At 68.3% G+C, this 43,314-nt stretch carries 32 protein-coding genes; 22 read left to right on the plus strand and 10 right to left on the minus strand.

Annotation, left to right across the window (positions count from 1 at the left end; all coding sequences use genetic code 11):
• Positions 1 to 173: 173 nt before the first annotated feature.
• Entirely contained in the window at positions 174 to 2,135 is a 1,962-nt protein-coding gene (locus AAGI91_11395) for a tetratricopeptide repeat protein (GenBank protein ID MEM1043220.1), read from the plus strand.
• 230 nt (positions 2,136 to 2,365) lie between these two features.
• On the opposite strand, the gene AAGI91_11400 is transcribed toward AAGI91_11395, so the two are convergent.
• Both AAGI91_11400 and AAGI91_11405 read right to left on the minus strand, forming a co-directional pair.
• The gene (locus AAGI91_11400; GenBank protein ID MEM1043221.1) at positions 2,366 to 2,809 is read right to left on the minus strand and encodes an SxtJ family membrane protein; all 444 of its coding nucleotides are present in this window, start codon (positions 2,807 to 2,809) and stop codon (positions 2,366 to 2,368) included.
• A 164-nt stretch (positions 2,810 to 2,973) separates the two neighbouring features.
• Entirely contained in the window at positions 2,974 to 3,132 is a 159-nt protein-coding gene (locus tag AAGI91_11405; GenBank protein ID MEM1043222.1) for a DUF5989 family protein, read from the minus strand.
• Positions 3,133 to 3,358: 226 nt separating this feature from the next.
• Between AAGI91_11405 and AAGI91_11410 the strand changes: the two genes are divergently transcribed.
• The 13 genes from AAGI91_11410 to AAGI91_11470 all read left to right on the plus strand — a co-directional run bounded on the left by AAGI91_11410 (position 3,359) and on the right by AAGI91_11470 (position 26,334).
• Entirely contained in the window at positions 3,359 to 4,429 is a 1,071-nt protein-coding gene (locus tag AAGI91_11410) for a LacI family DNA-binding transcriptional regulator (protein MEM1043223.1), read from the plus strand.
• 16 nt (positions 4,430 to 4,445) lie between these two features.
• On the plus strand, positions 4,446 to 7,367 hold the full coding sequence (locus AAGI91_11415; GenBank protein MEM1043224.1) for a TonB-dependent receptor: 2,922 nt from the start codon (positions 4,446 to 4,448) through the stop codon (positions 7,365 to 7,367).
• Positions 7,368 to 7,427: 60 nt separating this feature from the next.
• On the plus strand, positions 7,428 to 11,087 hold the full coding sequence (locus AAGI91_11420; protein ID MEM1043225.1) for a hypothetical protein: 3,660 nt from the start codon (positions 7,428 to 7,430) through the stop codon (positions 11,085 to 11,087).
• A 47-nt stretch (positions 11,088 to 11,134) separates the two neighbouring features.
• A complete protein-coding gene (locus AAGI91_11425) occupies positions 11,135 to 12,163 on the plus strand; it encodes a PorV/PorQ family protein (GenBank protein MEM1043226.1) in 1,029 nt (342 codons plus the stop codon).
• Positions 12,164 to 12,243: 80 nt separating this feature from the next.
• Complete coding sequence (locus tag AAGI91_11430) at positions 12,244 to 13,908, plus strand: T9SS type A sorting domain-containing protein (protein MEM1043227.1); 1,665 nt, start codon at positions 12,244 to 12,246, stop codon at positions 13,906 to 13,908.
• A gap of 98 nt (positions 13,909 to 14,006) precedes the next feature.
• Positions 14,007 to 16,868 (plus strand): alpha-amylase family glycosyl hydrolase, encoded by a 2,862-nt coding sequence (locus tag AAGI91_11435; protein MEM1043228.1) that lies wholly within the window; start codon positions 14,007 to 14,009, stop codon positions 16,866 to 16,868.
• A 213-nt stretch (positions 16,869 to 17,081) separates the two neighbouring features.
• Positions 17,082 to 18,992, plus strand: a complete 1,911-nt coding sequence (locus tag AAGI91_11440) for a glycoside hydrolase family 13 protein (protein ID MEM1043229.1) — start codon at positions 17,082 to 17,084, stop codon at positions 18,990 to 18,992.
• Positions 18,993 to 19,072: 80 nt separating this feature from the next.
• Positions 19,073 to 20,299 (plus strand): extracellular solute-binding protein, encoded by a 1,227-nt coding sequence (locus AAGI91_11445; protein MEM1043230.1) that lies wholly within the window; start codon positions 19,073 to 19,075, stop codon positions 20,297 to 20,299.
• A 114-nt stretch (positions 20,300 to 20,413) separates the two neighbouring features.
• Complete coding sequence (locus tag AAGI91_11450; protein MEM1043231.1) at positions 20,414 to 21,376, plus strand: sugar ABC transporter permease; 963 nt, start codon at positions 20,414 to 20,416, stop codon at positions 21,374 to 21,376.
• Between the two features lie 24 nt (positions 21,377 to 21,400).
• On the plus strand, positions 21,401 to 21,787 hold the full coding sequence (locus AAGI91_11455) for a four helix bundle protein (GenBank protein ID MEM1043232.1): 387 nt from the start codon (positions 21,401 to 21,403) through the stop codon (positions 21,785 to 21,787).
• A 43-nt stretch (positions 21,788 to 21,830) separates the two neighbouring features.
• Complete coding sequence (locus tag AAGI91_11460; protein ID MEM1043233.1) at positions 21,831 to 22,673, plus strand: sugar ABC transporter permease; 843 nt, start codon at positions 21,831 to 21,833, stop codon at positions 22,671 to 22,673.
• 113 nt (positions 22,674 to 22,786) lie between these two features.
• A complete protein-coding gene (ugpC, locus tag AAGI91_11465; GenBank protein MEM1043234.1) occupies positions 22,787 to 23,908 on the plus strand; it encodes a sn-glycerol-3-phosphate ABC transporter ATP-binding protein UgpC in 1,122 nt (373 codons plus the stop codon).
• A gap of 56 nt (positions 23,909 to 23,964) precedes the next feature.
• Positions 23,965 to 26,334, plus strand: a complete 2,370-nt coding sequence (locus tag AAGI91_11470) for a glycoside hydrolase family 31 protein (GenBank protein MEM1043235.1) — start codon at positions 23,965 to 23,967, stop codon at positions 26,332 to 26,334.
• Here AAGI91_11470 and AAGI91_11475 read toward each other — a convergent pair.
• The 4 genes from AAGI91_11475 to AAGI91_11490 are packed head-to-tail and all read right to left on the minus strand — an operon-like array spanning position 26,331 to position 30,497.
• Positions 26,331 to 27,239: a DUF5996 family protein gene (locus tag AAGI91_11475; protein MEM1043236.1), complete on the minus strand. Its 909-nt coding sequence runs from the start codon at positions 27,237 to 27,239 to the stop codon at positions 26,331 to 26,333. The genes AAGI91_11470 and AAGI91_11475 overlap by 4 nt on opposite strands.
• Positions 27,240 to 27,250: 11 nt before the next feature.
• A complete protein-coding gene (locus AAGI91_11480) occupies positions 27,251 to 28,189 on the minus strand; it encodes a ring-cleaving dioxygenase (GenBank protein MEM1043237.1) in 939 nt (312 codons plus the stop codon).
• A gap of 4 nt (positions 28,190 to 28,193) precedes the next feature.
• On the minus strand, positions 28,194 to 28,874 hold the full coding sequence (locus tag AAGI91_11485) for a dienelactone hydrolase family protein (protein MEM1043238.1): 681 nt from the start codon (positions 28,872 to 28,874) through the stop codon (positions 28,194 to 28,196).
• A 33-nt stretch (positions 28,875 to 28,907) separates the two neighbouring features.
• On the minus strand, positions 28,908 to 30,497 hold the full coding sequence (locus AAGI91_11490; GenBank protein MEM1043239.1) for an MFS transporter: 1,590 nt from the start codon (positions 30,495 to 30,497) through the stop codon (positions 28,908 to 28,910).
• Positions 30,498 to 30,592: 95 nt separating this feature from the next.
• On the opposite strand from AAGI91_11490, the gene AAGI91_11495 reads away from it, so the two are divergent.
• Positions 30,593 to 30,946: a DUF971 domain-containing protein gene (locus AAGI91_11495; GenBank protein MEM1043240.1), complete on the plus strand. Its 354-nt coding sequence runs from the start codon at positions 30,593 to 30,595 to the stop codon at positions 30,944 to 30,946.
• 372 nt (positions 30,947 to 31,318) lie between these two features.
• Here the strand turns inward: AAGI91_11495 and AAGI91_11500 are convergent, their stop codons facing one another.
• Together AAGI91_11500 and AAGI91_11505 are read right to left on the minus strand one after the other, a co-directional pair.
• Positions 31,319 to 32,146: a hypothetical protein gene (locus AAGI91_11500; protein ID MEM1043241.1), complete on the minus strand. Its 828-nt coding sequence runs from the start codon at positions 32,144 to 32,146 to the stop codon at positions 31,319 to 31,321.
• Between the two features lie 37 nt (positions 32,147 to 32,183).
• Positions 32,184 to 33,518 carry an OmpA family protein gene (locus AAGI91_11505; protein ID MEM1043242.1) on the minus strand — a complete coding sequence of 445 codons (1,335 nt, stop codon included), beginning with the start codon at positions 33,516 to 33,518 and terminating at the stop codon, positions 32,184 to 32,186.
• Between the two features lie 303 nt (positions 33,519 to 33,821).
• Here AAGI91_11505 and AAGI91_11510 point away from each other — a divergent pair, with 303 nt between their 5' ends.
• Positions 33,822 to 35,204: an NAD(P)/FAD-dependent oxidoreductase gene (locus tag AAGI91_11510; protein MEM1043243.1), complete on the plus strand. Its 1,383-nt coding sequence runs from the start codon at positions 33,822 to 33,824 to the stop codon at positions 35,202 to 35,204.
• Positions 35,205 to 35,240: 36 nt separating this feature from the next.
• On the opposite strand, the gene AAGI91_11515 is transcribed toward AAGI91_11510, so the two are convergent.
• Positions 35,241 to 35,465, minus strand: a complete 225-nt coding sequence (locus AAGI91_11515) for a cation transporter (GenBank protein MEM1043244.1) — start codon at positions 35,463 to 35,465, stop codon at positions 35,241 to 35,243.
• Between the two features lie 563 nt (positions 35,466 to 36,028).
• Between AAGI91_11515 and AAGI91_11520 the strand changes: the two genes are divergently transcribed.
• From AAGI91_11520 to AAGI91_11545, 6 genes are all read left to right on the plus strand, one after another.
• Positions 36,029 to 36,364: a hypothetical protein gene (locus tag AAGI91_11520; protein ID MEM1043245.1), complete on the plus strand. Its 336-nt coding sequence runs from the start codon at positions 36,029 to 36,031 to the stop codon at positions 36,362 to 36,364.
• A gap of 56 nt (positions 36,365 to 36,420) precedes the next feature.
• Entirely contained in the window at positions 36,421 to 37,482 is a 1,062-nt protein-coding gene (locus tag AAGI91_11525; GenBank protein ID MEM1043246.1) for a bifunctional oligoribonuclease/PAP phosphatase NrnA, read from the plus strand.
• A gap of 134 nt (positions 37,483 to 37,616) precedes the next feature.
• Positions 37,617 to 39,806, plus strand: coding sequence for an FG-GAP-like repeat-containing protein (locus tag AAGI91_11530; GenBank protein MEM1043247.1), 2,190 nt, complete (start codon positions 37,617 to 37,619; stop codon positions 39,804 to 39,806).
• Between the two features lie 243 nt (positions 39,807 to 40,049).
• The gene (locus tag AAGI91_11535) at positions 40,050 to 40,658 is read left to right on the plus strand and encodes a hypothetical protein (protein ID MEM1043248.1); all 609 of its coding nucleotides are present in this window, start codon (positions 40,050 to 40,052) and stop codon (positions 40,656 to 40,658) included.
• A 2-nt stretch (positions 40,659 to 40,660) separates the two neighbouring features.
• Entirely contained in the window at positions 40,661 to 41,809 is a 1,149-nt protein-coding gene (locus AAGI91_11540) for a hypothetical protein (GenBank protein ID MEM1043249.1), read from the plus strand.
• A gap of 120 nt (positions 41,810 to 41,929) precedes the next feature.
• On the plus strand, positions 41,930 to 42,433 hold the full coding sequence (locus tag AAGI91_11545; GenBank protein ID MEM1043250.1) for a hypothetical protein: 504 nt from the start codon (positions 41,930 to 41,932) through the stop codon (positions 42,431 to 42,433).
• Between the two features lie 8 nt (positions 42,434 to 42,441).
• On the opposite strand, the gene purQ is transcribed toward AAGI91_11545, so the two are convergent.
• Positions 42,442 to 43,152: a phosphoribosylformylglycinamidine synthase subunit PurQ gene (gene purQ / locus AAGI91_11550; protein MEM1043251.1), complete on the minus strand. Its 711-nt coding sequence runs from the start codon at positions 43,150 to 43,152 to the stop codon at positions 42,442 to 42,444.
• Positions 43,153 to 43,314 lie beyond the last annotated feature (162 nt).

Raw genomic sequence — 43,314 nt, forward strand, 5'->3', positions numbered from 1 at the left:
ATCAAGGCGCTCGAAATCGCCGAAGAAAAGGAAGCTGTCGCACAGTACGGCTCTTCCGACAGCGGTGCGTCTCTCGGCGACATCCTGGGTGCTGCCCTGAAGCAGCAGTCCGACGACTAAGGTTTTCGCGTCCCGATCCATCGGCTCCCACTCCTCCCACTCGCCCTCCACGCATGACCACGCCCGACGCCCCGACCGGTTCGCGCCGCCTCCTGTTCACCGGCCTCATGCTGCTGGTGCCGGTGCTGTTCTTCGCGCTCCTCGAAGGCGGCCTCCGGCTCGCGGGCTACGGCGAGGACTACCCGCTCTTCACGCCCATCGAGGGCTACGAGCAGTACCTCGTCCAAAACCGCGACGTGGCAAAGCGCTACTTCGCCGCCCAGTCGAACGTCCCGACGGCGCTCCACGACGTGTTCGACGCCGAGAAGAGCGAGCGCGAGTTCCGGGTCTTCGTGCAGGGCGGCTCGACGGCAGCGGGGTTCCCGTTCTACCACGGCGGCGCGTTCTCGCGCATGCTGGAGCACCGCCTCCAGCAGACCTTCCCGGAGCGCAAGATCGAGGTCGTCAACACGGCGATGGCGGCCGTGAACTCGTACGCCCTCCTCGACCTCGCGCCGGAAATCCTCGACCAGCAGCCCGACGCGGTCCTGATCTACGCCGGGCACAACGAATACTACGGCGCGCTCGGGGTCGGCTCTACGGAGTCGCTCGGCTCGTTCCGGGGGCTCGTCAACACCTACCTCAGGCTGCGGCGCTTCAGGACGGTGCAGCTTCTGCGCGACGCGCTCGCCGGAGCCGCCGGGCTGCTTGCGGACGCGCCGGAGGGGACGGGCGAGGGCACGCTGATGGCCCGGATGGTCGGCGAGCAGGTCATCCCGTTCGGCTCGCCGGAGTACGATCTCGGTCTCCGGCAATTCCGCTCTAACCTGTCGGACCTGCTGGCGCTCTACGAGTCGGCGGACGTTCCGGTCTTCGTCTCGACGATTGCCTCCAACGAGCGCGACCAGCGGCCGTTCGAGACGGTCTTCGCTGAGGCGACGGACGAGGCGGCCTGGCACCAGCTCTACCGGTCAGGCGTCGACGCCCTCGGCGAAGGCGACGTGCCAGCAGCCCAGTCGTCGCTGGAGGAGGCGACGGCGCTCGACTCGCTCGCGGCCGAGGGGTTTTACGCGCTCGGCCGGACCCACGCCGCGGCGGGCGATACGCTCGCCGCACGCCGGGCCTACGTCGCCGCCCGCGACCGCGACGCGCTCCGGTTCCGCGCCCCGAGCGGCATGAACCAGATCATCCGCGAGGAAGCGGCCGAGCACGGCGCGACGCTCGTCGAGGCCGAGGCTGCGATCCGTCGCGCGGCCCCCGGTGGCCTCGTCGGCCGCGAGCACATGCTGGAGCACCTCCACCCGACCGTCGACGGCTACTTCCTCATCGCCGACGCCTTCTACGACGCGCTCCGCGAGGCACGCCTGATCGGAGACTGGACGCGGGCCGTGCCCGAGGACCTCGCCCGGCAGGGCCTGCTCCTGACACCGGCCGACTCGCTCGTCGGCGTGCTCCGCGTGCGGAAGCTTCTCGGCGACTGGCCGTTCCAGCCCCGCGACGCCCCGAAGCGCGCCCTCGACACCCTCACTGTGCGGACCGAGTTCGACCGGATCGTGCAGTCGCTCTACCGGACCGAGGCGACGTGGCTGGAGGCGACTGAGAAGCTGGCGACCTACTACGAGCAGGAAGGCAACGAGGCGCGCGCGGTCCAGGCCCGCGAGGCGATGGTGGCCTCCTACCCGATGCTGGCCGAGCCTCACCTCGGACTCGGCGGGCTCCACCTCCGGGCCCGCCGCCTCGACGACGCCGAACGTGCCTTTAAGCAGGCTGCAAGGCTCGACCCCGAACCGGCGGTCCCGCTCTCGATGCTCGGCGCGATCGCCCTCGAACAGGGTCGTCCTGCCGACGCCATCGCCTTGCTCGAACGCTCCCGCGAACTAAATGGGAACGACCCGCAGGTGCTCTATAACCTCAGCGGGGCCTACGCCCTCAGCCGCCGCTACGCCGAGGCGCGCGAGACCGCCTCCGCCCTCCTCGCCCGCCACCCGACCCACACCGCCGGGCAGCAACTCCTCGCCAGCCTCCCGCCGCCCTAGTCAGAGGACGGTGGACAGAGGACGGTGGACAGAGGACGGTGGACAGAGGACGGTGGACAGAGGACGGTGGACAGAGGACGGTGGACAGAGGACGGTTGGCGCGCTGCGCGATAGCCTCGGTAGTTTTCGCGGTTTTGCTTGTCCCGACCTCCCGACCTCCCGACCTCCCGACCTCCCGACCTCCCGACCTCCCGACCTCCCGACCTCCCGACCTCCCGACCTCCCGCCACTCACCAGTACCGTCGGAAGCGCTCGCTTGCCGGGTCGGCGGGGTCTCTCGGGAGCCAGTACGATTTTGCTTCGCGGTCGAGTTGGAGCCGGAGGAGGTCTTTGCCTGCCAGCCGGAGCGCGAGGCCAATCGGGACCACGAGGAGGACGAACACGAGCGTCAGCAGCACCCGCGTCATCGCGAACCCGAGGACGACGGCCAGCCCCATCCACACCCTGTATACGGGGCGCAGCACGGTCGGTACCGCGAGACCGAGAAGCGCAAGTGTCCCGCCGACGCTGCCGAAGCCGGTCGACCACGGCGTGAGCGTCCACCCGCTCCGCCACACGATGACGGCGGCAATTCCCGCGAACACACCGCCCACGACGAGGCCGAAGCTGCGCAGCGCCCGGCGGCTCGTATCCAGGGCACGGACTTCGGCGGCGATGGCGCGGAGGGCGCTCATCTCAGAGACTGTTGGGATTTCGAATGTGGCAGCGAGAGCGAGCGAAAACCGAACCCGTCGAGGCGCGGGAAGAGCCCGATGCCCCACATCGGGTGACGAGCGCAACAACGACGGGGCGGTTTGCAGCCGCTCGTAGCCCGCGAGCGTGGATCCTCAACAGTCTCTCAGAACAGCGAGTAGATGAACGGCGCGAGCGCCGAGCCCTGGGTCAGCACGATCAGCAGGCTCAGCAGGACGAGCACGAAGACGATGGGCGCGAGCCAGTACTTTTTGCGGACCCGCAGGAAGCTCCAGAACGCACGGAGGATCGAGACTTTTCCCATGAGCGGAGGCGGTCGGGCGATGGGGCAAGGTACCACCGCCACACGGCCGGGGCACTCCGGCGTGCCCAACCGTCGGGTCGGCACGCGACGGTGGTACTTTGTGCCCCGTTTCGCGCCGTCGGCAAAGGCGGTGGTCGGATTCTGCGGGGAGGGGTTGCGCCGAGGGGAATATTATGATATCATTGCGCTATGTAAGCGCTTTCATCCGGCCCGTGCTTGGGGACCCATGGCCGTCACGATCTACGACATAGCGGAGCAGGCCGGCGTCTCCATCGCCACGGTCTCGCGCGTCTTCAGCGGCCGCGCGCGCGTGGCCGACGCCACGCGGGAGCGCGTCTTCGCCGTCGCCGAGGCGCTCAACTACGAGCCGAACGTCTCGGCGCGCAGCCTCGCCCGGCAGAGCACCCGCGTCGTCTCGGCCGTCGTGCCGATGCTGACCTCGTACTTCTTCATGGAGGTCATCCGCGGCGTGCAGGACCGGCTCTCGGAGATCGACTACGACCTGCTCGTCTACGCCTCGCGCTCGCCGGAGGAGGTCGACGGCCAGCTCGCCCGCGCCATGCAGAAGGGCCGCGCCGACGGCCTCCTGCTGTGCTCGACGCCGATTGACGGGGAGCGTGCCCTCAGCCTCCAGGCCAGCCAGCTTCCCGTCGTGCTTGTGGACTCGGTCCACGCGCAGTTCGACTCGGTCTCCGTCGACAACCACGCCGGCGGGTACGAGGCGACGCAGCACCTCCTCGGCCGCGGCCACACCCGCGTCGCCATGATCGCCCCGAACCCGATGTCGGTGCCGGGCGTGGCGCGGCGCCGCGGCTACGAAGCCGCCCTCGCCGACGCCGGCCTCGGCCTGGACCCCGCCCTCGTCGTGAGCAGCGAGGACACCGAGCAGCACGGCTACACGCGCGAGGCGGGATACGCCGCCATGCAGCGCCTGCTTGCCCTCCCCTCGCCGCCCGAGGCCGTCTTTGCCGCCTCCGACGTGCAGGCCCTCGGCGCGCTCCGCGCCGCGCGCGACGCCGGGTTGCGCGTCCCCGACGACCTCGCCATGATCGGCTTCGACGACATCCGCACGAGCGCCTACGTCGGCCTCTCGACCCTCAGCCAGCCGATGTACGACATGGGCAAGATCGCCATCGACAAACTCATCGAGCGCATCGGGGCGCCGGACAACCCGGTCTCCCACACCACTTTCTCCGCCCGCCTCATCCGGCGCGAGACCTCCGGACACGTGGACGCGCCGCGTCCGCCCACCGCGCCCGCAACGGCGCGCCCTGATCCCACCGTACCCGCTTCCTGATCTGCCGCCGCGACCTATGCTTCGGATCCTCACCCTCCGCTCCGCTACGCTCGCCACCGCCTTCGTGCTGGCGCTCCTCCTGAGCGGCACCGCCGCCGCGCAGACCGGCAAGATCGCTGGGACCGTCACCGACGCTGTCACGGGCGAGCCGCTCCCCGGCGTCAACGTCTTCATCGAGGGAACCACGCAGGGGACCGCGACCGACTTCGACGGCAACTTCTCGATCATCGGGGTGCGGCCGGACACCTACGAGATCGTCTTCTCGTTCGTCGGTTACCGGAACACACGCGTCGAGGGCGTCCGCGTCTCGATCGACCTCACGACGCGGGTCGACGCCGAGCTCCAGGAGGACATCATCGAGGGCGAGGAGGTCGTCGTGACCGCCGAGCGGGCGCTCGTCCAGAAGGACCTCACCGCGACGACGGCGTTCGTCTCCGGTGACGAAATCCAGGCGCTCCCGGTCGAGAACTTCAACGAGGTCATCGAGCTCCAGGCGGGCGTCGTGGACGGGCACTTCCGCGGCGGACGCATCGGCGAGGTCGGCTACTGGGTGGACGGGCTGCCCGTCTCTGACGTGTACGACGGCGGCCTCGCCCTCGGCATCGAGAACGGGATGGTGCAGGAGGCGCAGGTCGTCACCGGTGCCTTCAACGCCGAGTACGGGCAGGCGCTCTCGGGCATCGTCAACGTCGTCACCAAGGACGGTTCGGACGACTTCGAGGGCAGCTTCACCGGCTTCCTCGGCGACTACCTCACGAGCGAGCGGGAGCTCCTCCCCGACACCCCGATTTTCCCTGGGCTGGGCGACCTCAGCATCGCGGCCGTCCAGAACGCCGAGGGCAACTTCAGCGGCCCGGTCATCCCCGGCCGGCTGTTCTTCTTCACGAGCGGGCGCTACTTCAAGAACGACGGTTGGATCTTCGGCGAGGACCGGTTCCGCTCGGACGACGTGGGCTATCTCGTCTCCGCGGACAGCATGCGCGCGCCGATCGCTCTGCTCGATTCGCTCGGGTCCGGCAGCGGCGAGCGGGTGTCGCTCAACCCGTTCGAGCGCGTCTCTGGCCAGGCCAAGCTCACGGCCCGCCTCGGGCGCGGGATGCGCCTCGCGGCCAACGTCATCGCTAGCCGCGAGGACTTCCGGGACTACGAGCTCGGCATCTTCTTCCGGCCCGAGGCCCAGCGCCAGAAGCGCCGCGACGCGCTCAGCACCTACCTCAAGTGGACCCATACGCTCTCGAACGCGACCTTCTACGACCTCGGCATCACCAACAACTACACCGAGTTCAACGACTTCCTCTTCGAGGACCCACTCGACGAGCGCTACGAAGACAACGACTTCTTCCCAACGGAATTCACGAACGCCATCAGCGGCTTCCGGGGCGGCGGCACGGACAACCGCCGGTTCTTCCGCTCGACCAACACCCTGCTCGCCAAGTTCGACCTCACGAGCCAGGTGGGCAGCGCCAACCTGATCAAGTTCGGCCTTGAGGGGCGGTACCACACGCTCAGATTCCGCGACCAAGAGGCTTTCGTGATTGAGGAACCGCCCCGCTCCGGCGGTGTGCCGGGCGGCGTGCGAGTCCGGGGGCTCATCGACAACGGGCAGTATACCTACAACCCCGTCGAGTTCTCGGCCTACGTCCAGGATAAGATCGAGCTCGGTGCCCTCATCATCAACGCCGGGCTGCGCTTCGACTACTTCGACTCCAACGGCGTCGTCTTCCGCGACCCCACGGACCCGAATGCGGTCTTCCTCAGAAACCGTCGCATCGTCCGCAACATGGACGGCCTGCCGATCGGTGCGGACGGCAACCCGATCCTGGACGAGGACGGCAACCCGATCCTCGACCCCGAGCGCGATGAGAACGGTGAGTTCCAGTTCTACCTCGACGAGAACGGCAACGTCACCAACTTCACCCCCGACGAGGCGTTCGAGGCCGCCGAGAGCTCGTTCCAGGTCTCGCCGCGCCTCGGCGTGGCCTTCCCGATCACGGCCGGCGGCGTGGTGCACTTCTCCTACGGGCAGTTCTTCCAGACGCCTAACTTCGAGCTTCTGTACCAGAACCCGTACTTCAACCTCAGCAACAGCGGCTCAGGGCTCATCGGGCTGATCGGCAACGCGAACCTCCGGCCCGAGCAGACCGTCCAGGGCGAGATCGGGCTGAAGCAGACGCTCACCGCGAGCTCGGCGATCGAGGTGACGGCCTACTACCGCAACATCCGCAACCTCACCGGCACCGCCACCGATCCGATCCAGGTCGAAGGCACCTCGGCGCGCTACGGCCAGCTCGTCAACTCGGACTTCGGCTTCGTGCGCGGCCTCATCCTCCGGTTTGACCAGCGCATCGGGACGAGCCTCTTCGCCGGCCTCGACTACACGTTCCAGGTGGCGCGGGCGAACGCGTCCGACCCTGACGCTGCCTACAACGCCGCCGCGACGGACCGCCGCCTCGTCGAGCAGCAGATCCTCCCGACGAGCTGGGACCAGCGCCACACGTTCACCGCCTCGCTGACCTACGACAACGCCCGGTTCGACGCCGGCTTCGGGCTCCTGATGAGCTACGGCTCCGGCCAGCCCTTCACGCCGAGCCGCACCGCGCAGCAGACCGGCGGTGCCGGCTCCAGCGTCCCCGGCCGCCTGCTCCTCAACTCCGACACCAGGCCCTCGACCGTCAACGTCAACCTGACAGCCTACAAGAACATCCCACTCTTCGGGGACCACAAGGCCCAGATCTTCACCAAGGTGGACAACCTCCTCGACACGCGCAACGAGAACGACGTCTTCAGCAACACGGGCCGCGCCACCTACTCGCTCGACCGCAACGTGGCCGAGGGCAGCTTCTTCGGCGACCCGGCTCTGCTGAACCGCAACTTCGTGCAGCCGGGCTTCTTCAGCCAGCCACGCCGCGTCGTCCTCGGCCTCCGCTACAACTTCTGACCCTGCCCCCGCGCCCGACCGCTGCCCGACGCGCGGCACCGGTCCGCTGACCTGAACCCTATGACCCGCCCGACCTCCGCGCTTCTGCTCGCCGCTGCCGCCTTCGCGCTGGCGCTCCCCGCGCTGGCGCAAGACCGCGAAGACCTCCCGGCCTTCCTCTTCGATCCGAGCTTCTACGGCAACCGCACGTTCGAGAAGAGCGCCGAAATGGACGGCAACGAAGTCGCCCTGACGTTCTTCAACTACGGCCTGCTCGGCGGGACCGGCGAAATCCGGGGCAACTGGCCGAAGGGCTCCCAGAACTTCTACATCGGCGACGTGCTCCCGGTCGTCGCCGTAGAAGTGCCGGTCGACAGTGACGGCGATGGTCAGCCGGACCAGCTCCAGGTCAACACCGTCACCACGCGCGGGCCGCGCGCCGGGGCTGACGGCCCGCCGGGCCAGAGCAGCATCTTCTGGGGCTTCGAAGCCAAGCCCGGCTTCGCCTCCGACCGCTTCATCGACGACGAAGGCGAGGTCCAAGCCAACGACCGCCCGGCCCTCTCGACCTCGCCCGAGACCTGGCCCGACCAGTGGCCCGACCAGCCGACCTGGATCAACCCCTCCACTGGCGAGGCCGACTGGAACGGCTTCTTCGGGCGCAACCAGTTCAACGCCGACCTGGAGACCTACTTCTGGATGGACGACAACAACGACGAGGAGATCACGAACGAGCAGGGCTTCGGCTTCGGCTCGTTCGTGGCGGACTCGCTCCGGCCACAGCGCGGCGGGCTGGGCCTGGAGATGGAAGTGCGCGGCCTCCAGTGGAGCCAGTTCCTCGCCGAAGACGCCATCTTCTGGCTCTACGAGGTCACCAACACCAGCACCACGACCTACCCCCGCGTCGCCGTCGGTCTGACCGTCGGGACCCTTGCCGGTGGCGACGGCGACTCGCAGGACGACCTCGCCTTCTTCGACCAGGCCAACCGGATCGTCTACTCGTGGGACAACGACAACTCGGGCAACGAGAACCAGGAGGTCGGCTACGTCGGCTACGGCTTCCTCGAAAGCCCGGGCGACGCGAACAACGGCATCGACGACGACGGCGACGGCGACCCCCTGACCGCGCTGGGCCTCGACATCGACGGCGTGCCGTTCATCCCGCTCTCGCTTGCGGGCCAGGGCAACGTCTTCGACCAGAGCGACTTCCAGCCGCGCACGCTCGCCGAGGGCGACCCGCTCATCCTGATCGACGACCAGACCGGCGCACGCTCCGTCGTCTACCTCGGCGCGGGCGAGACGACGGTCGTGTCGCAGGGCCGGAGCTACACCGTCCGTCCCGGCGACACCATCCTCGAGCCGCAGACCACGATCCAGGGCCAGACGGTCGGCAGCGAGGTCGTCATCACCGAAAAGAACCTCGTCGACGACGACCTCGACGGGATCATCGACGAGGACGTCAACCTCCACTTCGAGCGCCGGGCGCAGAACCTCCAGGGCGAGATCGAATTCCTGCCCGCCCTCCGCTTCGCCGACTACGTCGGCTTTGCCCGCGCCACCGAGAATCGCACGCCGACGAGTGCCGACTCGGCGGCCTTCGGCCTGCTCAACCCGCTGCTCGACGAGCGCCGCGACGACGGCGTCGACAACGACGGCGACTGGGACGCCAACAGCGACGACGTGGGAGCCGACGGCCAGGCCGGCACCGGCGACGCGGGCGAGGGCGACGGCGTCCCCTCCCCCGGCGAGCCCAACTTCGACGCGCTCGACGTGACCGAGAGCGACCAGGTGGGCCTGTCGTCGTTCTTCTACTTCAACCCGCCCGGCGCGATTCGGATGAACGACGACCAGCGCATCTGGGAGGCGATGAGCCCCGGCTTCTTCACCTCGAACGAGGAGTTAGCCCAGCAGCAGGGCGCTGGCGGCGTCGACGGCGACTTCATCTTCTCCTCCGGCTACTTCCGCCTGGAGCCGGGCCAGACGCTCCGCTTCTCGCTCGCCACGGTCTTCGGCAACGACCTCGAAGACATCACCAACAACACCCAGACCATCCAGGAGATCTACGACCGGAACTACCAGTTCGCCCGCCCGCCGGACCGGTGCAACCTCAGCGCCGTACCCGGCGACGGCCAGGTGACGCTGTTCTGGGACTCCACGCCCGAGGCGTCCATCGACCCGATCCTCGGGATGGACTTCGAGGGCTACCGCATCTTTAAGAGTACGGACCCCTTCTTCAACGATCCTACGCGCCTGACGGACGTCTTCGGAAACCCGACCGGTATCCGTGTTGCCGATTTCCAGTACGACCTCGACAACGGCATCAACGGCGCCTTCATCTCGAGCGACCCGCGCGTGCGCGGCGTTCCGTTCCCGCTCGGCGAGGACACGGGGCTTCAGTACTCGGTCGTTGATGAGGACGTGAACAACGGGCAGCGCTACTACTACGCGTGCACGGCCTACGACCGGGGCTCGCCGGACTTCTACCCAGCCGAGAACAACTTCGCCGTCAGCGTCCGCGAGACCGGCGAGGTCGTCACCGGCCAGAACGTGGTCGAGGTTGTCCCGAACGCGCCGGTTGCCGGCTACCAGGAGGGGCGGATCGAGGGCGACGTCGATATGACGGCTGGCTCCGCCACGGGCGAGGTCCGCGCCGAAATCCTCGACCCGCGCATGGCCGACGTGGGCCGCTCCTACCGGCTGACCTTCAAGAGCGCGGACGGCGGCCCCGTCGCCGACAGCTTCTTCGTCGAGACCGGCGGCGATACCGTGGCCGAGGCTCCGGTCGATGACGAACTAGCGACCGTCTTCGACGGCATCCGCTTCCTGTTCGACAACGACGAGACCCAGATCTTCCGCGACACGACGGCGAACGCGCCGGCGAACGACACCGACACCGGCTTCCTCAGCACCAGCCAGAACGGCCTGCTGAGCATGTTCACGAGCCGGATCAACATCGACAACCCGTTCCCGCGCGAGTGGCGCTACCAGGGGTCGCTCGCGCCGTACGACTACGAGATCCGGTTCAGCGATGACTTCATCGGGCAGTCGGAAGGTGGCTTCGCGCTCGGCTCGGGCAGCAGCGCACCGATGGCCATAGCGAAGGAGACCAACTTCACCGTCGAGAACGTCACGCTCGGGGAGACGGCGGAGTTCGTCTTCCTCGAGAACAGCGCGGCGACGCGCAACGGCATCTTCGACGCCTACGAGTTCATCTTCATCTACGAGGACCTCGACGGCGACCCCACGACGCCGACCGAGCCGACGTACATCGTCCGTCCCAGCAACACGACGGCCGACGGGTCCTTCCCCGGCGCGGGCGATGTGTTCAAGCTCGCCACGCTCAAGCCGTTCTCACCGCGCGACAAGTTCACCTTCTCGACGACCGCGTCGAGCGTGGACGACGACGCGGCCGACGCCCAACTCGACCAGATCCGCGTCGTGCCCAACCCCTACGTGGCGGCCGCCTCGTGGGAGCGCCCGCTCCCGCAGACCATCAACAGCGGGCGCGGCGAGCGGCGCGTAGACTTCATCAACCTGCCGCGCGACGCCCGCGTCCGGGTCTACAACGTGCGCGGGGCCCTCATCTGGGAAGGCCGCCACGAGAGCGGCATCGACGACGGGACGTTGAGTTGGAACCTGCGCTCGCGCGAAAATCTGGACGTGGCCTACGGGGTCTACTTCTACCACGTCGAGGCCCCGAACGTCGGGACCAAGACCGGCAAGCTGGCCCTTATCAAGTGACGAACGGCGAAGGCCGAACGACGAACGGCACCAGAACGGACACCACCATGACTAGAACGATACTTTTCTCTGCGCTCCTCGCCCTCGCGGCGCTGCCGGTGCAGGCGCAGGACAAGGTCGGCACGACGGCGGCTCCGTTCCTGGGCCTCGGCGTCGGGGCGCGGGCGACGGCGATGGGCGGGGCGCAGGTCGCCCAGGCGCAGGGGCCGAGTGCGCTCTACTGGAACCCCTCGGCCATCACCGCGATGACCGCCAACGGCGCGGAGTTCTCCAACTCCGAGTGGTTCGTCGACTCACGTCACCAGCACGCGGCGATCGTCTTCAACGCGGGCAGCCTCGGCCACTTCGGCATCCAGGTGATCGCACTCGACTACGGCGACGAACCGGTGACAGTAATCCAGCAGTGCGACCGGGACAACCCTGTCTGCGAGACGGGCGAGCTGTGGGACGCGCTCGACCTCGCCGTCGGCGTCTCGTACGCCCGTGCGCTCACCGACCGCTTCTCGGTCGGCGGGACGGCCAAGTTCGTCCGCCAGCAGATCTGGAACGAGTCGGCCAACGGCCTCGCGCTCGACCTGGGTGTGCTCTACGACACCCGGTTCCAGGGCATCCGCATCGGCATGTCGATGACCAACTTCGGGACAGACATGCGGCTGGCCGGGCCGGACCTCCGGCGGGCCGTCGACATCGAGCCCGAGGAGAACGGCAACAACCCGCGCAACGCGGCCAACCTGGAGGTCGACGAGTGGGCCATGCCGCTCATCTTCCGGGTCGGCGTCTCGGTCGTCCCCTTCCAGACGGCCGACCAGCGCGTGACGGTCGCCGCCGACGGCAACGCCCCGAGCGACGCCGGCCAGAGCGCCAACTTCGGCGCGGAGTACGCCTGGCGCGACCTCCTCTTCGTGCGCGGCGGCTGGCGCCAAGCCTTCGGCCCGGCCGAGGACGGCGGCTGGACCGCTGGCTTCGGGCTACGCTACGCCCTCACCCGCCGCCTCGCGGGCTACTTCGACTACGTCTTTCAGAACTACGAACCGTTCGGCACCCCGCAGATGTTCACCGTCGGGGTGACGTTCTGAGCTAGACGGCACGGCCCCGGCTCCGCGGCGCTACCGCGCGGCCGGGTTTTCCCCTCCAACACACAACGAGGTACTACACCATGCAACATGCTACACGCCACCTCCTCCTGGGGACGGCGCTTCTGCTTGCGGCCCCTGCCTGGGCGCAGAGCGACGTCGTCTTCCAGGTGGACATGAACACGGCCATCGAGCGCTGCGCCTTCACGCCCGGCGAGAGCGAGGCCAGCGTCCCCGGCTCGTTCAACGAGTTCAACACCGGGGCCGACCTCCTCAACGACGACGGCACGAACGGCGACGCCACCGCCGGCGACGGCATCTACTCGACTACGCTCTCGCTCGCCGACGGCCCCATCGAGTACAAGTTCTGGGGCACCGACCCGCTTGGCTGGGAGGACAACCAGAGCACCGACAGCGGCAACCGCGAATTCGAGGTCGAAGGCCCGGCCACGCTTCCCGTCGCCGACTACTTCAAGGCCGACGGCATCAGCGACCAGTGCGACGCGGCGCTCTTCGAAGTCATCTTCGAGGTCGACATGTCGGTGCAGGCGCTGATTGGAGACTTCGACCCGGAGACCGACATCGTCACCGTCGCGGGCGAGTTCATCAACGGCTGGAATAACGCCGCCGACACGCTCGTCCAGGACCCCTTCAACCCCGACATCTACGTCGGCCTCGTCGAGGTGGAACTGACGGCCCCGAGCACGCAGAACTACAAGTACATCATCGGCGAGCCGGAAGACGCGGCCCCCGACGGCTGGGAGAGCGGCGAGAACCGCACCTTCGAGGTCACCGGCGACGAAACCGACCAGAGCGGCAACGGCATCCCCGAAGTCAACGTCCCGGTCCGCTTCTTCAACGACCTCACGCCGGACCAAATCCTCACCGAGGACGCCACGGTCGTCTTCGAGGTGGACCTCCGCCCGGCCTACTACTTCCTCGAAGACAACGGCCTCCTTCCGGCCGACACGCAGACCGGCCAGACCATCGAGTCCCTCGACGGCCTGTTCATCAACGGCCCCGTCTCCAACGGCGACGGCCTGACTGACTGGGCGACATGGGGCGAGGACCTCGCGGCCATCTCGACGCGCGAGCTTCTCGACGACGGGACGCAGGGCGACGTGACCGCTGGAGACTCGGTCTTCTCGATCACCTACACCTACACCGCTGGCTCGCCGAAGGCGCTCGTCGGCAAGCACGGCGTCAACGGGTTTGACAACGAGGGCGGCTTCGGGGCCGACCAGAACTTCGCCATCGAGGAGGGCCAGCAGACCGTGCGCTCGGTCTTCGGCGCGGTGCTCCAGAACGACGGCACCTACACCGACGACAGCGGCCCGAACGGGCCGGGCGGCGACTTCTCGCAGGCCTACGATCCGTACGCGCTCATCGACAACGACGCCGACCCGGCGACGGTCGTAGCCGTCCGCAGCGGCGGCGAAGCCGACAACGAGCCGTCGTCCGTCGAAGGCACCGGCGTCGTCCCGGTCGCGGCTGAGCTTCGGGGCAACTACCCGAACCCGTTCGTGGGCCGGACGACGTTCGAGTACGCCCTCCCCGAGAGTGGGGCGGTGCACCTCGCGGTCTACGACCTCACGGGCCGCCTCGTGGCCGTGCTCGTCGATGCCGTCCAGACGGCCGACACGTACCGCGTGTCGTTCGACGCGGCGGGCCTCGCCTCGGGCGTCTACCTCACCCGCCTCCGCGCGGGCGACGCCGTCTTCAGCCAGCGCCTCACGGTGCTGAACTGACGCCTCGGAGCACCCGCTCCTGCCTCGCCCCCCATCTCCGCCGCGCGCGGGGATGGGGGGACCGAGGCCCTCGATTTAGCAAAACAAAGGGTATCTCTGTGCTGCACCGTCTCTGCCTCCTCGCTCTCCTCCTCACCCCGGCGGCCGCGCTCGCGCAGGGCACGCTCGACGTGACGTTCCGCTTCCTGCCGGACCTGGCCTCGCCCGAGATCGAGCCGGTCGTGCGGGCGTTCCTCCCCGGCGAGTTCAACGACTGGGGACCCAACGACGGCGGGCAGATCGACATCGGTGCGCCGTCGCTGATGACCTACGACGCGGACGAGAACGAATACCGCTACACCGTTGCTCTCACAACCGGACAGAGCTACGAGTACAAAGTCCACTACCAGCAGAACCAGGCCGGCACGAACTGGGTCTGGATCACCGACCCGCTCAACCCGCTCACCGACGGCAGCCCGTTCAACGACTCGGTCGTTGAGGTCGCCGACCCGATGGTGTTCCAGCTTGCCCGGGAGGAGAACGCGACGGGCCAAATCGCGGCCGTGTCGGCGGGCATCTTTGGGACCGAGGCCATCGAGGAACTCCAGTTCCAGGTGAACGACGGGCCGCTTCAGGACGGGCTGGCCTTCCTCGACACCGAGACGGGCCTCTTCCGCTACACGCTTCCCGAGCCGACCGCCGCCCCCGGCTTCCTCCGCGTCGTCGCCGAGGACGCGCTCGGGCGCAGCGCCGAGGCCGAGATCGGGATCGTCCCGCCGGATGTGGTCGACGCCGCGCGCCCCGACGGGCTCGAAGACGGCATCACCTACGTCGACGGCTCGACGGTCCGGCTCTCGCTCTTCGCGCCGTTCAAGAACTTCGTCCACGTCGTCGGCGACTTCAACGACTGGACCGCCGACGCGGCCTCGCTGATGCGCCGCGACGCCGACGCCGCCTCCGGGGCCGACTCGGTCTGGTGGTGGATCGAACTGGACGGCCTCACGCCCGGCGAGCCGGTCGCCTTCCAGTACCTCATCGACGGCGACCTCCGTATCGCCGACCCCTACTCCGCACTCGTCCTCACGACCGACGACGAGTTCATCCCGGACGCGGCCTTCCCCAACCTGCCGCCCTACCCGTCCGAGGCCGCCGGCCGGCCCGCGACCCTCATCACGCCCGGCGCTACACCCTACGACTGGCAGGTGAACGACTTCGAGCGTCCGGCGCAGGAAGAGCTCGTGATCTACGAACTCCTCGTCCGCGACTTCATCGCCGCGCACGACTACGACACGCTCGCCGACACGCTCGACTACCTCGACCGCCTCGGCGTCAACGCCATCGAGCTGATGCCGGTGGCCGAGTTCGGCGGCAACCTCAACTGGGGCTACCAGCCGACCTTCCACCTCGCGCTCGACAAGTACTACGGCCCGCCGGAGCAGTTTAAGGCGTTCGTCGACGCGGCCCACGCGCGCGGCATCGCGGTGCTCCTCGACGTGGTCTACAACCACGCCGACGGCCCCTCGCCGCTCGTCGACCTCTACGGCTGCACCGAGGCGTCGCTCTACGCCAACAGCCCGGCGCGCCACCCGTTCAACGTCTTCTGCGACCTCGACCACACGAGCCCCGCCGTGCAGGCGTGGCTGGACCGCGCCAACCGGTGGTGGGTCGAGGAGTACCGCGTCGACGGCTACCGCTTCGACCTCTCGAAAGGGTTCATGCAGACCGGCCCGTGGGACGGCTTCAACCCCGAGCGGATCGGGCTGCTGACGCGGATGGCCGACGCGCTCTGGGCCGTCGACGACGACGCGCTCATCATCCTGGAGCACCTCAACCCGAGCGCCCAGGAGAACCTCGAACTCGTCAACTTCGGGCGCGACCGTGGGCTGCCGGGCATGATGCTCTGGAACAAGATGACCGACCCGTACAACGAGAGCACGATGGGCTACCTCGACGGGGGCAGCGACCTGAGCAGCACCTACCCGCCGCAGTGGATCGGTGGGATGCCGGTCGCGGGCGCGGTGACCTACATGGAGAGCCACGACGAGCAGTGGATGATGTTCAAGAACCGCACCTTCGGCAACAGCGCGGGCAGCTACGACATCACGGACCTGAACACGGCCCTCGACCGGCAGAAGCTCGCCGGGGCGTTCTTCTTCACCGTGCCCGGCGCGCGGATGATGTGGCAGTTCGGCGAGGTCGGCTACGGCGGCGGCCCCGGCGAGTGCCTCAAGCCCGGCGACGGCTCGAACGGCGACTGCCCCGCCTTCGCCCCGAGCCGCACCGGCCCGAAGCCGATCCGCTGGAACTACGCCGACGAGCCCGACCGGCGCAACCTCTACGAGACGTGGGCGGCGCTCATCAACCTGCGAAACGACTACGCCCTCTTCACGAGTCCCGACACCGAGGTCACCCTCGAAGTCGGCAACAACGACGCCACGCGCTCGATCACGCTCACCCTGGCCGACGCGCCGGACGGCGAGCCGAGCGCGGCGGTGATCGTCGGCAACTTCGGCCTCCAGGCGCGCGACATCGCCCAGGCCTTCCCGGCGAGCGGGACGTGGTACGAGTTCTTCACCGACACCGAGCGTGAACTGAGCGGCACGAACGCGTCGGTGGTCCTCGACCCCGGCTTCGCGCGCGTCTTCACCGACGTGGACGTGCCCTCACCCGCCGGCGGTATCTACGTCGTGGACGACGAGGCCGGGCCGGGCACGCCGCTCGCCTTCGGCCTCGACGCGGCCTACCCCAACCCGTTCGCGAGTGCTGCGACGATTGGCTACACGCTGGCCGCGCCGAGCGCCGTCCGGCTGGAGGTCTACGACGTGCTCGGCCGCCGCGTCGCGGTCCTCGCCGACGGCCTGCTGCCGGCCGGCACGCACCGCGCTGTGCTCGACGGGTCTAGCCTGCCGAGCGGGACGTACGTCGTCCGTCTCACCGCCGGGGCCGACTCCGCCACCCAGAAACTGCTGCTCCTGCGCTAGCGAAACCTCTTCCCCTACCCCCTCCCGCCACCTCAAACGATGTCGGCCTCTTTTCTTCCTCGAACCGTCATCCCGGCCCCCGAGCCGGGACCCACCGTCCGGCTCCGTCCTCTGGGTCCCCGCCTGCGCGGGGATGACGAGTATAGAGGTCTGAAGTTGAGTCGGTGGCTTCTGACGCTCACTCTTGGCTTGCTCGCTGGCTGCGGCCGCACCGTGCCCGTCGAAGTCCTCGACGTCGAGGTCGAAGTCCTCGACGTCGAGGCGGAGCCAGACACGGTCGTCCTGGCGATGATGGCCGACGGGCCAATGACGGTCACCCGCACGGCGGACACGCGCGCCGCGGACAACGTGCCTAGCTGGGCCGCCGACGCGGTCTTCTACCAGCTCTTCCCCGAGCGCTTCCGCAACGGCGACCCGTCGAACGACCCGACCCGCGAATCGCTGGAGACGCCCATCGACCGGGTGCGCAAGGACTGGGCGCTCACGCCGTGGACCGGCGACTGGTACGCCCGCGCGGGCTGGGAGGCCGAGACCGGCGACGACTTCTACGAGAACGGCGTCTTCGACCGGCGCTACGGCGGCGACCTCCAGGGCGTGATCGACAAGCTCGACTACCTCGCCGACCTCGGGATCAACACGATCTACTTCAACCCGGTCTTCTACGCCCGCTCGCTCCACAAGTACGACGGCAACACCTTTCACCACGTCGACCCCCACTTCGGGCCCGACCCCGAGGGCGACTTCGCGCTCATGGCGACCGAGACGAGCGACCCGGCGACGTGGCACACGACCGCCGCCGATCAGCTCTTCTTCGACATGCTCGGCGAGGCCCACGCGCGCGGCATCCGCGTCGTCATCGACGGCGTGTGGAACCACACCGGGCGCGACTTCTTCGCCTTCCGGGACCTCCGCCGCGAGCAGGCCGCCTCGCCCTACGCCGACTGGTACATCGTCGAGGCCTTCGACGACCCGGCGACGGACGAGAACGAGTTCACCTACGAGGGCTGGTGGGGCTTCGAAACGCTCCCCGTCTTCGCCGACACCGACGACGGCACCGACCTCCACCCCGGCCCGAAGCAGTACGTCTTCGACGCGACCGCCCGCTGGATGGACCCCAACGGCGACGGCGACCCCTCGGACGGCATCGACGGCTGGCGGCTCGACGTGGCAAACGAGGTCCCCGTTCCGTTCTGGACCGACTGGAACGCGCACGTCCGCTCGCTCAACCCCGAAGCCTACACCATCACCGAAATCTGGGAGGAAGCGGGCGACTTCATCCGCGAGGGCGGCTTCTCGGCCACGATGAACTACCACGGCTTCGCCTACCCCGTCAAAGGCTTCCTGGTCGACGGCACGCTCGCCCCCTCCGACTTCGCCGACGACCTCAACACCCGGCGCGCGCACTACCCCGAGCCCGTCCAGCAGGCACTCCAGAACCTCGTCGACTCCCACGACACCGACCGCATCGCCTCGATGACCGTCAACGCAGGCCGGTTCGACTACGAGGCACCCGACCGGTTCGACTACGACTGGGGCGGGCGCGTCTCGCCGCGCGGCGGGCTGGACTACGACGTCCGCGCCCCGAACGACGCCGAGCGCGACCTCCAGCGGCTCGTTGCGCTCATGCAGATGACCTACGTCGGCGCGCCGATGGTCTACTACGGCACCGAGGCCGGGATGTGGGGCGGCGACGATCCCGACGACCGCAAGCCGATGGTCTGGGCCGACCTGGCCTACGACGACGAGTGCGCCGACCCGCTCGCCCGCGAGCGCGCCTGCGATCCCGTAGCGTTCGACGCCGACCTGTTCGCCTTCTACCGAGACGTGATCGCGCTTCGCAACGAGCGCGAAGCGCTCCGCCGAGGCGACTTCGAGGTGCTGCTCGCCGACGACGAGCGCGAGGTGCTGGCCTTCGCCCGGACGCTGGGCGACGAGCAGCACCTCGCGGTGTTGAACCGCAGCGACGAGGCCCACAGCCTTTCCCTCGACAAGCCGATGGCGGGATCGTACCGCCGCGTCTTCGCCACCACCGACGGGCCGCTGCGCGTGCAGGAAGACGAGACGGGCCTGATGCTCGAACTCCCGGCGCGTACCGGCGTCGTCCTCAGCCGCGAGGAGGGGTAATGGTCGGCCCTGGTGTCCATACCAACCGACGGCGTAGGGGCGCAGCATGCTGCGCCCCTACCGGATGGTGCGGCGTATTTGTGCTAGCTCTCATTCTGATCCTAGCGGCAGGGTGCGGACCCGAGGACACGCGGACGCAGCTTCGCATCTGGCACCAGAAGACCGGAGCCGAGCGCGACTTCTTCAACGAACGCATCGCCGACTACAACGCGGCCCACCCCGGCCTCAACGTCGAGGCCCTCTACCGCGAGACCGAAGAGCTGCGCCGCCTCTTCGTCGTCGGCTCGGTCGGCGGGCAGGGGCCGGACCTGATCTTCGGGCCGGCGGACAACGTCGGCATCCTCGCCCTCACCGAGACCATCAGGCCGCTGGGCGAAGTGCTGCCCGACAGCATCCTCGCCCGGTTCACCGACGAGGGCGTCGTCCGGTGGTCGCCTGACGCCTCGGGCGAGGGCACGCCCTGGCTCCTCGCCGACCAGATCGGCAACCACCTCGTCCTCGTCCACAACAAGGCGCTCCTCCCCGAGCCGCCCGCGACGATGGACGAGTACGTCGAGATGCTCCAGGCCAGCACGGTCGACGAGGACGGCGACGGGCGGCCCGACACCTATGGGCTGACGTGGAACTACCGCGAGCCGTTCTTCTTCATCCCCTTCCTCACCGGCTTCGGCGGGTGGGTGATGGACGAGGACGGCACCCCGACGCTCGACAACGAGGCCACCGTCCGCGCCATCCGCTTCGTGCTCGACCTCCGCGACCGCTACCAGGTGATTCCGGGCGAGAGCGACTACGAGGTCTCCGAGACGCTCTTCAAGGAGGGCCGCGCCGCGAGCATCATCAACGGCCCCTGGGCCTGGGCCGGCTACGGCGACTCCGGGGTCGACTACGGCATCGCCCCGCTCCCGCTCGTGACTGAGACCGGTGCCTGGGCCGCCCCGATGATCGCGGCCAAAGGCTACTCGGTCAACGCCAACGTCCCGGACGCAAAGCTGCCCGTCGTGCGCGACCTGCTGCTCTACCTCACCGGTACCGAGGTGCAACGGGCGATGGCCGAGGAGCTTGCTACGATCCCGACGCTCCGCACCGTCCGCAACAGCAACGCCGTAGCGAACAACCCCGAGCTTCAGGCCTCGCTCGCTGCCGCCGAGAAAGGCCGGGCGATGCCGATTGCGCCGCAGATGCGCCAGGTGTGGGACGGGATGCGCGGCCCCTACCAGCTCGTGATGAACGGGGCCGTGACGCCCGAAGAGGGCGCGCGGCTGATGCAGGAGAACGTCGAAAAACTCATCGCCGACACGTTTTTGTAGGCATGGAAGAGAGGACGAACGGAAGAGCGGAACAGGGTGCTTCGTACCGAGCACCGTCATGTGCGCGTGCCTTCTTCCGCTCTTTCCCGCTTTCGCTCTTCCGCTCCTGAACTCATGCTCGAAGCGAAACCCATAACAGCCGGACTAGAGGTGCAGGAGCGCGCCGCGGAAGACGCTGCGCCCGTCAAGACGCGGGAAGCGCGGCAGCGGACCTTCTTCCTCTGGGGCCTCCTCGGGCCGACGGTCCTGATCGTCCTCGCGGTCGTGGCGTACCCGTTCGTCTACAACGTGGTGCTGTCGCTCTCGAACATGAACATCGTCCACATCCGCGACTGGGAGGTGATCGGGCTCCAGCAGTACGCCTCGGTGCTCGCCGAACCGGCGGTGTGGGCGGTGTTCTTCAAGACGGTTGTCTGGACGCTCGTCAACATCGTCTTCCACGTCGGCCTTGGGGTGTGGCTGGCGGTGATCTTGAACAAGGCGTTCATCGTCGGCAAGCCCGCGTGGCGGGTGCTGCTGATTCTGCCGTGGGCGCTGCCGCAGTACATCACGGCGCTGACGTGGCGCGGCATGTTCAACTACGAGTACGGCGCGGTCAACCTCATTGCAGGCGTCTTCGGTGCCGAGCCGGTGGCGTGGCTGACGAGCCCGCTTGAGGCGTTCGTAGCGGTTATCCTTACCAACATCTGGCTCGGCTTCCCGTTCATGATGGTCGTCGCGCTCGGCGGCTTGCAGTCGATTCCGGGCGAGCTCTACGAGGCGGCCGACGTAGACGGGGCGAGCGAGTGGACTAAGTTCTGGCAGATCACGGCCCCCCTCCTCCGGCCCGTGATGATCCCCGCGATCACGCTCGGCATCGTGTGGACGTTCAACAACATCAACGTCGTCTGGCTGGTCTCCAACGGCGGCGAGCCGAACGACCAGACCCACATCCTCGTCAGCTACGTCTACGAGGCGGCGTTCTCGATGTACCGCTTCGGCTGGGCGGCGGCGCTCTCGATGGTCATCTTCGGCATCCTGTTTCTCTTCACCCAAGTCTTCCTCAAGAGGACGAACGCGACGGAAGCCGCCTACTAGAAGATAGAGAATGGAGGATCGAAGATGGCAACGATTAAGAGCTTCCGAGACCTTGATGTTTACAGGATGAGTCTGCGGCAGGCAAGAGCGATTTTTGACGCAACGAAGGCGTTCCCGTCCGAGGAGAGGTATTCGCTGACCGATCAGATCCGCCGCTCGTCGCGGGCGGTCGGGGCGATGCTGGCCGAGGCGTGGGCGCGGCGGCGGTATCCGGCGGCGTTCGTGAACAAGATCAACGAAGCGCTCGGCGAGGCAATGGAGACGCAGGCGTGGCTCGACCACGCGCGCCTGTGCAGTTATCTCGACGACGAGCAGTATCACGACCTGGACGACGCGTGGCAGCGGATCGGAGGCAAGCTTCGCCGCATGGAACAGCGCGCCGACACCTTCTGCACCCCAACGGTGAAGTGACTCATCCATCCTCCATATTCAACCCTCTATCATCCGTCCTTCCGTGAGCACCCGCGCCCGCAATAACCTCGGCGGCATGGTCTGGGCCTACGCGGTCCTCGCCGTCTTCGCGTTCGTCTCGGTCTACCCGATCACGCGCATCATCACGGTCAGCCTCCGTCCCGGTGACCGGCTGCTCTCGACGTCCCTCGAGTTCATCCCCGACGGCGCGACGCTCGACAACTACCGCACCCTCCTCTTCGAGACGCCGTTTCTGCGGTGGCTCTTCAACTCGATGCTGGTCTCGGTCGTCGTCACCATCACCGGCGTCGCCCTCGCCTCGACGGCGGGGTATGCGCTCAGCCGGTACAAATTCCGGGGCCGCAACTCGATGCTCGGCGGGCTGCTCATCACGCAGATGTTTCCGGCGACGATGCTGCTGCTCCCGCTCTACGTCGTGCTGATCAACCTCAAGCTGCTCGACTCCTACCTCGGCCTCGTCGTCATCTATTCGGCGACGGCGCTGCCGTTTTGCGTGTGGCAGATGAAGGGGTACTACGACACGATCCCGCCCGCACTCGAAGAGGCCGCGCGGATCGACGGGTGCACGCCGTGGCAGGCGTTCTACCGGGTAATCTTCCCGCTCGCCGCCCCCGCGCTCGTCATCACCGCCCTGTTCTCGTTCATGACGGCGTGGAATGAGTACGTCGTGGCGAACGTGGTGCTGCAGGACACGGCGATGTTCACGCTCCCGCTCGGGCTGAAGATGTTCCAGAACGACATGTCGACGCAGTGGGGGCTCTACGCCGCCGGGGCGCTCTTGGTCTCGATCCCGGTCGTCGGCCTCTTCCTCGTCCTCAGCCGGTACCTTATCTCGGGCCTCACGCTCGGGGCCGTTAAGGGGTAGAGGATAGAGAATAGAAGATGGAGAATAGCGCGGCAATCCCAACTGGAACAGCCATCCTCTATCGTCCATCCTCCATTCCCCGCGTGCTCCACTAAGACATCGACACGAACGACATGGCTAGAGTCCGACTCGACACCGTCCGCAAGGTCTACCCCAACGGCTACGAGGCCGTCCACGGCGCGTCGTTCGAGGTGCGGGACGGCGAGTTCGTCGTCTTCGTCGGGCCCTCCGGCTGCGGCAAGTCGACGCTGCTCCGGATGATCGCGGGGCTGGAGGAGATCACGAGCGGGACGCTCACGATCGGCGACCGGGCGGTGAACGACCTCCCGCCGAAGGACCGCGACGTGGCGATGGTCTTCCAGAACTACGCCCTCTACCCGCACCTCACGGTCTACGACAACATGGCCTTCGGGCTGAAGATCCGCAAGTTCCCGAAGTCCGAGATCGACGACCGCGTCCGCGAGGCGGCCCGCATCCTCGGCGTGGACCAGGTGCTCGACCGCAAGCCGAAGCTGCTCTCGGGCGGGCAGCGGCAGCGCGTCGCTGTCGGCCGCGCGATCGTCCGCAAGCCCGAGGTGTTCCTCTTCGACGAGCCGCTCTCGAACCTCGACGCCAAGCTGCGGGTCCAGATGCGGACCGAGATCTCGCGCCTCCATAGCCAGCTCGGCGCGACGATGATCTACGTCACCCACGACCAGGTCGAGGCGATGACGATGGGCGACCGGATCGTGGTGCTTAAAGACGGCGAGGTGCAGCAGATCGACACGCCGCTGCGCCTCTACAACCGCCCCGCCAACCAGTTCGTCGCAGGCTTTATCGGCAGCCCCGCCATGAACTTCCTCTCCGGCCGCATCGAAGGAGCGGGCGACGCGCTGTCGTTCGTTGCCGACGAGACGGGGCTGTCGGTCCCGCTCGGCGCGGCTGACGCGGCGCGACTGCAGTCGCATGCGGGCACGGTCACGCTCGGCATCCGCCCAGAAGACCTCTACGCCGCCGAAGCCCCCGCCGGGGCCGCTTCGAGCCGGTGGACCCTCGACGTGGTCGAGCCGATGGGGAACGAGATCGTGCTCTACGTCCACAGCGGCCCGCACACGGCCGTCGCCCGCGTCGCCCCGCAGCCGGTCCCCGAGCCGGGGTCCGAGATCGGCCTCGCGCTCGACGCGGGCAAGCTGCACTTCTTCGACCGCGAGACCGAGCGCGCCCTCACCGAGACCGAACCCGTCGCGACGGCCTGAACTCTTCTTACGAACGCGTTTCGATGTCCGACCCCTCTTCTTTTTCCGGAGCCGCCGTGACTGAGGTTTCGGCGGCTCCAAGCAGACTCCTGTTCCGCTGCGGAGACACGGCAACGCGCCTGACCCTGCTCGCCGACGGCCTACTCCGCGTTGACCTCTCCCCGACGGGTGCCTTCGGTGACGGGTTCTCGTATGCGCTCGACCCCAACGCCGACTGGCCCGGTCCGAACGTGCTGGCGATGAGCGAGGAGGCTGCCACGCTTCGCACGGGGGCGATGGAAGTCCGCGTGGACCGGGCGACGGGCTGCGTCAGTGTGCTCACTCTGGACGGGCAGGCGGTGCTGGAGGACGCGGCAGCCCCGTCGTGGAGCCGCGACGGCATCAGGCTCAGCAAGCGGCTCCGGGAGCACGAGCGCCTCCTCGGGCTCGGCGACAAGACGGCAGGCATCGACCGGCGCGGCGGGCGCTACGAGCACTGGAACACCGACGCCTTCGCTTTCCAGCGCGGCACCGACCCGGTCTACAAAAGCATCCCTTTCGTCCTCGGCATTGCGACCGAGGAGACGCCCAGCGGCGACGACCGCGCCCTCGCCTATGGCCTGTTCGTGGACACGCCTCGCCGGTCCTTCTTCGACCTCGGCGCGCACGACCCAGCGTGCCTGCGCGTCGAAGCCGAGACCGACCGCCTGACCTACTACGTCTTCCACGCGGCGACGCCGGTCGAGATCGTGCAGCAGTTCACGCGGCTGACCGGCCGCCCGCCGATGTGGCCGAAGTGGGCACTCGGCTACCACCAGTGCCGCTACTCGTACAAGACCGAATCCGAGATCCGTGCCGTCGCCCGGGGCTTCCGCGAGCGGGGCATTCCGTGCGACTCGCTGTACTTCGACATCCACTACATGGACGGCTACCGCGTCTTCACCTGGGACCGCGACGCCTTCCCCGACCCGGCTGGCCTGATCGGCAGCCTCCACGACGAGGACTTCCACACCATCGTGATGGTCGACCCGGGCATCAAGGCCGACGACCCGGACTACGCTGTCGCGCAAGACGGTATCGAGCGCGACATGTTCTGCCGGATGCCGGACGGCTCGCTAGCCACCGGTCCCGTCTGGCCCGGCCCCTGCTACTTCCCAGACTACACCCGTCCCGAGGCCCGCGCCTGGTGGGGCACGCTCCACCGCGACCTCGTCGAAATGGGCGTGGACGGGGTATGGAACGACATGAACGAGCCGGCCGTGTTCGACCCCGACAAGGAGGGCGAGGGCGATGTAGAGGAAGACGCCCTCACACTCCCCGACGAGATGCGGCACAGCTACGAGGGGCGCGGAGCCGACCACGCGACGATGCACAACGTCTACGGAATGCAGATGGTGCGGTCGACCTACGAGGGGCTCGCCCGCCTCCGCCCAGAGCGCCGCCCGTTCGTCATCACCCGCGCCGCCTATCCCGGCACGCAGCGCTATGCCACCGGCTGGACCGGCGACAACTCCTCGACGTGGGACCACCTGCTGCTCGCGCTTCAGCAGTGCCTCAGCCTCAACGCCTCCGGCTTCGCCTTCGCCGGAGCCGACGTGGGCGGCTTCGTCGGTGCTCCGTCGGGTGAACTCCTAGCGCGGTGGACCCAACTCGGCGCGCTCACGCCGCTCTTCCGCAACCATTCCGGCCTCGACACGCCGCCGCAGGAGCCGTGGGCGCTAGGCCCCGAGACCGAGCGCGTCTGCCGCGAAGCCATAGAGCTCCGGTACCGGCTGCTCCCGTACCTCTACACCGTGCTCCACCAGGCTGCGTCGGACGCGCTCCCGATCCTGCGTCCGCTCGCGCTGATGCACCCCGGCGACGTGGCCATCCGTCTGGAGAACCCCGCCGGGTTTTACGTCGGCGACCGGCTGCTGGCGTACCCGGTCCTGAACCAGGGGCAGGCGCATACCGACGTCTACCTCCCCGTCACGCCCGGCGGCTGGTTCGACTTCTGGACGGGAGCACGCCACGAAGGAGGCCAGACGCTCCGCGTCGAAACGCCTCTCGACGTGCTCCCGCTCTGGGTATGCGCCGGGAGCGTACTCCCGCTCGGTCCCGTCCGGCAGCACACAGGCGGGACGTTCGACACGCTCACGCTCCGGGTGTACCCCACCCGCGGCGCCTTCTCTGACGTGCTCTACGACGACGCCGGCGACGGGTGGGACTTCGAGCGCGGAGGGTTCTACCGCTGCACCTTCCACGGGACATGCGACGACGAGGGGGTCCGCATCACGTCCGGGACGGAGGGCACCTTCCCTGCTCCGTGGACCCGGTGGGCCGTCGAGGTCTTCGGCGTTACACCGGTCGAGGTCCTCGCCGACGGAGAGCCGGTCGAGTTCGAGCACGACGAGGTCTGCACGCGCTTCACCGTGCGACCGTCGCAGTCGTTCACCGTGCGGACCTAGGCTCGCTCCAGCGCTTTGCGGTCCCAGTCGGCGAGGTCGGCGGAGGCTTCGTAGGTGCTCTGGAGAAAGGCCATCAGGGCCGCGTCCGGGTCGGAGGCTGATCGCACGGCCTCGTACGGCAAGACGAACTCGCCGAGGTCCTTGTGGAAGTAGGCCGCGTCCGGCTCAGCCTTGCGGTCCGCGAAGCCCTCGGGAGTCGGGTAGGCATACGCGTAGAACGCGGCCTCGCCGAGCCCCGTGCCGGGCCAGAACCCGGCGCTCGACACTTCGTGCGAGTAGGCCTCTTCCATTACCCAGTCGGCGACGTTCGGGTAGCCGCCCGGGTGCGGCGGCGCCGTCCGGCCAGAGAACCGCGTCACGGCGAGGTCGAACGCGCCCCAGAAGAAGTGCGAAGGGCTGCTCTTGCCGAGGAATCGGGCGCGGAACGCCGTGAACACGCGGTCCGCCTGCACGAGAGCACGGTGAAACGCCTGCACCGTCTCGGCGTTGTAGCTCGCGTGCGTCGTGTCGTCGGGGAACGGAATCACCTCTTCCAACTCGACCGGTACCGGCCAGACGGTCACGTCGACCCCGACCTCGCGGAGCGCTCCCATCGCCTTCTCGTAGAATGCTGCGACCGGCATCGGCTCTAGTCCAAACGACGCCTGCTCGCCGTTTGAGGTCTCAACAAGAAGGTCGTGGTTGAGGAGGTCGAAGTCGACCTGCACGGTGCCCGCTGTGTAGGGCATCGGCGACGTAGTGAGGCCGCGCGGGGTGACGTAGAGCGCCGTGCCCCACCAGTGGTTGATGCGCGGGCCGAGCGCGAGGCGCACCTTGCCGACGACCTGCGTCCACAGGTGGACCGTAGCACAGGTGTCCTGCCAGTGTTCCAGCGGTGGCAGCGTGGGCCAGACGGAGTCAGACATGAGGAGGCCGGTTAGTGGGTGAGAGGTGGAAGTCCGGCCTCGATCTGCGCCCGCTGCTCCTCCATCCATGGGGGCAGGATCAGCACCTCGCCGAGGTGCGCGGCGTCCTCGTCGCGGGCGAAGCCGGGGCCGTCGGTGGCAAGCTCGAAGAGGACACCGCCCGGCTCGTGGAAGTAGACCGACTTGAACCAGAACCGGTCGATGAGCGGCGTCGGTCGCAGGCCGGCGCTCTCGACGGCGTGACGGACGGCGCGCTCTTCGTCTTCGTCGTGGACCCGCCACGCGACGTGGTGGACCCCGCCGGCTCCCCGCCCGCCGCGCGGACCGTCTGGGAGCACGCGCACGTCAACAAGTGCTCCCGACGTGCTCCCACTTACACCGTACCGGTGCCACTCGCCTTCTTCCGCTACCTTTTCGAAGCCCATCACCTCGGTAAGCAGGGCCTCGGTTGGGCCAAGACTCGACTCCCAGAGGCAGGCCGTATGCACGCCGCGAACCTGGTGCTCCGCAGGTACCGGACTGCCATTCCATGGCGCAAAACGCCTCTTCCCGTTTACTTCCACCAGCGCCAGCTTCAGTCCGTGCGGATCCTCGAACGGCACGTAGTGCTCCTCAAAGCGCACCTCGTCGTCTCTGGTCTCCACTCCGTGCTCCGCCAGGCGGTCCCGCCAGAACGTCATGCTCCCGACCGGGACAGCGAGCGGGACCTCGACGACTTGGCCCACGCCGGGGCGGGCACGCGGCAGCCCAGCCCAGGGGAAGAACGTGAGGTCGGTGCCGGGCGTGCCCTCGGCGTCGGCGTAGAACAGGTGGTAGGTGTCGGGCGCGTCCTGGTTGATCGACTTCTTGACGAGCCGCATCCCCATCACCTTCGTGTAGAAGTCGAGGTTCTCCTGAGCGTCCCCCGAGATGACCGTGACGTGGTGGATGCCGTGGACAGTGGGTTTCATAGCTTCAGTGAACAGTAGGGTGGAGGCGATTCAGCAGGCGACGGACGTACTCGATCTTGTCATCGTTGACCGTGTGCCCCATGCCAGGATAGACCTGGAGCGTCACCTCAGCCCCGAGGCGTCCGAGTGCATCGGCCGAGTCCTCGACGCGGACGAGCGGGATATGAGGGTCCACGTCGGAGCACCCGAGGAAGACAGGCGTGCCGGCGAGGTCGCCCTCGTAGTCGAGGCGCTTGTCCGCGGGCGGGTCCGCCCCGCGAAGCTGCTCCCGGCCGATCAGCCCGCCGCTGAGCACGGCGACCCCGCCGTACCGTCGGGTGTTGCGGGCGACGTACTCGCTGGCGAGGCACGCGCCCTGCGAGAACCCGGCCAGCACAACGTGCTCCGGCGGCACGCCTCCGGCCTCCAGTTCGTCCAGCATCCGCCCGACGACCTGCAGCGCCGACGAGAGCTTCGGCTCGTTCTGACTGAGCGGGGCGAGGAATGAGTATGGGTACCACGAGCTTCCTGCTGCCTGCGGAGCAAGGTAGGCTAGGTCGCCGCGCCCGAACTCCGAGGCGAGCATGAGGATGTTCTGCGCCGAGGCACCGCGTCCATGCAGGAGGACCACCGCGGCGTGCGCGTCGCCGAGCGGGGTGCCGGATGCGAGGACGGGCTGGTCGGCGTGGGGGTCGGACGGGGGCATGAGCATCCAGGGCGTGGGGCACTGTCGGAACGGCTAGGGCTGGGCCTCCGGTTCCGCGACCGGCCGTATCGTGAGGGCGGCGCAGAGCGCGCTGAGCAGCGCGAGCGCCGCCGAAATCCCTGCTACCCAGCGGAAGCTCGCCACGAAGGCGGCACCGACGAGCGCCTGGAGCGCCGCGCGCTCGTCGCCCTGCAGGGCATCGGGGAGGTCAGCTCCGGTGAGGTCGCTGCGAAAGGGGGCGAGCAGGGCCTCGGTCTGGGCGGACACATCGGCGGCGGCAAGCTGCTCGTCAAGCGCCGCGTTGAACGTGCCGAGGGCGACGACGCCGAGGACAGCAACGGCCAGCAGTCCCGCGATGCGTGACGCCGCGTTGTTGACCCCGGAAGCCGTGCCGGCGTGGCTCTCGTCCACGCTGTCCATCACGACCGTCGTCAGCGGCGCGACGGCAATCGCCATCCCGGTGCCGAGCACCAGCATCGGCGGGAAGAACGTCGTCCAGTACCACCCGCCGACGGACGGCACCACGAGCAGCGCCAGCCCGAGCGCGGTCACGAGCGGCCCGACGACGAGCGGCAGCCGCGCCCCAAACCGCTCCACGAGACCGCCCGCCGGGCGCGAGAAGAAGCCGACCACGAGCGAGAACGGGAGAAACGCCGCCCCGGCCGCGGTCGCCGAGTAGCCCTGCACCTGGATCAGGTTGAACGGTAGGAAGAAGAGCACCCCGGTGAGCGCGAAGTACAGTCCCAGCGTCACCGCGTTGGCTCCGCTGAACGTGGGCGAGCGGAAGAGGTCGAGCGGCACCATCGGGTCTGGGGCTCGCGCTTCGCGCAGGAGGAACAGTCCGAAGAGCCCAACCGCCCCTGCGACGGCAGCGAGGACGACGGAGTCACCCCATCCCCGCTCGGCTGAGGCGATCAGGCCGTAGGTGAGCGCGCCGAAGCTGGCGGCGGCCAGAGCTGCGCCCGCTGCGTCGAGCCGGCCCGTCGAAGCTCGGTCCCGGCTCTCGGGCACCTTCCACAGCGCGATGCCAAGCGTGCCGAGCGCGACTGGGACGACCACGAAAAACACCCACCGCCACGAAAAGGCGTCGACGAGCCACCCGCCGAGCACCGGCCCGAGCGCCGTCGTCAGCGCTGAGAAGCCGGCCCACGTCCCAATCGCCTTGCCGCGCTCCGCCCCCTCGAAGGCGGCCGAGATGATGGCGAGCGAGTTCGGGACGAGGAGCGCCGCCCCGACCCCTTGCACGGCCCGCGCCGCGATCAGCCATCCGGTTGTCGGGGCGAGGCCGCACCCGACCGAGGCGAGGGTGAAGACGACCGTGCCGGCCACAAACAGCCGCCGCCGCCCGAACCGGTCGCCCGCGGAGCCCCCGACCAGGATCAACGCCCCGAGGAAGAGCAGGTAGGCGTTGAGCACCCACTGCACCTCGGCGACCGTCGCGCCGAGTCCGCGCTGCATCGCCGGCAACGCCACGTTGACGACGGAGCCAACGATGAAGGCGAGGCTAGAGCCGCCGATCGTCGCGGCGAGCACCCAGGGCTTGGCGTCCTCTTCGCACGCGTCGGCAGCCCCGCCGTGGGGGCCGGACTCGATGACGCCTTCGTCGCAGGGCGAGCGATGCACGGCGGTGGAGCGGTAGGCGGGGAACGGTAGGCAGCGGCTGTCGGATAGAAGGTACTGGTCCCGCTACCTTTTCCAGCCTCCCGGCCCCCGCCCCCATGCCGGTGCCCTTCCCGATGAACGAACCGCGTACCACCCCGACCCAGATCGCCGTCGACCACGGCCGGCAGGAGCTGACGATTGCGTGGACCGACGGGCACCGGTCGGTCTACTCGTACGAGGGGCTACGCCGGGCTTGCCCGTGCGTCGAGTGCCGGGGCGGACACGGCAAGATGGCAGACCCGGTGGACCCCATCGTGTGGGACCTGCCGAGCCTCCAGACCTACGAACTGAAGGAGGTCCGCCCAGCGGGCAACTACGCCGTCCAGTTCCTCTGGGGCGACGGGCACGTCCACGGCGTCTGGTCGTGGACCTACCTCCGCTCGCTCCGCCCGAGCGCGACCGAAGTCTAACTCAGACGGGTTCGGCAGGCCGGGCTCTGCCTGGATATTGAGCCTGAAGCCCAGCGCGAGTAGGTGGCTTCGTCTCGCAAGGCGCGCGAATCCGCAGGATCAGGGAGCGCAGCGACCTCACCAGCCGTAGCCTCACTACGGCGATGCAGCTGGGCGGGGCGAGCGGAGGCCGATGCCGTGCGCAGGCCAGAGATGGACTTTCCAGACAGAGCCCAGTCCTCTGGCACGTTGAGACGGACAGGTCGCTCCACCTTGTCATCCCGGACCCCGATCCGGGATCTGAGGCGTGGCCCGTAGATGGGCTGCGCCGCTGCTGCGCGGTCTGAACCGAGTTCAGGATGACCTACCTGTCAACGGGAGCTCGTCGCAGCACTAGTTGGGCGGGCCGGCGTTGACCTGGACGTCGGTCACCTGCATCTCGAACTGCATGCTCTCGCCGGCGAGCATCTCCTCGGCCTGCTTCATCTGGTCGCCCAGCATGCGCTCCATCATCTGGCGCTGCGCCTCGGGCATGGACTCCATCTGGCGCTTCGCCTCTTCGAGTTCGCGGAGCACCTCCTCGCGCTCACCGGCGTCCATCGCCCCGCTCGCACCCTGGATCTCCATCACCGTGCGGAACGGGACCGTCAGGCCGTCCACCGTCCGGTAGTCGAGCAGCCGCGTCTCCATCGCGATGGGCGAGGTGCGACCGTCCTGCTTCATCGTACCCGCCATCGTCATCTTGACGACCCGGCGGTCCCGCTTGCCGACGAAGAACGTGACCGTCTCCATCTCGAACTCGGCGTTGGGCATCATGCCCATGTCGCTCATCGCCTCGCCGAAGTCGTCCACCGCGATGACATGCGCAGCTGTGCCGTCCACGTCCTCGGACCCGACGTAGCGCGCCGACTCGCGGATACGGTCGAGCATCTGGAGCGGAGCCATGTTCTCCGTCTCGGCGGGCTGGCTCATTGTCTGCCCACCCGGCAGCGTGATGTAGGTCGTGTAGGTGTAGTCGAGCGGGCCGCCGCCCTCAGCGCGTTCGGCGTAGGTCATGGTCTCGGTGCCCATCACCGTCTGGGTGAGCGTGTAGTTTTCGGCACCGGCCAGGTCGGCCCGGTACTGGTCGAGCACGTCGTCGAGCACCTGCTGGGCGGACTGGGCCTGCCCGGCGAGCGGAAGGAGGAGGGCGAGGAGCACGAGGGTCGGGAAGCGGAGCATGGCGTTGCGTAGGAGGGAATAAGGAAGGCGAGAGCGGCTAGAGTACGACCAGTTCGACGCGGCGGTTCGTCTGGCGGCCCTCGGGCGTGGCGTTGTCGGCGACGGGGACAGCTTGTCCCATCCCGGCGGACTCGAGGCGCTCGGGGCCGATGCCTTCGCGCTGGACGAGGTAGTCGCGGACGGCGGCGGCGCGGCGCTCGGAGAGCTGCTGGTTGGCCTCGGCCGAGCCGGTGTTGTCGGTGTGGCCCTCGATGCGGAGGCGGAGGTCGCCGTGCTGCTGGAGCGCGCGGGCGATCTCGCTGAGCGTCGGCGTGGACTCGGGGCGGATCGTGGCGCTGCCGGTGTCGAAGAGAATGCCTTGCGTCGCGTAGCGCCCGTCGGCGGCGAGTTTCTCGTAGACGCGGTCCCGCCCGCCCTCGGCCACGCGGACGTTGTCGAGGTAGATCCAGTTCTCCTCGCCCCGGCTGACCCAGCCGCCGACGTGGACGAGGATCTCGCTGCCCCGGCCGATGTCGGCGTTCGGGATGTTGGCGATGCGCTGCTGGTCGAGGTACATCTTGACGTAGCTCCCGTCGACCGCGATGCGGACCGGCACCATGCGCTCGTGCAGCGCACCGTAGTTCACGCCGTTCGTCGTCCCCCCGCTGCCGCCGAAGACGCCGACCTTGCCGTGGTAGCCGCCGTTGACGGCGAAGTGCGCCTGCGGCCAGTCGGACGGGCGGAAGTCCGGCTCGCTGCGCCCTTCGGGCGTGCTGGTGCCGAGCGTGAAGTTGCTGTAGTACGGCACGAAGAGGTCGAACTCGACCGTGAAGCGCTCGGGGAGCGTCGCCGGCAGCGGGAGCGCGAAGCGAGAGTCGCTGGTGAAGCGGAGCATCTGGCTGCCGCCGTTCTCGACGACCTCCATCGCGCCGTTGATGAACCGGAGGCGGCGCGGCACGTCCCCGACGTAGGCGCGCTCGTAGTCGTCGAAGAAGAGGACCGTCTGGCCGGGAACGAAGTCGTAGTTGGCCCAGGCACCTTCGCCGGGACGCATCGAGGCTGGTGCGTCGTCCGGTGCCGCCGCAGGGGTACCGGTCGGCTGCTGGTCGTCGGGAAGCGGCGTGCCCTCGTCGTCCACGTAGACGACCTCCTTGCCTTCGGCGCGGGCCTCCTCCACGCAGGCGTCGTCACCGACGACGCAGCCGACGACGTCGTCGCCGAGCTCGAACATGCCGGTCACGGCGGCGTCGGCGCGGCGGGCGGTCTCGCGCTCGACGGCGCGCTCGGCTCCGCGCTTGGCGGCCTCGCGGGCCTTCTTCCAGAACTGAGCGTCGGCGGGTTGCGCACCCAGCAGCAGGACAAACAGGGCGGCGAACAGCGGGCGGATAGACATGGCTTCGGTGGCGATGGATGGACAGGAGGTAGCGCTCGCTCGGGAGCCGCTATCCCTATCACGACTGAAGGCGTTCGGGGAGGTCAGCGGGCCGCTGCTCTTTTTGCGAGCTCCGCGTGGAGGCGCTCGGCGGGGACACCGCTTGGGCGGACACCTCGCTCCGCGACGACGCAGGCCCCGGGCGCATAGCCGAGGCCCTTTACCAAGACCTGCCCAGGTGCCGATAGTATGGTCTGTTTCACAGATCCTCGGCAACCTCGTGCGCCGCGTAGCGTACGGCCCGGTGCACATACTCCTGATGCCATGCCTGATGTCATGGAAGTCGAACCCATCCGCTCCGTCGACGCCGTTCCTGCTGCCGATGGGATGAAGCCGCGCCCCCGCGTCGTGATCGTAGGCACCGGGCACGCAGGCCTCGAAGCAGTCAAAGCCCTGCGGAAAGCGCGCGTGGACGTCCTGCTCGTGGACCGCAACAACTACCACAAGTTTCAGCCGCTGCTCTACCAGGTCGGCACGTCGGGGTTGCCGCCGGGGGACATCACCCAGCCCGCCCGCCACATCTTCCAGGGCCAGACGAACTTCGACTTTCTCCTCGGCAAGGTCGTCGGCGTGGACTTCGAGAAGCGCCAGGTGCTGCTCGAAGCCGGGCGGCCGCTGTGGTACGACTACCTGATCCTCGCCACCGGGGCCTCGACCAACTACTTTGGCGTCGAGGGGGCCAGGCGCTACGGCTTCCCGTTGAAGAACGTCCCCGACGCCATCAACCTGCGGAGCCACGTCATCGAGCGCTTCGAGACGGCGAACCGGAACCCTGGCCTGATCGAGGACGGCGTGCTCACGTTCGTCGTCGTCGGCGGCGGCGCGACGGGCGTTGAGACGGCGGGGGCGCTCGTCGAGTTGTTCGACCGCGTCTTCGAGCGCGACTTTCCTGGCCTCGACGTAGACCGTGCCCGGGTCGTCCTCCTCGAACGGGGCGACAGCCTGATGGCGGGCTACAAGCCGGAACTCCGGGCCTACACGAAAGAGGTGCTGGAGCGGCGCGGCGTCGAGGTCCGCCTGGGCAGCGCCGTGGAGCGCGTGACGGCGCGCGAGGTCTCCCTGGAGGGCGGCGAGGTAATCGAGACTCAGACGCTCGTCTGGGCCGCCGGCGTCCGCGCCAACCCCCTCGCCGACGTGCTGGGCGTCGAGCAGACGAGCGGATACCGAATTCTCGTCGACGAGCACCTCCGCCTTCCCGACCACCCTGAAGTGTTCGTGGCGGGCGACCTGTCCGGAGCCTCCAGCCCCGAGGGCGAGCTCTACCCCCAGGTGGCGCAGGTAGCGATCCAGCAGGGCATCCATGCCGCCGAGACCATTGAGCGCGCCGAGCGCGGCCTGCCCCCGGAGCCGTTCCGCTACCGCGACCTCGGCATGATGGCGACGATCGGCCGCAACGCCGCCATCGTCCAGTTCCCGGGCGGGCGCGGCCTCAAGGGCTTCATCGCTTGGCTGGCCTGGGCCGGGCTCCATGTCGTCAAGCTGACGGGCTTCCGCAACCGGCTCGGCGTGCTCCTGAACTGGACCTACAGCTACCTCACCTACGACCGCGGCCCGCGCCTCATCCTGACGACGTTCCCGGAGACCGACGAGGTAAACAGTCGGGAACAGCCCATCCTCACGGCCGCACCCACGACACCGGCGGCTTGAGGGTCGGCAGACCCGCGCCTCGCCTGAGCCCCGTGCTCAGGCGACCCGCTCGACCGACCGCACTGCGTAGCCCTCGTCTGCGAGCGCTTCGGTGATGGACCCGGCCGACACGCGCTGCGCCTCGTAGCGCACCCGCGCCTCCCCGATGCCGACGGTCTCGACCTGGAGGCCGTCTAGCTGAGCGAGCGCGCCCTCGACGGCCGCTACGCAGTGCCGGCAACTCATGCCTTCGATGTGGATGTCCGACGTAACGGTGGGCATGGGGCTGTGGGCTGGAGCGATGGCCCCGTGCTACTCCAGACGCCCCGCAGGGTTCTAGACCCGTACGGTCTGTTGGAACGGCCTCGCCTCGTCTGATTCGACGGCGTGGGTGCGGACAGGCGGCTCGCTCACCGTCTGGTTGAACGTAATCGCGGCAAGGCCGAGGAGGATAACCGTGAGAAATAGAAGGAGGAAGTGATACAGGCTCATAGCGAGGGTTTTTTTCGTCATTACTGCTGTTCTGCCACATACCGTGCCGAAGGCCGATACGCTCGTCGTAGGGAACTGAAATGCAATCGCGGGGGGCGGTATACTTGGCGGCGCCGGTCCTCCCGCTCCCGAGACTCCGACGTCCGCCTTACCTCAAGCACTCCCCCATGAAAGGGCTCTTCTGTTTGTTCGCCGTTGGCCTGCTCGCTCTGCCTGCGCGTGCCCAGTCCGCTGACTACGCCAGGCCGCTCCCCCCGTCCCGGCAGGCGCTGTGGGTAGGGATGGGGGGCGGCGTGGGCCGCTTTGCGCCGGGTCTCGCTGGCCTGGACAACGACGGTTCATCCGCCGTGACCATGTACGCTACGTACCGCTTCAAGCGCCACCTTGTCACCGCCCGAGCCTTCGGAGTCGCAGACTTCTCTGTGTTTTCCATCGGTAGTGTTGGCGACTATGGCCTGCTCTACGGTCGGTATCTGGCCAGCGGCGACCTCTTTCTCTCGGCCAGTGCGGGCCTCGCGCTCGTTGAGGCTTCGCAACAGCGGCTCGCGCTAGGCCTCCCCCTCCAGGCTCAGGCGACGTGGCGACCCACCGACCTGATCGGCTTCAGCGTCCTCGCTTTCGGCAACGCGAACCCGAGCTACCCGTTCGGCGGCGTGACCGTGGGCCTCCAGGTGGGCAACCTGCGCTGAACCTTTCGCCGGGGCGACCGTTGGCTAGGGCCGTCTGGTTTTCTCCGCTTCTCGCCATGCCGCACCCGGTCCTCCAGCATCTCCTCGACGCCGAGCGCATCGTCATCACGACGCACATCCGCCCGGACGGGGACGCCCTCGGCTCGCAGATCGCGCTCGGGCTGTTCCTCCGCACCCTCGGCAAGCAGGTCACGCTCCTCAACGCCGACGCCCCGCCGCGCAACCTCGAGTGGATGCTCGACCTCGCAAAGGTGACGACGTTTACCGGGGCGCTCAAGCAGCTCAAGAAAGTCAACGAGGCCGACGCGCTCGTGATCGTGGACACCAACTCCGAGGACCGCATCGGCAAGCTCGGCCCGGTCCTGCGCGACCAGGCTGCGCCGAAGCTCCTGATCGACCACCACCCCGGTCCCGAGGCCTGGTTCGACCACCAACTGCTGCGGACCGACGCCTCGGCCGCCGGCGAGATCGTCTACGACCTCATCGCCGAGCACGACGCCGGCCTGATCGACGCCGAGATTGCGACGGCCCTCTACACCGCGATCATGACCGACACCGGCTCGTTCCGCTACGGCTCGACGACGGCCCGTGTCCACACGATCGTCTCCGACCTCCTGGCGCGCGGCGACATCGCCCCGGAGCCGATCCACGTCGCGATCTTCGACACGCGGATGCCGAGCACGCTCCGCCTCCTCTCGCGTGCGCTCGACACGATCACGCCGGTCTACGACGGGCAGATCGCTTACATCGTCGTCTCGCTGGACGCGATGAACGGCGTCGGGGCGCGGTCAGACGAGGCCGAAGGGCTGACGGGCTACCCGCTTTCGCTCGAAGGCGTCAAGGCGGTCGTGATGTTCCTCGAGACGCCGTCCGGGATCAAGTGCTCGTTTCGGTCGAAGGGGGCGCTGGCCATCAACGGGTGGGCGCGGGCCTTCGGCGGCGGCGGCCACCGCAACGCCGCCGGGGCCTACCTCCGCGGCGAGCCGCTCAGCGAGGCCATCGACCGCGTGATCGCCGCCGCGCCGCAGCACCTCGACCTGGGCGCCGAGTACGAACTCAGCGACGAGATCTCCGACGACGACCTCGCCCTCCTGGCCTCGTTCCAGGGCAAACTGTGAGCCGGTAGGCTGCGGAAGTCCGCAGTGCAAGCCCTCGGGCGAGGCACGCCTCGCCCCTGCGGTGCTGAGCACGATGGTCTCGGTATCTTTTCTGTCGTCTGCCCCACCGTCTTCCGTCCCACTGTCCACCGGATATGCTCCGCTTCCTTCCGCTCTGCCTCCTCGCGGCCGCCGCCTCGGCGCAGCCCCTCGACTTCGAGCGGCAGATCACGCCGTTCCCCGTCCTCGACGCCGACGGCGATCCGTACGACCTCGCCTTCGCCGGGGCCTTCAACAATCCGCGCACGCAGCTCGCCGACCCCGACGGCGACGGCACCTTCGGGCTGTTCATCCTCGAAGAGCAGGGCCGGATCAGCCACTACGAGCACACGGGTGCGCTGGACTTCGCGTGGCGCTCGGACCAGTACGCCGGGATCGACGCCGGCTCGTGGTTCCGCTTCGGCGACCTCGACGGCGACGGCGACGAGGACCTCATCACGCAGCGGCCCTCCGGGCAGGTCCGCTACTGGGAGAACGGCGGCGGCAGCGCGCCCAGCTTCACGCTTGGGGCCGACCCGCTCCTCGACCTGGCCGGCGACCCCGTCGCGCCCGAGGACCCCAACGTGCCGGCCCTCGCCGACGTGGACGGCGACGGCGACCTCGACCTCTTCCTCGGCCGCGCCGACAGCGGCAAGATCCGCTGGTATCGCCACACCGGGGCCGAGGGTGGCGTCCCGCAGTACGAACTCGCGGGCGAGCAATTCCAGGACATCGTCATCTTCGAGTCCAACCCGACGTGCGGAGACGATCCCACGCAGCCGCTCTACATCACCCCGGGTGCGCCCGCGCCGGGGTCGTCGCGCGGCTCGCTCCACGGCCAGAACGCCCTCACCTTCGCCGACCCCGACGGCGACGGCGACCTCGACCTTTTCTGGGGCGACTTCTTCACGCCGAGCCTCTACTTCTTCGAGAACACCGGCTCCGCCGCAGAGCCCGGCCTCGAGTTCATCTCCGAGCAGTACCCGCTCGACAACCCGCTCACGAGCGCCGGCTACAACGTCCCCAGCTTCCGGGACCTCGACGGCGACGGCGACCTCGACCTCGTCATCGGCATCGTCGGCGGGTTCTGCTCGACGACGGCCAACATCATCGACAACCTCTACTACCTCGAGAACACCGGCACCCCGACCGCGCCGGACTACCGGGAGCAGACGAGCCGGCTCCTCGACGCGGTCGATGTCGGCCGCGCGAGCTATCCGGCGGCCGAGGACCTCGACGGCGACGGCGACCTCGACCTCCTCGTCGGCAGCGGGTTCAACCCGGGCGCGCCGGCGCGCGGCAGCTTCTTCCGCTTCGAGAACACCGGCACCCCGGCGGCCCCGCAGTTCCGCCTCGCCGAGGACGACTTCCTCAGCCTCGACGTGGACTTCGCCAACCACTACGCCCCGGCCTTCGGCGACCTCGACGGCGACGGGCGGCGCGACCTGCTCGTCGGCACCTTCGGCGGGCGGATGGCCTTCCTCCTCAACACCGGCGGCGGGTTCGAGCTGACGGTCGAGGCGCTCCAGGACCTCGACGTCGGCTCGACGGCCACGCCGACGCTCGGCGACCTCGACGGCGACGGCGACCTCGACCTCCTCGTCGGCGAGTTCTCGGGGACGCTCAACTACTTCCGCAATGACGGCTCGGTGCAGCTCCCGAACTTCGTCGAGGCCACGCTCCCCGGTCTCTTCGACGTGAGCGACCCCGAGGACCCCGAGAGCATCGACGTCGGCCGCTACAGCGCGCCGCACCTCGCCGACGTGGACCGCGACGGCGACCTCGACCTCTTCCTCGGGACCGAGCGCGACGACGTGCTCTTCTACCGGAACACCGGCTCCCCGGAGGCCCCGGCGTTCGAGGTCCAGCCCTTCGACGTGGGGGCGCTCCGCTACAACACCTCGCCCACCGCTGCCGACCTCGACGGTGACGGCGACCTCGACCTCCTCGCGGGCGACCTCGCCGGGGGCCTCCTCTACCTGGACAACAGGCAGATCACGACTTCCAGCGCCCTTCCGCCTGCTGCTCCGGGTCGCGCCCGGTTGCAGACGTTTCCTAACCCGTTCGGGGCCGACACCACGCTCCGCGTCGGCGCAAGCCGCGAGCCGATGACGCTCGCCGTTTTCGACGCGGCTGGGCGCGAGGTGCGGCGCTGGGCACTGGGTCCGCACGAGGCGGCGCAGTCCGTTTCGTGGGACGGGACGATGGCCTCCGGCACGCCGGTGCCGAGCGGGCTCTACGTCGCCCGCCTCACGGCCGGGGACCGCCTGCTCGGCACCCAGAAGCTGACCCGGCTGCGGCAGTGACAGGGCATCTCTACTCTGTACCCGGGGCGTGGACGCAGCCATCGGACAAACAGTTTAAGGTTGCCGTGCTCCTCGCCCGGCAGGTGAGGCCATCCGACGACGCAGCAGATCAGCGGCGGGCAGCCTGAGCACCGCCTGAGACGGCGCGTGCGGGCACCATCGCAATTGACTCCCCTGCAGGCGTGGTCTATATTCGGACGGGCTATGTTTGAAGGCTTTCGGAACCGCTACTCTCGTTTTTCTATGGATCAGAGTCTCTCTCGCCGTGCGCTAGACCCAGTGGTGCCTGCACCCGGATTGGCCCTCGCCGGGAGGCCTACCCCTTGGTGGCTGGTTCCGATCTTTGCGTTCGCCCTGCTCTTCCTCTGTGGGCAGCTCGCAATCAAACACACGCGCTCCGAACCGTTTCCGACGTTCTTGCTTCCCGGTGGAGCGACGCTCTACCACGCAGACGCGGAGGCGCTGGTCTACCGGCGGCAAGAGTTCCTGGTGGTCGGCCCGGACGGGACCGAGACCTCCGTCCCGATCGTGGAGCTCTTGCCGGGCATCCACCCAGGCATCCACCGGATCATCGTCCGGGATGGCTTCGGCCTCAGCAGACCCGGGCCGCGCCGTCCTCCCATCCGGCTCGGCCCGGTGACGATCCCGGTAACAGGGGGTGTCATCACCGAGGAGGAGATCCGCGAGACCAGGGCGTGGCTGCGCCAGAACGCCGAAGCAGCTGCCGGTCATCCGGCCGCTGCGCTCCGGATAGTTAACCGCATGTACCGCCTGGAACCGCTAGCGCCTGCCGAGGACGAGGAGGTAGTCCGGGTCATCTCGGACAGGACGCTCACCCTCTTACCTGAATAGCAGTGACCCTGTTCAACCGCTGGATACACAGCTACGCCGTGCCGACCGAGGGGCTCGCGCTCTTCCGCATCCTCTTCGCCGGCCACACCCTACTGCTGGGGTTCCCGACGTTCGGCTGGGTGAGCTCGCTCCCACCTGCCTTCTTCAGCCCGCCGGAGTTCAGCCTCGGGGCGTTCTTCGCCAGCATGCCCAGCGCGTTTTTCCTCAATGCCCTCTTCGTCGCCGAGGCTGTCCTCGTTGTCGCGCTCCTGTTTGGCTACCGGACGCGCCTCGTCTCTCTCCTCCTAGCGGCCGTCATCTCGGTCGGGCTGACGTTCGTGTATTCGCAAGGGAAGATCCAGCACGGGACGACCTTCTTCATCCTTACCGTGCTTGTGATGGCCTTCTCGCGGTGGGGAGACGCCTTCTCGCTGGACGCCGTGCGGCGCCGGGACGGCGGTCTGCAGGAGCCGCCGTCCGTCGCATGGGCCAACGCATGGCCCGTGGCCCTCATGGCGCTTGCAATAGCGTTCGGCTACTTCTCGGCAGGGTTCCCCAAGTCTCTCGTTTGGTTGGACTTCGACCTCAACACACATGGCGCACGAGACTGGCTCTCCGGTAGGGTCCAGCGCGGAGACCAGGGAGTCTTCGGCCTCTGGCTGTTTCACAACCACACCAATGCGCTTGCGTGGGAGCTGACGGACCTCACGGCTGTAGCCTTCGAGATCGGCTTCCTGTTCGCCGTCCTCCACTTCCGCCTGTTCAGGACCTTTCTCGTCCTAGCCGTCGTCTTCCACACGGCGAATACATTCATCCTCGGGATCGACTTCACGCGCCTCGGCTTCATCTACGCGCTGTTCATGCCGTGGGAGCGCCTGCTCGCAGGCCGGTGGGGCGAGCGTCTGCGATCGGCGGGGGCGGTGTTCGCCTCGCCGCGCCTTTTCCTGTCGGTGATGGTGCTGGTGGCCGTCCTCGCCCTGGCGGTGCTCCCATTCGAGGTCCGGTGGTTCGGTCTCTTGAATCTCCCGCTGAGCCTCATTCTTGGCGAGGCGCTCAGGGCCGTCACGACGACAATCACGGTTGTCTTCGGGCTGCTCGTCGGAGCCGCCATCCTCCGCTCGCTTCTCGTGGACCTGTCAGTCGCGCTCCGAACCCGGCGCGAGGCTGCGTAGTCGGCTAGTCTCGCCGCTGAGTCCTGACTGGGCGAGGCGCGCGCTAGCTTGTCCAGGAGGAGCGCGTGACGCAGAGCGACCTTACGGCGGCACAAGGGAAGCACTCGCCCCCTTGCTGCCATGCGCGCCCTGCTCCTGCTCTTCCTCGCCGTGACGGCTACCGCGCAACCGGCTCGCTACACCGCCTTCGTCGAGGTGCTCGGCAACACCGGCATCGCATCTCTCAACTTCGACTCGGTGAGCGAGCGCGGGTACGGCTTTCGGGTCGGCGGCTTCGTCGTTCCCGATCCGCTGTTTGGGTGCCGCGATACGGATCTATCGTGCCGGCATGAGGAGGAGGAGCGGGCGCTCGCTGCCGCGTTCATCGTCGTAATGGGGCACCGGCTGGTGGGCACGAGACATCACAAGCTGGAGCTGGGTCTCGGCGTCCTCGTCGGGACGGCCGAGCCAGGCGTGCTCAGCGCCCTGCCGCGCGCGGCGCTCACCGCGACGCTCGGGTACCGCATCCAGCCGGAGACTCGGGGGCCTGGGCTTCGCGTCGGGCTTGCGCCGATCATCGCCCCGGACCGGGTGCTGCTCCGCCCCGGCGTCAGCCTGAGCTACGGCCTGCCCACGCCGCGCTGAGAGGAGAGCTACGCCGCTACGCCCGCCCGAACGTGCTCGATGAGAGACCGGAAGACGAGCGCCCCGTCGGCCGAGCCGAGCAGGCCCTCGGCGCAGCGCTCCGGGTGCGGCATCATGCCGAGCACGTTGCCCGCCTCGTTGACGATCCCGGCGATGTTCTGCGCCGAGCCGTTCGGGTTGGCCGCGTCCGTGACCTCGCCCTCGGCGGTGGCGTAGCGGAAGACGACCTGCCCGTTCGCTTCCAGCCGGTCGAGTGTCTCAGCGTCGGCGTGGTAGTTGCCCTCGCCGTGGGCGACCGGGATCATCAGCGTCTGCCCGGCCTCGGCGGCGTTCGTAAACGGCGTGTCGGCGTTCTCGACGCGGAGGTGGACGTCCTTGCAGCCGAACCGGAGGGACGCGTTCCGCATGAGGGCCCCCGGCAGGAGGCCGGCCTCGCACAGCACCTGGAAGCCGTTGCAGACGCCGAGCACGAGGCCGCCTTCGTTTGCGAAGCGCACCACGTCTTTCATCACCGGCGAAAACCGGGCGATGGCTCCGGAGCGAAGGTAGTCGCCGTAGGAAAAGCCGCCGGGGACGATCACCACGTCGGCCTCGCCGATAGAGTCTTCCTTGTGCCAGACGAACCGGGCATCCTGGCCCATGACGTGCTTCGCGGCGTGGTAGGCGTCGTGGTCGCAGTTGGAGCCAGGGAAGACGAGGACAGCGAAGCGGACAGGCATGGCGCGGGGGGGCGAGAGTCAGGAGTCCGAGGTCGGGAGCCGAAGATAGGGACGGAGGACGGGGAGGATTTCTATGGCGTGGGGAGAATGGGCAGAGTGGGCGGATGGGCGGATGGGCGGATGGGCGGATGGGCGGATGGGCGGATGGGCGGATGGGCGGAT

Source organism: Bacteroidota bacterium (assembly GCA_038746285.1).
GTDB lineage: Bacteria > Bacteroidota > Rhodothermia > Rhodothermales > JANQRZ01 > JANQRZ01.

Excerpts from the sequence above, each read along its gene's own strand:
- AAGI91_11520 (MEM1043245.1), top strand. The coding sequence starts at position 36,029 with ATGTACGCTACGTACCGCTTCAAGCGCCACCTTGTCACCGCCCGAGCC.
- AAGI91_11535 (MEM1043248.1), top strand. The coding sequence starts at position 40,050 with ATGGATCAGAGTCTCTCTCGCCGTGCGCTAGACCCAGTGGTGCCTGCA.
- AAGI91_11525 (MEM1043246.1), top strand. The coding sequence starts at position 36,421 with ATGCCGCACCCGGTCCTCCAGCATCTCCTCGACGCCGAGCGCATCGTC.
- AAGI91_11495 (MEM1043240.1), top strand. The coding sequence starts at position 30,593 with ATGCCGGTGCCCTTCCCGATGAACGAACCGCGTACCACCCCGACCCAG.
- AAGI91_11485 (MEM1043238.1), bottom strand. The coding sequence starts at position 28,874 with ATGCCCCCGTCCGACCCCCACGCCGACCAGCCCGTCCTCGCATCCGGC.
- AAGI91_11500 (MEM1043241.1), bottom strand. The coding sequence starts at position 32,146 with ATGCTCCGCTTCCCGACCCTCGTGCTCCTCGCCCTCCTCCTTCCGCTC.
- AAGI91_11505 (MEM1043242.1), bottom strand. The coding sequence starts at position 33,518 with ATGTCTATCCGCCCGCTGTTCGCCGCCCTGTTTGTCCTGCTGCTGGGT.
- AAGI91_11420 (MEM1043225.1), top strand. The coding sequence starts at position 7,428 with ATGACCCGCCCGACCTCCGCGCTTCTGCTCGCCGCTGCCGCCTTCGCG.
- purQ (MEM1043251.1), bottom strand. The coding sequence starts at position 43,152 with ATGCCTGTCCGCTTCGCTGTCCTCGTCTTCCCTGGCTCCAACTGCGAC.
- AAGI91_11515 (MEM1043244.1), bottom strand. The coding sequence starts at position 35,465 with ATGCCCACCGTTACGTCGGACATCCACATCGAAGGCATGAGTTGCCGG.
- AAGI91_11430 (MEM1043227.1), top strand. The coding sequence starts at position 12,244 with ATGCAACATGCTACACGCCACCTCCTCCTGGGGACGGCGCTTCTGCTT.
- ugpC (MEM1043234.1), top strand. The coding sequence starts at position 22,787 with ATGGCTAGAGTCCGACTCGACACCGTCCGCAAGGTCTACCCCAACGGC.
- AAGI91_11395 (MEM1043220.1), top strand. The coding sequence starts at position 174 with ATGACCACGCCCGACGCCCCGACCGGTTCGCGCCGCCTCCTGTTCACC.
- AAGI91_11530 (MEM1043247.1), top strand. The coding sequence starts at position 37,617 with ATGCTCCGCTTCCTTCCGCTCTGCCTCCTCGCGGCCGCCGCCTCGGCG.
- AAGI91_11510 (MEM1043243.1), top strand. The coding sequence starts at position 33,822 with ATGCCTGATGTCATGGAAGTCGAACCCATCCGCTCCGTCGACGCCGTT.
- AAGI91_11415 (MEM1043224.1), top strand. The coding sequence starts at position 4,446 with ATGCTTCGGATCCTCACCCTCCGCTCCGCTACGCTCGCCACCGCCTTC.
- AAGI91_11425 (MEM1043226.1), top strand. The coding sequence starts at position 11,135 with ATGACTAGAACGATACTTTTCTCTGCGCTCCTCGCCCTCGCGGCGCTG.
- AAGI91_11410 (MEM1043223.1), top strand. The coding sequence starts at position 3,359 with ATGGCCGTCACGATCTACGACATAGCGGAGCAGGCCGGCGTCTCCATC.
- AAGI91_11405 (MEM1043222.1), bottom strand. The coding sequence starts at position 3,132 with ATGGGAAAAGTCTCGATCCTCCGTGCGTTCTGGAGCTTCCTGCGGGTC.
- AAGI91_11455 (MEM1043232.1), top strand. The coding sequence starts at position 21,401 with ATGGCAACGATTAAGAGCTTCCGAGACCTTGATGTTTACAGGATGAGT.
- AAGI91_11400 (MEM1043221.1), bottom strand. The coding sequence starts at position 2,809 with ATGAGCGCCCTCCGCGCCATCGCCGCCGAAGTCCGTGCCCTGGATACG.
- AAGI91_11450 (MEM1043231.1), top strand. The coding sequence starts at position 20,414 with ATGCTCGAAGCGAAACCCATAACAGCCGGACTAGAGGTGCAGGAGCGC.
- AAGI91_11545 (MEM1043250.1), top strand. The coding sequence starts at position 41,930 with ATGCGCGCCCTGCTCCTGCTCTTCCTCGCCGTGACGGCTACCGCGCAA.
- AAGI91_11480 (MEM1043237.1), bottom strand. The coding sequence starts at position 28,189 with ATGAAACCCACTGTCCACGGCATCCACCACGTCACGGTCATCTCGGGG.
- AAGI91_11475 (MEM1043236.1), bottom strand. The coding sequence starts at position 27,239 with ATGTCTGACTCCGTCTGGCCCACGCTGCCACCGCTGGAACACTGGCAG.